Below are 54,595 nucleotides of genomic sequence, written 5' to 3'. Positions count from 1 at the left end.
AAACCGGGGATTCCCGTGTTTTTTCATGCGATCCGGCACTCTGGCACAATGCCGCGAACACCTGTACGCGAAACCTGCGCGGGGCGTCGGCAGTGCCGCGCGTGGTTCTCGTTCGTTTCGCGCCGGTTTCAATTAAGCCGCAGTTAAGGGAAAACCGAAACAATCTGCGTGGCCCGTGCTTTTGGCGTTTCGCTCGCAGCGGGCCCGATCACGCGCCGCCTCGTGCGCGAGTTACAACCGGCCGTGACGCCGGCTCATCATCAGGAAGCTCATGACCAACATCACGCCCGACAACGCTCAGCAAGAGGCCGACAACGTATCGGCCTGGAGCCTGATCAAGCCCTACTGGATCTCGGAAGAACGCAGAATCGCGTGGGGACTGCTGGTCGCGATCATCGCGATCAACATGACGGTCGTGTGGATCAATGTCCGGCTCAACCGCTGGAACGCCGACTTTTACAACGCGCTGCAAACCAAGAACGTCCACGATTTCCCGCACCTGCTGCTGATCTTCACCGGACTCGCGTTCGCGTACATCCTGCTCGCGGTGTATGGACGGTATCTGCGCCAGATGCTCGGCTTCCGCTGGCGCCAGTGGCTCACCAACAAGTATCTGGAACAATGGCTCGGTGACCGCGCGTTTTACCGGATCGAGCGCGACCGCCTCGCCGACAACCCCGACCAGCGGATCAGCGACGACCTCCAGTCGTTCGCCACCACCACGTTGAGCCTCTCGCTCGACCTGCTCTCGACGCTCGTCACGCTCGTCACGTTCATTACGATCCTGTGGACGATCGCCGGCGCGCTCACGCTGACCGCATTCGGCACGCCGCTCGTGATTCCGGGCTACATGGTCTGGGCCGCGGCGCTGTATGCGGTGCTCGGGTCGCTCATCATCCAGAAGGTCGGCCATCCGCTCGTGTCGATCAACTACCAGCAGCAGAAGGTCGAGGCTGATTTCCGTTTCGGCCTGATCCGCGTGCGCGAGAACGCCGAGCAGATCGCGTTCTATGACGGCATCGCGACCGAAACAGCCAACGCGAAGACCATCTTCGGGCGGATCCGCGACAACTGGTGGATGATCATGAAGTACACGAAGCGCATGACCTTCGTGCTGAGTTTCTACGGGCAGATCGCGATCATCTTCCCGATCATGGTCGCAGCGCCGCGCTACTTTGCCGGCGCGTTCTCGTTCGGCGTGCTGATGCAGATTTCTTCGGCGTTCGGCACGGTCAGCGATTCGTTCTCGTGGTTCATCAACAGTTACTCGACGCTGGTCGAATGGCGCGCGACGGTGAATCGTCTGCGCGAATTCAAGCGCGTGATGCGCTCGACACATTTCCGCGAGGCGATCTCGCCCGCGACCGTGCACGGCGGCATCAACCTGCACTACACGAGCGCCGACGCGCTCACGACCGACGGGCTCTCGCTCGCGCTGCCGAACGGCACGCCGCTCGCGCGCGTCGCGGACGTGTCGATTGAGCCGGGGTCGCGCTGGCTCGTGCACGGGCCGTCGGGGTCGGGCAAGAGCACGCTGATGCGTGCGCTCGCGGGCCTGTGGCCGTTTGGCGACGGCACGATCGACGCGCCCGTCGATGCGAAGATGATGTTCATCCCGCAGCAAAGCTACCTGCCGATCGGCACGCTGAAGGCAGCGTTGAGCTATCCGTCGCCGGGCGGCACGTTCAGCGACGAGGAATCGCGCGATGCGCTGCGCGCTTGCAAGCTGGAGGATTACGTCGGCCGGCTGGAAGAGTCGGGACACTGGGCGAAGATGATGTCGCCGGGCGAGCAGCAGCGGCTGGCCGCCGCGCGCGTGCTGCTGCACAAGCCGGACTTCGTGTTTCTCGACGAAGCCACCAGCGCCCTGGATGCGGACAACGAGCTTCACGTCTACAACACGCTCGTCGAACGGCTGCCGGACGCGGCGATGCTGAGCGTCGCGCATCGCGAGTCGGTCGCGATGTTCCATGACTACAAGATCGAAATCGAGAGGGCGATGGCCGAGGTTTGAGGCTCGAGCGAACTTCGTGACAATGCCGACGCACCGCGCAACCACGCGGTGCGTTTTTTTGTGACTTTTTGACTGCCCGGGGTTTGGGCAATGTGCTGCAACTGAGCCGGATCGTCGGCGAGGAGATAGTGCTCGAAAACTATCTCGCGCCCGAAGTGCCGGACGCAGTCGACTATTCGAAGCGAAAAGCGCACTCGAAAAGAAAATCCGCCACAGGCTCAGGGCCGTCTGACTGCGAACGGCACGTGCACAAAAAAAGCCGGACCGCCCCAAAGGCGATCCGGCTTTTTTCTTTCAGCAAGAAGCGATAAGAACTTACCGCGGCAACTCGCTATGCCCCATCAGAAACGCATCCACCGAACGCGCGCACTGGCGGCCTTCGCGAATCGCCCACACCACCAGCGACTGACCGCGACGCATGTCGCCAGCGGTGAACACCTTCTCTTCCGACGTGTAATACGACTTCTCGCCTTCCGTCGCGGCCCGCACGTTGCCGCGCGCGTCCTTCTCTACGCCGAACGCGTCTAGCACCGGCGACAGCGGCTGCGTGAAGCCCATTGCGAGCAGCACGAGATCGGCCTTCAGTTCGAACTCGCTGTTCGGAACTTCCTGCATCTTGCCGCCCTTCCACTCGACGCGCACCGCGATCAGCTTCTCGACCTTGCCGTTCTTGCCTTCGAAGCGCTTCGTCGCCACCGACCAGTCCCGCTCGCAGCCTTCCTCATGCGACGACGACGTGCGCAGCTTGATCGGCCAGTACGGCCACACGAGCGGCTTGTTCTCTTCCTCGGGCGGCTGTGCGAGCAGCTCGAACTGAGTGACGTCCTTCGCGCCATGCCGGTTCGACGTGCCGACGCAGTCCGAACCCGTATCGCCGCCGCCGATCACGACGACATGCTTGCCCTTCGCCGTCAATTGCTCGGCGACCTTGTCGCCCGCGTTGACCTTGTTCTGCTGCGGCAGGAATTCCATCGCGTAATGGATGCCGGCAAGCTCGCGCCCCGGCACCGGAAGGTCGCGCGGAGTTTCGGAGCCGCCCGTAAGCACGATCGCGTCGAACTGTTCGCGCAGTTCGTCCGGCGTGATCGTTTCCTTCGCCGTGTTGCCGATGTGCGCAGGCAGCGCTTCCTTGCCGACGAACGCGTTCGTGCGGAACGTCACGCCTTCGGCTTCCATCTGGCGCATGCGGCGGTCGATCAGCCACTTTTCAAGCTTGAAGTCGGGGATGCCATAGCGCAGCAGTCCGCCGATCCGATCGTTCTTCTCGAACACCGTCACGTCGTGCCCCGCGCGCCCGAGTTGCTGCGCAACGGCGAGCCCGGCAGGCCCCGAACCGACGACCGCCACCTTCTTGCCGGTCTTGTGCTTCGGCGGCTGCGGCTCGACCCAGCCCTGCGCCCAGGCCTTGTCGATGATCGCGTGCTCGATCGACTTGATGCCGACCGGATCGTCGTTGATGCCGAGCGTGCAGGCCGCCTCACACGGCGCCGGACAGATCCGGCCGGTGAACTCGGGAAAGTTGTTGGTCGAATGCAGCACTTCGATCGCGTTCTTCCAGTCCTGCTGGAAAACGAGGTCGTTGAAGTCCGGGATGATGTTGTTCACCGGGCAGCCGTTGTTGCAAAACGGAATGCCGCAGTCCATGCAGCGCGCGCCCTGGATCTTCGCGTCCTCGTCGGACAGCGCGTGGACGAATTCCTTGTAGTGCTTGACGCGGGTCAGCGGTGCTTCGTACGCCTCGTGGCGGCGTTCGAACTCGAGAAAACCGGTTGCCTTGCCCATATGGTTCTCTTCTTTCTCTGTATTTGGTGAGGAACTTGCTCTCCGGCGTCGTGCGCCGGAGAGCCCTTCTGTCTATTTACCGAAAGCCGCCTTAAGCCGCCATCGCCTGCTTGGCCTTCTTCGCGCCGAGTTCGCCGAGCGCGCGCTTGTATTCGGTCGGGAACACCTTCACGAACTGACGGCGCGACGCATCCCAGTTCTCGAGCAGCGTCTTCGCGCGCGGCGAACCGGTGAACTGGAAGTGACGCTCGATCAGGCCGCGGAGCACTGCTTCGTCGGTCTGGCCCGTGTGCCACAGCGCGCGGTCGACCGTGCGTTCCTGTTCCGCTTGTTGCAGCACCGGATCGAGCGAGACCATCGACTTGTTGCACTTGCCGGCGAACGAGCCGTCCGGGTCGTAGACGAAGGCCACGCCGCCCGACATGCCCGCGGCGAAGTTGCGCCCGGTCTCGCCGAGCACGACGACCGTGCCGCCCGTCATGTATTCGCAGCCGTGGTCGCCCGTGCCTTCGACGACCGCCGTCGCGCCCGAGTTGCGCACGCAGAAGCGCTCGCCCGCGACGCCGCGGAAATACGATTCGCCTTCGATCGCGCCGTACATCACCGTGTTGCCGCAGATGATGTTTTCCTCGGACTTGCCGCGGAAGTCGTTGGTCGGGCGAATGATGATGCGCCCGCCCGACAGGCCCTTGCCGACGTAGTCGTTGCCGTCGCCGACGAGATCGAGCGTCACGCCGCGCGCGAGGAACGCGCCGAAGCTCTGCCCGGCCGTGCCCTTCAGCTGGATGTGGATCGTGTCGTCCGGCAGTCCGTCGTGGCCGTACTTCTTCGCGATCAGGCCCGACAGCATCGCGCCGACCGTGCGGTTCACGTTGCGCACCGGCTGGATGAACGAGACGTGCTCACCCTTCTCGATCGCCGCCTTCGACTTCTCGATCAGCACGTGATCGAGTGCACGGTCGAGACCATGATCCTGCACGTCGACGTGACGCGTCGGGATTTCGCCCTGCTGCGGCACCTGATAGAAGACGCGCGAGAAGTCGAGCCCCTTCGCCTTCCAGTGCTCGACGCCCTTCTTCATGTCGAGCAGTTCTGCGTGGCCGATCAGATCGTCGAACTTGCGGATGCCCAGTTGCGCCATGATCTCGCGCACTTCTTCGGCAATGAAGAAGAAGAAGTTCACGACGTGTTCCGGCTGGCCGGTGAACTTGGCGCGCAGCACCGGGTCTTGCGTCGCGACACCGACCGGGCACGTGTTCAGGTGGCACTTGCGCATCATGATGCAGCCTTCGACGACGAGCGGCGCCGTCGCGAAGCCGAATTCATCGGCGCCGAGGAGCGCGCCGATCACGACGTCGCGGCCGGTCTTCATCTGGCCGTCGGCCTGCACGCGGATGCGGCCGCGCAGGCGGTTCAGCACGAGCGTCTGCTGCGTTTCGGCGAGACCGAGTTCCCACGGCGTACCCGCGTGCTTGAGCGACGACAGGGGCGATGCGCCCGTGCCGCCGTCGTGGCCCGCGATCACGACGTGATCGGCCTTCGCCTTCGCGACACCCGCCGCAACCGTACCGACGCCCACTTCCGACACGAGCTTCACCGACACGCTCGCCGACGAATTCGCGTTCTTCAGGTCGTGAATGAGCTGCGCCAGGTCTTCGATCGAATAGATGTCGTGGTGCGGCGGCGGCGAAATCAGGCCGACGCCCGGCACCGAATAACGCAGCTTGCCGATGTAGTCGGACACCTTGTGGCCCGGCAGCTGGCCGCCTTCGCCCGGCTTCGCACCCTGCGCCATCTTGATCTGGATCTGATCGGCCGACGACAGGTATTCCGCCGTCACGCCGAAGCGCCCCGACGCGACCTGCTTGATCTTCGAACGCAGCGAATCGCCGTCCTTCAGCGGGATGTCGCTGACGACTTCGTCGCCGATCACGGACTTCATCGTGTCGCCGTTCTTGATCGGAATGCCGCGCAGTTCGTTGCGATAGCGCTTCTCGTCCTCGCCGCCCTCGCCCGTGTTCGACTTGCCGCCGATGCGGTTCATCGCGACCGCGAGCGTCGCGTGCGCTTCCGTGCTGATCGAGCCGAGCGACATCGCGCCCGTCGCGAAACGCTTCACGATTTCCTTCGCCGACTCGACTTCGTCGAGGGCGATCGCCTTGTGCGGATCGACCTTGAACTCGAACAGGCCGCGGAACGTCATGTGACGCTTCGTCTGGTCGTTGATGAGGTGCGCGTATTCCTTGTACGTCTGATACGAGTTGCTGCGCGCCGAATGCTGCAGCTTCGCGATCGCGTCAGGCGTCCACATGTGCTCTTCGCCGCGCACGCGATAAGCGTATTCGCCGCCCGCGTCGAGCATCGTCGCGAGCACAGGGTTGTCGCCGAATGCGTCGCGGTGCAGGCGGATCGCTTCTTCCGCGACCTCAAAGATGCCGATCCCGCCGACCTTCGACGCCGTGCCCTTGAAATACTGCTCGACGAGGTCGCTCGCCAGTCCGACCGCTTCGAAAATCTGCGCGCCGGTGTAGGACATGTAGGTCGAAATGCCCATCTTCGACATGACCTTGTGCAGGCCCTTGCCGACCGCCTTCGTGTAGTTGTAGATCGCCTTGTCGGCCGACAGGTCGCCCTTCAGGCCGCTCGCCATCTGCGCGAGCGTTTCCAGCGCGAGGTACGGGTGCACGGCTTCCGCGCCGTAGCCCGCGAGCAGCGCGAAGTGGTGCGTCTCGCGCGCCGAACCGGTTTCCACGACGAGACCCGTGCTCGTGCGCAGGCCGTGCTGCACGAGGTGCATGTTGATCGCGGACGTGGCGAGCAGCGCGGGAATCGCGACGTTGTCGCGGTCCATCTTACGGTCCGACACGATCAGCATGTTGTAGCCGGACTTCACAGCGTCGACGGCTTCCGCGCACAGCGAAGCGAGGCGCGCTTCCACGCCTTCCTTGCCCCACGCGACCGGATAGCAGATGTTCAGCTCGTACGAGCTGAATTTGCCGCCGGTGTACTTGTCGATGGCGCGGATCTTCGCGATGTCCTTGAAGTCGAGCACCGGCTGCGACACTTCCAGGCGCATCGTCGGGTTGATGTTGGTCGTGTCGAGCAGGTTCGGCTTCGGGCCGATGAACGACACGAGCGACATCACCATGTTTTCGCGGATCGGGTCGATCGGCGGGTTCGTCACTTGCGCGAACAGCTGCTTGAAGTAGTGATAGAGCGTCTTGTTCTTGCTCGACATCACCGCGAGCGGCGAGTCGTTGCCCATCGAGCCGACGGCTTCCTCGCCCGATTGTGCCATCGGCGCCATCAGGAACTTGAGATCTTCCTGCGTATAGCCGAACGCCTGCTGGCGATCCAGCAAGGCGGCGGCTTCGCGGCGTTGCGTCTCGACTTCCTCGGCCTTCGGCTCGATCTCGTCGAGCTTGATGCGCACAGCGTCGATCCAGCTCTTGTACGGCTTCGCGTTCGCGAGGTTGTCCTTGAGTTCCTTATCCTCGATGATGCGGCCCTGCTCCATGTCGATCAGGAACATCTTGCCCGGCTGCAGGCGCCACTTCTTCACGATCTTCGATTCGGGAATCGGCAGCACGCCCGATTCCGACGCGAGGATCACGAGATCGTCGTCGGTGACGAGAAAACGCGCCGGACGCAGGCCGTTACGGTCGAGCGTCGCGCCGATCTGGCGGCCGTCAGTGAACGCGATCGCGGCGGGGCCGTCCCACGGCTCCATCATCGCGGCGTGGTATTCGTAGAACGCGCGGCGGTTGTCGTCCATCAGCGTGTGCTGCTCCCACGCTTCCGGAATCATCATCATCATCGCGTGGACGAGCGGATAGCCCGCCATCACGAGCAGTTCGAGACAGTTGTCGAACGACGCGGTGTCCGACTGGCCCGGATAGATCAGCGGCCAGAGCTTCGGCAGGTCGTCGCCGAGCACGTAGCTCGCGATTGCGCCGGTGCGCGCGTTCAGCCAGTTGACGTTGCCCTTCACCGTGTTGATTTCGCCGTTGTGGGCGATCATCCGGTACGGGTGAGCCAGTTCCCACGCCGGGAACGTGTTCGTGGAGAAGCGCTGGTGCACGAGCGCGAGCGCCGAGACGACGCGGTCGTCCTGCAGGTCGCGGTAATACACGCCGACCTGGCCCGCCAGCAGCAGGCCCTTGTAGACGACCGTGCGCGCCGACATCGACGGCACGAAGTATTCCTTGCCGTGCTTGAGCCTGAGCGCCTGGATGCGGTGGCTCGCGGTCTTGCGGATCACATACAGCTTGCGCTCGAGCGCGTCCGTCACGACGATGTCCTTGCCGCGGCCGATGAAGATCTGGCGGATCAGCGGCTCGCTTGCCTTGACGGTCGGCGAAATCGGCATGGTGGAATCGACGGGCACGTCGCGCCAGCCGAGCACGGTCTGGCCTTCGGCCTTCACGGTGCGCTCCAGCTCCTGTTCGCACGCGAGCCGCGACGCATGTTCCTTCGGCAGGAAAATCATGCCGACGCCGTATTCGCCCGCGGGCGGCAGCGTCACGCCCTGTTTCGCCATTTCCTCGCGATAGAAGCCGTCCGGAACCTGGATCAGGATGCCCGCACCGTCGCCCATCAGCGGATCGGCGCCGACGGCGCCCCGATGGTCGAGGTTTTCGAGGATCTTGAGACCCTGCTGAATGATCTCGTGACTTTTCTTGCCCTTGATGTGCGCGACGAAGCCGACGCCGCATGCGTCGTGTTCGTTGGCGGGGTCGTACATGCCCTGCGCGGCGGGAAGCGAACCGATGACCGGCTGCTGTTGATCGTTCATGGGGACACCGTCTTCTGTGAGGGGCCGTGGGGCCGTTGAACCATATTCTTGTCGCCCGCGTCTTCGCTCCGAACCGCATCCGAAGCCGCGAAGCCGGTCGTGCTACGTGCGCCGCAGCGCACCAAATCGCCGGAATTGGAAATATACGCGACGAATCAAGAGGATGGCAAATAAAACGTGATGATCTGGCACCTATTATCGATATGGTGCAAAGATGCCCCATTTAATTAGGGCTATATCACCGATTGCCCAAAAATAAACGGCTTCTCCGAATTTCGAGACGCCGTTTCATTAAACGCCTCAGCTTTGGCAGGCCGCGCCGTTATTGAGTCTGAGGAGTTTCACGGATTTTTCGAGGCCGGCCGCGCGGCAGTGGCGACACGCGGCGATTGGCGGCTCGCCCTGCCCATTCGCGGTACGAATCGCTGCCGAGCACCCAGCCTTTAAGTGTTGCCTGAAGTAGACGGTTGGCTTCGCGCTCGTCGAGCGGTTGTTCGCACAGTTCCTTGTACGCGTGCTGGCGTTCGAAAGGCGTGTTGCCGAGCGACCAGTAGAGCGGATGGTCGGTGATGAGGCTGTCGAGCGTGAGACCGATGTGATGCCGGTAGCTCGACCACTTGTAGTCCTGCGGCGCGGCGGCCAGTTGCGCGCGGACAGGCGCCATCTCCACGACGCGGCTCGCGAGCAGAAAGTAGCGTTCGCCTTCGATCACCGTCGCGCGGTAGCGGCCTTCCCACAGCGTGCCACGTCGCACGTAGCGTCGGTTGAAGTGCGCAACGTAGCGACGGCCGACTGCCTGCATCGCTTTGGGCAGGCTGGACTCGTCGCGCGGGGTGACGAGCAGATGCACCGCGCCGGGCATCAGCGCATACGCGTGGATGGCGAGTTGATGATCGCGCGAAGCCGTTCTGAGGCAGTCGAGGAAGAGCTCGTAGTCCTGGTCGTCGACGAAAGCGGGCTGCTGGTCGAGACCGCGCAGGATGACATGCTGCGGCTGTTCGGGAACATAGAGTCGTGCAAGCCGTGCCATGCTGAATTTCCGTTGTCGCGTTGATGTTCACCCTTGAGGGGCGCTCTGCAAGCCGCGCCGGCGTGTCGATCGAGAGCTTTGAACGTCGCACAGCCAGGCCCTGAAGCCGCTCTGCCGCTAGGGAAAATGCTCTACGGCTTCGCTATGGTTACTTTGAAATGATGTGTTCATAATGAGCGTGCTTTTTCTGGAGGAGCACAAATTGAAAATAAAACAAGTCATAACAGGAGCGGCGGCGCTTGCTTGCGTATCGACTGCGGCTCACGCGCAATCCGCTGGATCCATCTACGTTACGACAGGTTGGTTTCATCTCGCACCGCAGGACAGCAGCGGTCCGCTCAAAGAAACCAGTGTAGGCGGAACTCCCGTCAATATCAGCGTACCGGGAACGGGCGCCGGACTCTCTGACGCCGACACCGCCGGTTTCACCGTTGGCTACTTCATCACCGACCATATTGCCGCAGAACTCGAGATGGGGATTCCTCCCAAGTTCGACCTGCAAGGCACCGGCTCGCTCGAACATTACGGCACGCTCGGGACCGCCAAGCAGTGGAGCCCGACGCTGCTGTTCAAGTACTCCTTCCTCAGCCCGCAATCGAAGTTTCGCCCGTATGTCGGTATTGGCGTGACGCATACGTGGTTCACCGACGCCAAGATCACGAACAGTTCGTTCGAGAGTAGCGTGCTGCATGGTCCGACCAACGTCGACACGGATAGTTCGTGGGCGCCCGTTTTTAATGTGGGCTTCAATTACGCGTTCACCGAGCACTGGTTCGCGGGACTTTCCGTCTCGTTCATTCCGATGAAGGCCACCGCCAAGCTCAGCACGCAGGCGCAGACGCCCGTGGGCACGCTCAATGTGAAGTCGGAAGCGCGGATCACGCTCAATCCGATCGTGACGTACCTGAAAGTCGGCTACAAGTTCTGAAGCAGATTGCTTGCCGTGCCGACGGCCAGCGATATTCGACGCCGCCATTGCATCCATGCAATGGCGGCGTTTTCATTCGCGCGTCCGCAGAGTAAATGTGACTGGACGCGTTTGCACGCGATTGCATTTCTTACGTACGACGCGCAAGCTCATGCGATCGCGCAGGTGATTGCAGGCACTGTCGACGATCTGTTGAACGTCGGCGACGGACCGGCATCGAACTTGCTGCTGCAGGGGTTTCCCCACCGCACATAGCGGCCCATCCACGATTCATCCATCGACGGAGCGATTCTATGAACGCACTTTCCAATACGCGCGGCGCCATCGGAGATTCCTGGAGTTCGACCAGCCGTCGGGCACGCCGCATGGCGCGCCACGGCCGCGAGGCAGCAGAGGATATCGGCAGCGAACTGCGCACGCTGCTTTCGGAACTCGAGGAAACGCTCTCGAACGGCGCATCGGCCGATGCCGCAGTGCTGCGATCGCAAATCAAGAACCGTCTCGATACGGCACGTACGCGCCTGAACGACACGCATCTGGCGATGCGCGAACGCGCGAACGCGGCGTTCACCGAAGCCGACGCCTACATCCACGAAAAGCCCTGGCAGACGATCGCGCTCGTCGGCGGCCTCGCGCTGGTAGCGGGTGTCCTGCTGGCCCGCGCGCGCTGATACGACCGTCCGAACCGGACCCGCGCGCGGATTTCTTCGCTAGTCGAGGAAATCCGCGCCGATGATGTCGATGCGGTCCGTGCAGATCGCATCGACACCCCATTGCGCGAGTTGCCGCGCACGCTCAGGGTCGTTGACGGTGTAGGCAAGAATCCGCAATCCCGAATCCTTGATTTCCCCGACAAGCGCCTCATCCAGCCGGCGGTGGTCCGCGTGCAGCGACACGCACGAGAGCGCCGCTGTCTGCGATCGCCAGTCGTGCGGAACGTCTTCGTAAAGCATGCCGCGCGGCAGTTCCGGCGCGGCGTCCAGCGCAGCCTCCAGCGCCGCGAACGAAAACGACGACAGCAACGGTGCAGGTGACTGATCGACCCACAGGCGCGCCGCCTCTTGCGCAACGAGGCGACCTGTCTGCACGTCGCGCCCCTCGCACGGCTTGATCTCGACATTGGCCGCCAGTCCGTGCTGCGCGCAGCGCGCCGCGACCTGTTCGAGCGTCGGCATGCGCGCGTTCGCGAACTTCGCGTCGAACCAGCTTCCCGCGTCGAGTTGCGCGAGTTGCGCGTAGCTCATCGACTTCGCGGCGCCCCGCCCATTCGACGTGCGATCGACGTCGTCGTCGTGCAGCAGGAACACGACGTCGTCGGCGGATAGCTTCGCGTCGAATTCGATCATTTTCAGGCCGAGACGGGCGCCGGTATCGATCGCTTCCAGCGTGTTCTCCGGCGCAAGCTTGCCGCCGCCGCGATGCGCAACGACGCTCGGATAAGGCCAGGTTCTCATGATCGCGCCTCCTTCAATCCTTCATTCGGCATGCATCAATTCGCGCGCAGGCCGGTCGCCGGATCGAAGAAATGCAGCCGATGCGCCGGCAATGCGACCTGCAGCGCCTCGCCACGCTCCGGACGGTGCGCGTGCGGCAAGCGCGCCGCCACGTCGTGCTTGCCCCACTTGCCGTGCGCGAGATTGTCGGCGCCGAGCAGTTCGCACGAATCGACGTCGAGCGTCACATGCGCGATCCCCGGCTGCCCCGGCGTCATATGCTCGGGCCGAATGCCGACGATCCATTCGCGTCCGTTCATCTCGCGCGTGACGCCCTGTGCACCCGCCAGCGACCACTTTGGACCGTTGCCCGCCACTTCGAACGCCGAACCATCCTCCGACACGCGCCCTTCGAGCAGATTCATCGCCGGCGAGCCGATGAAGCTCGCCACGAAGACCGTCGCCGGCCGCTCGTAGACTTCGGTCGGCGGACCGATCTGCTCGGCGCGTCCGCGATTCATCACGATCACGCGCTGCGCGAGCGTCATCGCTTCGATCTGGTCGTGCGTGACGTAGAGGCTCGTGGTCGCGAGGCGCGCATGCAGACGCTGGATTTCCAGGCGCATCTGCACGCGCAGCTTGGCGTCGAGGTTCGAGAGCGGTTCGTCGAACAGGAAGACGGCCGGCTCGCGCACGATCGCGCGGCCCATCGCGACGCGCTGCCGCTGTCCGCCCGACAGCTCGCGCGGCTTGCGTGCGAGGAGCGGCTCAAGTTCGAGTATGCGCGCCGCATTCGCGACGCGCTTGTCGATTGTCGCGCGCTCCACGCCGCCGATCTTCAGCGCGTACGCCATGTTCTGCGAGACGCTCATGTGCGGATAGAGCGCGTAGTTCTGGAACACCATCGCGATGTCGCGATCCTTCGGCTCCAGCTTGTTCACGACCGTGCCGCCGATCGAGATCGTGCCTTCCGACACGCTTTCGAGACCCGCAACCATGCGCAGCAGGGTCGATTTCCCGCATCCCGACGGCCCGACCATCACGACGAATTCGCCATCCTCAACCGCTACGTCGATGCCGTGCAACACGAACTGCTTGCCGTCGTAGGTTTTCTTGACGGCGTTGAGAGTCAGAGCGGCCATCGATTAGCCCTGTAGCCTGCCCGCGACCGTCGCGAAATGCGCGACCGCGATGCCGGGTTCGTAGAAGCGATGCAGCAGTTCGCGCCACTTCTGGTAATCATCGGACTGCCGGAAGCCCGGGTCGTGCGCTTCGACCGAATCCCAGCGCACGAGCAGCACGTAACGCGAACCGTTGTTCGCATCGGCGCCGCGCACGAGTTCGTGCGAGCGATAGCCCGGCTGCGCCGCGATGATCTTCTGCGCTTCGTCAAAAGCCCTTTCGAACGCGGCTTCTTCACCCGCTTTCACGGGCAACTGTGCGATTTCGAGAATCATGTCTGATAGGTCTCCGATTATTTTTCCGAATCGACGAGCCCGCGCACGAACCACCGCTGCATCGTCAGCACGACGACGAGCGGCGGCAGCATCGCGAGCAGCGTCGCGCTCATCACGAGATGCCATTCGGTGGCGGTATCGCCGGAAGCGATCATGCTCTTGATGCCGACCACCGCCGTCTGCAGCGACTGCTGGCTCGTGATCAGGATCGGCCACAAATACTGGTTCCAGCCGTAAATGAACGTGATGACGAACAGCGCCGCGATGTTCGTTTTCGAGAGCGGCAGCACGACGTCCCAGAAGAATCGCAGCGGCCCCGCGCCATCGATGCGCGCCGCTTCCATCAGCTCATCCGGCAGCGTCATGAAGAACTGGCGGAACAGGAACGTCGCCGTCGCCGATGCGATCAGCGGCAGCGTCAGCCCCGCATACGTGTTCGAAAGATGCATCGACGATACGACTTGCACCGTCGGGAATATGCGCACTTCGACGGGCAGCATCAGCGTGACGAAGATCAGCCAGAACGCGAGGTTCTTGAACGGGAAGCGAAAAAACACGATCGCGTAGGCCGAGATCATCGACACGGCGATCTTGCCGATCGATATCACGAGCGCCATCACGAGGCTGTTCAGCAGCATGCGCCCGAACGGCGCCGCCGCGTTGCCGCTGCCGTGCGTCCAGATGTTCGCGATGTTCTCGAAGAGATGCGTGCTCGGGATCAGCGAAAGCGGCACGCTGAACACTTCTTTGTCGTTCATCGTGGCCGCGCAGAACGCGACGTACACCGGAAACACGACGAGCACCACGCCGACGATCAGCACCGCGTGGCAGAAGATATCGAAACCGCGACGATTTTCGATCATGAGTATTGCACCCTGCGCTCGATGAAGCGGAACTGGATGACCGTCAACGCGACGACGATCGCCATCAGCACCACCGACTGCGCACCGGAACTGCCGATGTCGAGTCCCTGGAAGCCCTCGGCGAAAATCTTGTAGATGAGCGTCTTGGTCGATTGCGCCGGACCGCCGCCCGTCGCTGCGTCGATCACGGGGAAGGTGTCGAAGAACGAATACACGAGGTTCACGACGAGCAGGAAGAAGCTCGTCGGCGAAAGCAGCGGCAGCGCGATGCCGAAAAAGCGCCGCACTGGACCGGCGCCGTCGATGGCGGCGGCTTCGATCAGCGAGCGCGGAATTGCCTGCAAGCCCGCGTAGAAGAACAGGAAGTTGTAGCTCACCTGCTTCCACACCGACGCGAGCACGACGAGGAACATCGCCTGCGAGCCGTTCAGCGCGTGATTCCACACGATGCCGTACTTCGAGAGCGCGTAGGTCACGAGCCCGATGCTCGGATTGAAGAGAAACGACCACAACACGGCGGCAATTGCGGGCGCGACGGCGTACGGCCAGATGAGCAGCGTCTGATACGCCTTCGCGCCGCGCGTGACGCGGTCGGCACACGCGGCGAGCAGCAGCGAAATGACGAGCCCGGACACGGTGACGAGCGAGCAGAAGATGAGCGTCGTATTGAACGACGACAGGTAGAGCGGATCGTTAAAGAGCTGCTTGAAGTTGGCGAGTCCGACGAATTCGCTCGACGTGCCGAATGCGTCCTGGCTCTGCGTCGCCTGCCAGAGCGCTTCGCCCGCGGGCCACAGAAAGAACAGCGCCGTGATCGCGAGTTGCGGCGCGACCAGCAGATACGGCAACACGCCCGTGTTGAAACGAGACCGCTTTTCCATCGACGATTCCTGAAGCGCGAAAAATGAGCGGCCGGGCGTTGCATGCGCCCGGCCGCGATGGCTTTAGCTGCCGGCTTTCTCGAAACGGCGCAGCAAGTCGTCGCCGCGCGAAACCGACGAATCGAGCGCATCCTTCGGCGATTTCTTCTGCGCCCAGACCTGTTCAAGCTCCTCGTCGACCACCGTGCGGATCTGCGGCATGTTGCCGAGGCGCAGGCCCTTGGTGTACGGCAGCGGAGGCTTGTTCAGCATCTGCCTGATCGCGACGTCGGCGCCGGGGTTCTTGTCGTAGAAGCCCTGGCTTTTCGTGAGATCGTAGGCCGCGGTCGTCACCGGCAGATAGCCCGTGTCCTGATGCCACTTGGCCGCGACCGGCGGTGAGCTCAGGTACGCGAGGAATTTCGCAACGCCCTTGTAGACCGCCGGGTCCTTGCCCGACAGCACCCACAGGCTCGCGCCGCCGATGATCGCGTTTTGCGGCGCGCCCTTCACGCTGGCGTCGTAAGGCATCATGCCGACGCCGAAATCGAACTTCGCGTATTTCTTGATGGTCGCGCGTGAACCCGATGAGTTCGTGATGATCCCGCAGTCGCCGCTATAGAACTTCGACACGGGCTCGTCCTTGCGGCCGACATAGGTGAACGTGCCCTCCTTCGCCATGTCCTGCAGGAACTGGATATGCGCGACCTCCAGCGGCTTGTTGAATTCGAGCTTGGCGTCGGCGCCGTCGAACCCGTTGTTTTTCGTCGCGAACGGCGCGGCATGCCACGCGCTGTAGTTCTCCAACTGGATCCAGCTTTGCCATCCCGACGAATAGCCGCACGACAGGCCCGACGCCTTCAGCTTCTTCGCGTCGGCTTCGACGTCGGCCCAGGTCTTCGGCGGCTGTTCGGGATCGAGCCCGGCCTTCTTGAACGCTTCCTTGTTGTAGTAGAGAACGGGCGTCGAGCTGTTGAAGGGCATCGAGATCAGGTGGCCGGTCTTCGCGTCGCTGTAGTAGCCGGAGATGGTCGGCACGAACGCCTTCTCGTCGAGCGGCACGCCCGCCTGCTTGAACACGTCCGAGACGGGGATCACGGCCTTCTTGGCCTGCATCATCGTGGCCGTGCCGACCTCATAGACCTGCAGGATCGCCGGCGCGTTGCCGCTGCGATAGGCGGCGATACCCGCGGCGAGCGTCTGGTCGTAGGTGCCCTTGAACACCGGCACGATCTTGTAGTCGCTCTGCGACGCATTGAAATCGTTCGCGATGTCGTTCACGCGTTCACCGAGCGCGGCTTCCATCGCGTGCCAGAACTGGATTTCCGTCGCGGCCTGCGCGTCCGTGCTGGCGCCGAATGCAAGCACTGCGGCGGCGGAAATCGAGCGAAACAAGGGCTTGAAACTCATCGATACGTCTCCGTTTTGGTGAAGCTGACGCCCATGCGGCACAAGCAGCATGGAAAAAGCGCCGATTCTAGTTATCGTCGATGACAAACAGGCGTTGATATTCCTTCAATGCATAGCGATCGGTCATGCCGGCGATGTAGTGCGCGATCAGGCGCGCCTGTGAGCTGTCGTAGGTCGGCGCGGCAGGATCGTTCGCCGATTCCTCCGCCACCGGACCGCGCGCCTGATAGGCGGGCGGCAGGAGCCGCGGATCGTCGGTGAATGCCTCGAAGAGGCCGGTCACGACGCGTTGCGCCTTGTTCGCCATGCGCATCACGCGGTAATGGCGGTACAGGTTCTTGAACAGGAAGCGCTTGAGCGAGGCCGCCTGCGACGCGATCTCCTCGCTGTGCGCGACGAGCGGCGGCGCATTGCGCACGTCGTCGATCGACTCGGGGCGCACGCGCGCGAGATGCATGCTCGTCGTGTCGATCAGATCGACGATCAGCGTGTTGATGATGCGGCGGATCGTCTCGTGGATCAGCCGACGCCCGTCGATGCGCGGAAACTCGTTCTTCGCCGCCTCGTGATGCGTGTGCCACAGGCTCACTTCGGACAGCTGGTCGAGCGTGATGAAGCCGGAGCGCAGGCCGTCGTCGACGTCGTGATTGTTGTACGCGATCTCGTCGGCGACATTCGCGATCTGCGCTTCGATCGACGGCTGCTTGCCGGTGAGAAAGCGCTCGCCGAGTTCGCCCAGCTTGCGCGCGTTCTCGCGCGAGCAATGCTTGAGGATGCCTTCGCGGGTCTCGAAGCAAAGATTGAGGCCGTTGAACGCGCCGTAGTGCTCTTCGAGCTGGTCGACGACGGCGAGACTCTGCAGATTGTGTTCGAAGCCGCCGTGATCGCGCATGCATTCGTGCAGCGCATCCTGGCCCGCGTGGCCGAAAGGCGTGTGGCCGAGATCGTGCGCAAGCGAAATCGCTTCGACGAGGTCTTCGTTCACGCGCAGATTGCGCGCTACCGACCGCGCGATCTGCGCGACTTCGAGACTGTGCGTGAGGCGCGTGCGGAACAGGTCGCCTTCGTGATTCACGAAGACCTGCGTCTTGTATTCGAGCCGACGAAACGCCGTGGAATGCACGATGCGATCGCGATCGCGCTGGAACTCGGTGCGAGCGGAAGGCGGGGCTTCGGGAAAGCGCCGGCCGCGCGAAGTCTCGGAATGGGCCGCGTACGACGCGAGATGCGCTTCCAGCGCGAACGCTGCAGGCGTGCCCAGGACCAGCTTTCGTTCTGTTTCGCTCACCGGCTGCTCCGCATCATCATCGTGTTCCGGCCGCCGCGTATTGGCTCAGACGCTTGCCGCGAGTGTCGCGCGCACCGCTTCGTCGGGTGCGTTCGTGATCTGCGTGTCGCCGAAGCGCGTCAGCAGGATGAATTTGATCTCGCCCGCCTCGGCCTTCTTGTCGACCTTCATCAGGTCGATGTAACGATCCGCGCCGAGCACGGGCGCCCTCACCGGCAGCTTCGCCGCCGAGATTACGTCGACGAGACGCCTGCGCGACGCTTCGTCGAGCTTGCCGAGCCGCACCGAGAGATCGCCCGCCATCACCATCCCGCAGCCGACCGCCTCGCCATGCAGCCATTCGCCGTAGCCGAGGCCCGCTTCGATCGCGTGACCGAAGGTGTGGCCGAAGTTGAGGATCGCGCGCAAGCCGCCTTCGCGTTCGTCGGCGGCAACCACGGACGCCTTGATCTCGCACGAGCGCTTGACCGCGTGCGCGAGCGCTTCCGGGTCGCGGCGGTTGAGCGCGTCGATATTTGCTTCGATCCACTGGAAAAATTCCGCGTCCGCGATCGCGCCTGTCTTGATCACTTCGGCGAGCCCGGCCGCGAGTTCGCGTTGCGGCAAACTGCGCAGCACGCCGATGTCGGCGATCACGGCTTGCGGCTGATAGAACGCGCCGATCATGTTCTTGCCGAGCGGATGGTTGATCCCGGTCTTGCCGCCGACCGACGAATCGACTTGCGAAAGCAGCGTGGTCGGGACCTGGATGAACGGCACGCCGCGCATGTAGCATGCAGCGGCAAAACCCGTCATGTCGCCGACGACGCCGCCGCCGAGCGCGATCAGCGTCGTCTTGCGGTCGGCGCGTTCGGTCAGCAGCGAATCGAAGATCTGGTTGAGCGTTTCCCAGTTCTTGTGCGCTTCGCCATCCGGCAGGACGACGGTCGTCACCTTCTTGCCGAGCGGCGCGAGCGCGGCGCGCAGCGTCTCGCCGTAGAGCGGATCGACAGTGGAATTGGTGACGATCGCGACCGACGATCCGGCGATATGCGGCGCAAACAGTTCGGTCCGCCCGATGAGATCGGCACCGATGTGGATGGGATAGGCGCGCTCGCCCAGTTCGACGTTGACGGTAATCATGGCGGACATTATGACTCAGCCGGTTTGACGACGCCGGCCATCTCTAGTTGCATCAGGACCATATTGACGAGCGCGTTCACGGTCGGCCGCCCGGTTTCGACGACGAAATGCGCGCAGTCGTGATAGAGCGGATCGCGCGTCGTGAAGAGCGCTTCGAGCTTGCCGCGCGGATCGTCGGTCTGGAGCAGCGGCCGGTTCTTGTCGCGACGCGTACGCTGCCAGAGATCGTGAGGATTTGCGCGCAGATAAACGACGATGCCGCGAGATTTCAGATGTTCGCGATTTTCAGGGCGCAATACCGCGCCGCCGCCCGTCGCGAGGACGATACCGTCGCGCTGCGACAATTCATCGATGATGCTCGCCTCGCGCTGCCGGAATCCTTCCTCGCCCTCAAGTTCCCAGATGACCGGAATCCGCGCGCCGGTGCGCGCCTCGATCTCGTGGTCGGAATCGATGAACGATCGCTGCAGACGGCGCGCAACCGCACGGCCCACGGTGGTTTTTCCCGCCCCCATGAGTCCGACAAAAAAGATGTTCGCGTTCGCGTGCCCGGCCTGCAACTCGGTTCCTTTAAGGTGAATCTGAATTTTGTTCGTGCGGCAGCTTAAGGGCAAACCGCCCGCTTTGTCGAGTCTGGACGCCCCTCCGGCGGGCTTCGTCAGCCCGGCGGCGTCACGACATGCGGCGTGATGAAGATCACCAGCTCGCTCTTCGAGGTTCGCCGCGTGTCGTGCCTGAAAAACCAGCCGACAACCGGAATTTTCGACAGCAGCGGCACGCCCGTCACGTCTTCCCGTTCGTCTGCAGAATAAATGCCGCCGATCGCCACCGTCCCTCCGTCTTTCACTTCGACGCGCGTCTGCACGTGTTTCGTGTTGATCGCCGGACCGGCGGCGGTCTCTTCGCCGACGCTGTCCTTTGACACGTCCAGGTCCAGGATCACGCGCCCGTGCGGCGTGATCTGCGGCTCGACCTCCAGTTTGAGCGCAGCGCGCCGAAACTGCACCCCCGACACGCCATTTCCGACCTTCGCCCGGTAAGGAAGCTCCGTGCCCTGCTCGACGAGCGCTTTCACGCGATCCGCCGTGATCACGCGCGGACTCGACACAATCTGCCCGCGCCCTTCCGCCTCCAGCGCGCTCAGTTCGACGTTCAGGAGCCGCGTCGCCTGCGCAGCGAAGAGCGTGAGGCCGGCCGTCGCGGCGTCGAAACCGGAAATCGGCCGCGCCGACAGGTCGTAGATCGCGCCGTCCTTGCCGCCCACGACGCCGCGCGGCGAGTCGCCCGGCCCCGTCATGGAAAGCTTGACGCCGAGATTGCGCGAAAAACCGGCGTCTCCCTCGACGATCCTCGCCTCGATCATCACCTGCGGCGTCGGCCTGTCGATGCGTGCGATCAGTTCGGCGATCTGCGCGATCCGCGCGTCCAGGTCCGTGACGAACAGCAGGTTGGTGCGCGAGTCCGCCATCACCGAGCCGCGTTTGGACAGCACACGCTGGCTGCCCGCGCCCGTCAGGAGCTTCCTGACGTCGTCGGCGCGCGTATAGCGCAACGCGAACGTGCGGCTCGCGAGCGGTTCGAGATCCGCGGCGCGCGCGTGCGCCTCGAAGCGCAGCTTTTCGCGCGCCGCCAGTTCCGTGAGCGGCGCGACCCAGATCACATCGCCGTGGCGTTCCATCGCGAGGCCGTTGACTTCTAGAAGCGTGTCGAACGCCCGCCGCCACGGCACGTTCGTCAGATTCATCGTGACGACCCCGCGAATCTTCTCGCTCGCAACGATGTTCAGCTCCGAGAACTTCGTGAAAGTCTGAAGCACCGCGGGCAAGTCGGCGTTTTTCAGGTTCAGCGTGATCGGCTTGCCGTCGCCGGTTGCGGCGGTCTGGGACGCGTCGGCGCGGCTCAGACGCTGGAGCGGCGGCGCTGCGTCGGCGGCGGGTGCATTCGTGACCGCGGGCTTCTCGGCCGGTTTTTCGGCAGGCGCGAGCCACGCGGAATCCTGCGCGGCTGCGTCGGACGGCTCGGTTGACGCGGCAACCGGCACGGTCGTATCGACAGCGAACTGGTCAGTCGGCAGCGTATCGGGCAGCGGGGGCAGCGGCGGGACCGCGCTTTCGGCAGCCAGCGCCCGGCACAACAGAACGGCGGCGATGGCGAGCGTCCGCCGCCGCGTCTTCATCGATGCTTGCGCTTTCACGGACGATCCTCCACGAATGCCACCGAACGCGAGCCGCCGTCGTCGCGCGAAAGATCGATCGAACGGGCATGGACGCGTCCGAGCCATTCATCACCGATCAGCTGGCCGGTCGCGAAGCCGTCGACGCCCTTCGCCGTCTCCACCAGCGCCATCGCGCGCTCGCGCCCGAGCAGCGTCCCGACGAGCAGCATGTCGCCCGCCGGGCCGGACGCAGCCGAGCCCTCCTTGCCGAACGGATCGATGAGAGAGACGTCACGAGAATCGGTGTTCGCGGGGCGCGCGACAGCAGGCAGCGTTTCGAAGACGCGCAACGTCGCGTCGACCGTGAGCGAACCCGGCCCGCGCTTCAACTGCACTGCATCGGCGACGACCAGCCACGGAAGCGAGCCGAGCGCGTCGAGAAACCGATGCACTTCGCCGAACGTGCCTTCCGCACGCAGTTTCAGCGCCCGCTCGCCGTCCGCCGCGCCGCTCTTCGAAGCCGCGACGGGCACGACCGAGCCGAGCCGCAGCCCGCCTTGCGCGGCGAGCGTCGAGATCGCGTGCAGCGCGTCGGCCGTGCTCCAGCGCACGGACGCGTTCTCCGGCAAGCCCGCGCGCCTGCGGAATTCCGGCAGCGCGTCGATCATACGGTCGGTTCGCTGTGCGCGCTTTTGCGCTTCTTCGAGCGCCGAGCGGCTGGCGTCCAGCCCGCTCGCGCCCGACGCACGGTACGCGTGCACGCCAAGCGCGCCCACGATCACGCCGATCGCTACCGCGCTGAGAATTATCCGCCGACGGCTCCACAAGTCGATCGGTTCCAGGATAAGTCGCTTGAGACGGTTCTTACGTCGAATCGGACGGTTGAGATTCATTGGGAGCGTGCTCATTTCGAACTCCCTTTGGCCGAAGCCACGAGCGCCTTCTTCGGAGGCGCAAGCGGCGTCTCGACCGTCCATCGCACGAGCGCGGTGAATTCATAGCCGCTCGCGATACCGGGCGTCTGGGTCGCTTTCGCGCGCACCGGCGCCGGAGCCGGCCGCTTCATTTCGACCACTTCGACCGCCTGCACGCCGCGCACGGCCTCCAGGCGCTTGAGCCAGCGCGCCGCCGCCTGCGAATCGGACGCGAACGCGGCCAGTTCGACCTCGTTCGTCCGCTGCGACACGCGCTGCAAAGCGACGCCACCCTGCTGCGCATCAGCGAGCGCGTCGAGCAATGCAAGAAAGCGCGCGGCCGGCGCGGCGAGCGGCCCGGCGGTATCGCGCGCGCGGCGCCGTTGCGCTTCGGCTTCGGTCAGGCTGCCGTGCCCCGCCACTTTCGCGCCCGACGCGCGCAAGGACGCTTCGAGCGCCAGGCGCCGCTCATCAAGCCGAGCGCGTTCGAACGCATCCCAGCCCGCCGCCGCGCCGACCGCCGCACAGCCCGCGAGCGCAGCGGCAGCCAGCGCCGTGAGCCGCCGGTTGCGCGCTTCCCGCCGTTTTTTCGATCGATAGGGAAGGACGTTGAAACCATCGACCAGTACGAGGCTCGTCATTGCATCACCTCGCGAAGCGCAAGTCCGAACGCGACCGCAAAGCGCGGCGAGTGCCGCAGCGTTTCGTCGATGGAACTCGCGCCATTGCAGAACGGCGCGCACTCGAACGGCAGCACGGGACAGCGCAGGGTCGCGGAAAGTTGCGCCGGCGCGCAGTCCGCGTGAGCCAGCAGCTCGACGTCTCCGCCGACGAACACCCAGTCCGGCGGTCCTTTCTCGCCGACCAGATCGCGCAGTGCGTCCGGAACGGACGAATATTCGGGCGACGGATAGCGCAACTCGTTCTCCACGCCGTCCTCGCCGACGAGCCACGCGTAGAGTCCCGTGCTCTCCACCCAGCACGCGATGTAATGGTCACGCGAATCGATTTCGATCGTGCCCGCATGGCGCATCGCTCGTAGCGCGGCGGCGGGTTCGCCGTCGATAGCGGACAGCGCGATACCCGCCGCGGCCGCCGTCTCGACACGCGACTCCACGTGTTGCCGCGCGGTCGCCGCAATCGACACCTGCGCGCATCTGTCGTCCTGCGGCTCGACCGACCAGTCGACCGCGAGCGCGGCGCGCTCGATGCCCGCCGCGCGCTCGGCTTCGGCGAGCACTGCCGGTTCGAGGAGGCCGAGCGGATCGCGGCCGCCCGCCGCGCTCTCGTGCGCCTCGATCAGCCGCGAAATCGGCACGCGCGTCAACAGCGTCGCGGATGCCGGCAGTCCCATCGCGCAACGCAGCCCGCGCCACGTGCCGCGGGCGGGCAGCCGCGCGAACGCCTCGCGCAAGGCGGCGGCCACCGAGTGGCGATCGACGAAATCGCCGCCGATCACCGCCCCCGCTTCTAGCGGCACCGACTCCAGATGCTCGACGCACACCGGCCCGTTCGCCCGCAGCCGCCTGCTCACGACGGCCACGCGCACCGCCCGCTCGCTCACATCGATTCCCGCTGCGTACCGGCGCGTGACCGTCAGCACCGATCCGCGCAACGCCTGTTCCCTGCCCATTCCCGCCTCCTGTATTCCATCGCGCCGAACCGTTCGGCCGCTTGCAGTAGGAGAATTGTGGTGAGGGCAGCGCCCCGAGAACATTCGTCCGAACGGCTAACGCGAGCGACACGCGTCGCTCGCTGCGTACCTTCGCTGACAAAGCCGGTAAAGTGGGGCAGCTATAATCGCGGGACCGTTTTTTGGTGGTGCTATGCAATCCTCTACCCCGTCGACCCCGCCGTCCCAGCCGCCCAAGCGGAAGAAACGCCCGTTATTGCTGCGGCTTTTTCTGGGATTTTTCATATGTATTTTCGCGCTGATCATCAGTGCGGGGCTCGTCCTCGGATATGCGCTCGTCGTGGCCCAGCCGAACCTGCCGTCACTCGACGCACTCACCGACTACCGGCCCAAAGTACCGCTGCGAATCTATACGGCCGATCACGTGCTGATCGGCGAATTCGGTGAGGAACGGCGTAGCGTCGTGCGCATCCAGGACGTGCCGGATCATCTGAAAAAAGCGATTCTCGCCATCGAGGACGCGCGCTTCTACGATCACGGCGGCGTCGATCTGACGGGCATCCTGCGTGCGGGCACCGTCGCGCTGACGAACGGCCACGCGTCGCAGGGCGCGAGCACGATCACGATGCAGGTGGCACGCAACTTCTTCCTGTCGAGCGAGAAGACCTACACGCGCAAGATCTACGAGATGCTGCTGGCTTACAAGATCGAGCGGGCGCTGACAAAGGATCAGATTCTCGAGGTGTACATGAATCAGATCTATCTCGGCCAGCGCGCGTACGGCTTCGCGAGCGCCGCACGGGTCTATTTCGGCAAGGACCTGAAGGATGTGTCGCTCGCCGAGTCGGCCATGCTCGCGGGCTTGCCGAAGGCGCCGTCCGCGTATAACCCGGTGGTCAATCCGAAGCGCGCGAAGGTGCGTCAGGAGTACATCCTGCAGCGGATGCTGGAGCTGCGCTACATCACGCAGGACCAGTACGACCAGGCGGTGAAGCAGCCGCTCGTCGTGAAGGGCGCGGGGCGCGAGTTCAGCGTGCACGCGGAGTACGTCGCGGAAATGGTGCGGCAGATGATGTACGCGCAGTATCGCGAGGAAGCGTATACGCGTGGACTGAACGTCGTGACGACCATCGATTCCGCCGACCAGGACGCCGCGTATCACGCGGTGCGCAAGGGCCTCATGGATTACGAGCGCCGTCACGGGTATCGCGGGCCGGAAGGTTTCATCGAGCTGCCCGCGAACGCCGACGACCGCGAACAGGCCATCGACGACGCCCTCGCCGAGCATCCGGACAACGGGGAAATCGTCGCGGCGGTGGTGACGTCGGCGAGCACGAAGCAAGTGAAGGCGAGCTTTATCGACGGCAACGTGGCGACGATAGAAGGCAACAGCCTGCGCTTTGTCTCGAACGCGCTCTCGACCCGCGCGCAGCCGAACCAGCGCATCCGTCCGGGCGCAATCGTGCGGCTCATGAAGAGCGACGACGGCAACTGGATCATCACGCAATTGCCGCAGGTGGAAGGCGCGCTCGTCTCGGTGGTGCCTCAGGACGGCGCGATCCGCGCGCTCGTCGGCGGGTTCGACTTCAACAAGAACAAGTTCAATCACGTCACGCAGGCATGGCGCCAGCCGGGGTCGAGCTTCAAGCCGTTCGTGTATTCGGCGTCGCTGGAAAAAGGCCTCTCGCCGGCGACCATCATCAACGACGCGCCGCTCTTCTTCAGCGCCGCCGAAACCGGTGGCCAGCCGTGGGAGCCGAAGAACTACGGCGGCGGCTTCGACGGCCCGATGAGCATGCGCCAGGCGCTGCAGAAGTCGCGCAACCTGGTGTCGATCCGCATCCTGAACCAGATCGGCACGAAATATACGCAGCAGTACATCACGAAGTTCGGCTTCGACGCCGACCGCCATCCGGCCTATCTGCCGATGGCGCTCGGCGCCGGTCTCGTCACGCCGCTGCAGATGGCGACCGCGTATTCGGTGTTCGCAAACGGCGGGTATCGCGTGAATCCGTACCTGATCGCCGATATCACCGATCCGCGCGGCTCGGTGGTTTCGCATCCGCAGCCGCTTGTCGCGCAGGAAAGCGCGCCGCTCGCGATCACGCCGCGCAACGCGTATGTGATGAACAGCCTCTTGCAAAGCGTCGCGCAGCGCGGCACGGGCGCGAAGACAAATGAGCTGAAGCGCGGCGACCTCGCCGGCAAGACGGGCACGACGAACGATTCGCGCGACGCCTGGTTCGCGGGCTATCAGCATTCGCTCGTGGCGATCGCGTGGATCGGCTACGACAATCCGCGCACGCTCGGCGACAAGGAAACGGGCGGCGGGCTCGCGCTGCCGGTGTGGATCGACTACATGACGCGCGCGTTGCGCGGCGTTCCGGAATGGCGCGCACAGCAGCCACCTGATGTGACTTCGCTCGGCGGCGAACTCTACTACGACGACATGACGCCGGGACACGGCTTCGTCGCGACGATCGGCGTGAGTCAGGCGCCGCTGTCGGAAGGCGTTTCGGGCGTGGCTGCGCCGACGCCCGACGTCGGCGAGCAGGAAAAGCAGGACATCATGAACCTGTTCAAGGGCCAGTAAGGCAAACGCGCGAGCAGCGCGCTTGCCGGCCCGCGCCGGTCAGGCCGAAAAGCTGACCGGCTCGCCTGCCTGTTCCGTCGCGTATTTCGTCAGCGTCGCGAAGAATTCGGAGTTGTCGCGCGTGTCGCGCCACTGGCCGTCGAGGTATTTGTAGTGAAATCCGCCCGCCTTCGCCGCCAGCCAGATCTCGTGTTTCGGCGGCTGCAAATTGACGATCACCTTCGTGCGATTCTCGAATTCCAGCGTCAGAACATTGCCGCTGCGCTCGAACTCGATATCCGCTTCCGCCTTGTCCACTGAGCGTTCGATGGCCGTCAGCGCGGCCTCGGCGAGGGTCAGGTATTCCTGGTCGGTCATGCTAAACTCCAGCGATTATTTATTCAGGGACAGTCATGCGAGTCGTTTTCAGGATGAGCGCGATTGTAACGGCTTTGGCCGTTTCCGCCGTCGTGGCGGGCGCGCTCGGTGGTTGTGGTCAGCGCGGTGCGCTCTATCTTCCGACCACCCCGCCATTGCCCCAGCGTCCGGGCGATCTCCAGGAAGCGTCGCCGTCCGATGTCACGCCGACCGGCGAAAACGCGTCGCGTACCGGCAAGACGCCCGGCACGTCCGACGACGACTCCGTGCCCGATACCTCCGGCCAGCCGCTCACGCTTTCACCGGACACTGATCTGAAATCCGGTGCCGCGGCACCCAAAGCCGCATCATCGGCCTATTGAATCCGGCCTATTGAATCCGGCCTATTGAATCCGGCCTGTTGATTCCGACGCTTCACCGTTCCCAGGTTTCGCATGACTCAATCCGCATTCTCCTACGTCGACGACGTGCTGCACACCGAAGGTGTGTCCGCCGCCTCGCTCGCCGACCAGTTCGGCACGCCCCTCTACGTCTATTCGCGCAGCGCGTTGACCGCCGCCTATCGCGCCTACGCGGACGCGTGCGATGGCAAACTCGCCAAAATCCACGTCGCCGTAAAGGCGAACAGCAATCTCGCGGTGCTCAACGTGTTCGCGCGGCTGGGCGCGGGGTTCGACATCGTCTCGTCGGGCGAACTGGCCCGCGTGCTGGCCGCGGGCGGCAAGGCCGAAGACACGGTGTTCTCGGGCGTCGGCAAGACGGCAGCCGAAATGCGCGAGGCGCTCGACGCGGGCGTCAAGTGCTTCAACGTCGAATCGATCCCGGAACTGCACGCGCTGAACGACGTGGCGAAGGCTGCGGGCAAGAAGGCGCCCGTGTCGCTGCGCGTGAATCCGGACGTCGATGCGAAAACGCATCCTTATATTTCCACCGGGCTGAAATCGAACAAGTTCGGCGTAGCATTCGCCGACGCGCGCGCGACCTATCGCGAAGCCGCCGCGATGTCGAATCTAGACGTGATCGGGATCGACTGCCACATCGGCTCGCAGATCACCGAAATCAGCCCATATCTCGATGCGGTCGACAAGCTGCTCGAACTCGTCGAGCAGGTCGAGGCAGACGGCGCGCAGATTCGTCACGTCGACGTCGGCGGCGGCCTCGGTATTACGTACGACGACGAGACGCCACCCGATATCGGCGATTTCGTGCGCGCGGTGCTCGCGCATATCGAGAAGCGCGGCCACGGCCAGCGCGAAGTGTATTTCGAGCCGGGACGCTCGCTCGTCGGCAATGCGGGCGTGCTGCTGACGCGCGTCGAGTATCTGAAGCCGGGTGAGGAAAAAAACTTCGCCATCGTCGATGCCGCGATGAACGACCTCGCGCGCCCGGCGATGTACGAGGCGTTCCACCGCATCGTTCCGGTCGTGAAACGCGCGGCGCCGGCGCACGTGTACGACGTCGTCGGGCCGGTGTGCGAAAGCGGCGACTGGCTCGGACGCGACCGCGAACTTGCGGTCGAACCGGGCGACCTGCTCGCGGTCTGCTCGGCCGGCGCGTATGGCTTCGTGATGAGCTCGAACTACAACACGCGTCCGCGCGCCGCCGAAGTGATGGTCGACCACGAACGTGCGCGCCTCGTGCGCGAGCGCGAGGAAGTGAAGCAACTTTTCGCCGGGGAATCGATTCTGCCGGAGTGAGCGTCGGCGCTTCCCAGCGCTACCAAATAAAAGCGATGCCTCGGCATCGCTTTTTTTATCCTCGCGCGCTCTTGCTTCGAAGCCATACAATCAGCCGCCAGCCCAGCAGCGCCACGACGATCGCACCGTAAATCTTCGGCAGAGTCAGATCGTGCTTGCCCGCCTTCATCCACCAGAAATGCAGGATCACGAGCGTTGCGATCGCGTAGATGGCTCGGTGCAGTGTCTGCCAGCGGCGGCCGAGCTTTTTCACCATCGCTTTCGGCGAGGTGACCGCGAGCGGAATCAGCAGCACGAACGCAGCGAACCCGACCGTGATGAACGGCCGCTTGCCGATGTCCTTCACGATTGCGGCGACGTCGAACCATTTGTCGAACCACAGGTACGTCGTGAAATGCAACGCGGCGTAGAAGAACGCATAGAGACCGAGCATCCGGCGAAACCGCAGGAGCGCATTCGCGCCGGTCAACCGCCGCGCCGGCGTGATCGCGAGCGTGATGCACAGGTAGACGAGCGTCCAGAGGCCGGTCGAGCGCGTGATGAATTCGATCGGATTGGCGCCGAGTCCATCCGTGACGCCGAGGAACACGAGGCGCGCGAGCGGATAGAGCGCCGCCATGAACACGATCACCTTCGCCGGCACGATCCAGCCGCTGCTCGACCTCGCTGCTTTAGACGCAGGCCGCTTGATATCGGATGCGGTTGGCATGCGGTCCACTCAGAAGTTCTTCTTCAGATCCATGCCCTGATACAGCGACGCAACCTGATCGCCGTAACCGTTGAACATCAGCGTCTTGCGCTTCGGCTGGAAGAACCCGTCCTCACCGATGCGCCGCTCCGTCGCCTGACTCCAGCGCGGGTGATCGACTGTCGGATTCACGTTCGAATAGAAGCCGTATTCGCTCGGCGCGTAGGTGTTCCAGCTCGTCGGCGGCTGCTTTTCGACGAAGCGGATCTTCACCAGCGATTTCGCGCTCTTGAAACCATATTTCCAGGGCACGATCACACGAACCGGCGCGCCGTTCTGATTCGGCAGAACCTGTCCGTACAGGCCGACGGTGAGCAGCGTCAGCGGATTCATCGCCTCGTCCATGCGCAGGCCTTCGGAATACGGCCAGTCGAGGATTGGCGTGGAAAGCCCCGGCATCTGCGACGGATCGGCGAGCGTGATGAACTGCACGTACTTCGCGTTGCTCGTCGGTTCGACGCGCTTGATGAGTTCCGAAAGCGACACGCCGATCCACGGAATCACCATCGACCAGCCTTCCACGCAGCGCAGCCGGTACACGCGTTCCTCGAGCGGCGCGAGTTTCAGGATTTCATCGATGTCGTACACCTTCGGATTCTTGATCGCGCCTTCGACCGAAATCTTCCACGGCTTCGGCCGCAGCGAGTGCGCGTTCTGCACCGGGTCGCCCTTGTCGGTGCCGAACTCGTAGTAATTGTTGTACGACGTGATGTCCTTGAACGGCGTGACCTTGTCGGTGACGACGAATTTCGAATTCATCGTCGCCGCGAGCTTCTGGCCCTTCGCATCGGGCGAGGTCATCGCGGCAAAGGCTTCGCCGGTCGCGCCGACCAAACCCGTCGCCGCCATCGCGCCCATCGCCCGCAGCACGCGGCGGCGGTTCTCGAACACCTCGCGCGGCGTGATCTCGCTTCGCGCAATGTCGTCGCCGTAAAGCTGACGATCTCGTTTGATCCACATTTTGCTGCCCCTGGCCGGTTCCGCCGTCGCGCCGGGTCGGCGCGCGCGCATTCCCGATAGATATAAAGGTTGAACAGGCGTTCGGATGCGCCTATTCCGCGGACGGCGAAAAAAAAACCGCCAGCAAGATCTGCGTGACGGTTTTTTAGTCGGGTGGCGGCTCGCCGGATTACAGCTTGCCGTAGCTGTGCAGCCCCGAAAGGAACATGTTGACGCCGAGGAACGCGAACGTCGTGACGATTAGCCCCGTGAGCGCCCACCACGCAGCGGCGGCGCCGCGCAGGCCCTTCATCAGGCGCATGTGCAGCCACGCCGCGTAGTTCAGCCAGACGATCAGCGCCCAGGTTTCCTTCGGGTCCCAGCTCCAGTAGCCGCCCCAAGCCTCGGCGGCCCACAGCGCGCCGAGAATGGTCGCGATCGTGAAGAACGCGAAGCCCACCGCGATCGACTTGTACATGACGTCGTCGAGAACTTCGAGCGACGGCAGGCGGTCGGCCAGCACGCCGCGCTGCTTCGCGAGATACGCGACCGACACCATCGCCGACAGCGCGAAGCTGCCATAACCGATGAAGTTCGCCGGCACGTGGATCTTCATCCACCAGCTTTGCAGCGCCGGGACGAGCGGCTGGATCTGCTGCGCGTCGCGGGCAATCGAGTACCACATCAGGAAGCCGACCGCCGCGCCGATCACGAGCAGCACGAACGCGCCCATCGCGCGGGTGGCGTAATGCTGCTCGTAGTACAGGTAGAAGAGCGATGTGATCAGGCAGAACAGCACGAAGACTTCATACAGATTCGAGATCGGAATGTGACCGACGTCCGTGCCAATCAGATACGACTCGTACCAGCGCACCATCAGGCCGACGAAACCCATCAGCACCGCGACCCACGTCATGCGCGATCCGATCGCGCCACCCGTGGCAGAGCGCGACAGGAGGCCGATCCAGTAGAACACCGTCGCGAGGATGAACAGCGCGCTCATCCACAGGATGGCGGACTGGCTCGACAGGAAATACTTCAGGAAGAAGTTGGTGTCGGCGCGGGCGAGATCGGCGTGATAAAGCTGGATCGCCGAGAGCGACAGCAGTGCGATCATCGCGATCAGGAGCCGCACCGGCTTCCAGCGCCAGCCGAGCACGACGAAGGTCGGCACGGCTGCGATCAGCACCGCCTTGTCGTAGTAATCCATGAACGGGTAGTAGCGGTTCAGCGCGAAAACCGCGCCCGCCACCATCGCCAGTGCGAAAAGCCAGTCGAGCGCGCCGAGTTTCTTCAGGAACGGACGGTCGTCGAAAAGGGCCGCATCGACAGGACTCTGTGCGGGAGTTTGCGCCGGGTTTTGCACGCTACGCTGCGCTGCCGGAGTCGAACGTGAGGAAGCTTGAGTGAGAGCCATGATCTTACCGAGTTGATTCGTGCGAGCCGACGGATTCGGAGGGCGCGGCGGCGGGTTGCGACGCCGGGCCGCCGACGGCCTCGACCGTCTCGCCGGCCACGGCGACCGGCCTGCCGCCGAGCGTGGCAGCGACGGTGTCGCGCGTCTGGGCGAATTCCTTTTCGAAGTCGAGCGTTCTGCGCGCGGTGGACATTGCCATCAGGACCGTCGCGCCGCCCTCGTCTTTATCTTTGAGCCAGAACCAGAGCCGGCGTTCGCGGACGTAGAACATCGCGAAAATGCCGAGCACGAGCAGGAGGCTGCCAAGATACACCAGTTTTTTACCCGGCGCGCGCGTGAGCTGGAACACCGACGCCTGGATCTGCTTGAACGAATCCAGTTGCAGGAAAACCGGCGATCCGTACAGAAAGCTGTCGGAAAGCGCGTTGATCGACGATTGCACGAAAGCGGTCGTCTTTTCGTCGACCTTGGCTTCCGGCAGGCCGTTTTGTGCGCGCGCGATCTGCCACACGTCCCACGTCGCGCCTTCCAGCATGCGCAGCAGCAGACCCGCCGCCTTTTCTTGCTCGCCCTTCGGCACCGAGCGGTCAATGAAGCTCGCGATCGCCTGGAAGCCTCCATTCACCTGACCGTTCTGCGGCGCCGCGCCGGATTCGTCGGCGCCCGCGAAGAGATTCAGCACGCGAACGGCGCTCTCTTCCAGATGCTTCTGCAACTCGCCGCTCGACTGCGGCACCGAGCGCTGCGCAAAACGATGCGCCGCTTCGATGCGCGTTGCCGGCGTCGCGAGCGCCGCGCGCAGCAGCATCCACTGTTTGACGGAGTTCTGCTCGTCGGCGGGAATGCGCAGGTAGCGGAATGGATCGTTCGGACTCACGCGCATGCCGGCAAGGAACATCTGCTGGCCGCCCACGTCGACCGGCAGCATGTAGTTGTTGTATTCACGCGCCTGCCCGTCCGTGCCGCGCACCTTGTACTGCACCGACGGCCCGACATTACGCAGGTCGTTCGGTTTCGACGTTTTCGCGCCCGAACCGAGGCGCTCATCGAAAGCCTGCTTGAGCGAATGCGTCTGGCCGACGCCGCGTGCATCGATCTCGCCGCTCCCGTTCGTGACGTTCTCGACGTTGATCGCGCGGAAATCGGTGAATTCGACCGTGTCGCCCTTTGCACCGATCATCTGCGAACTGATCGGCGCCGTGCCGCCGATCGCGCCGTTGAACGGCATCGTCTTGGGGCTTTCGCCGGACATCGGCCAGGCGGTCATTTCGAGCTTCGAGCCGCCGTCCTGGAAACTCGACTGGTAAATGGAGATGCCGTCGTAGGTGAACGGCTTGTTCACTTCGATGCGCGCCGGAATGCGCTTGCCGGTCGCGTGATCCGTCACCACGATATCGCTCGCGAAGAGCTTCGGCATGCCGGTCGAGTAGTAATCGACGATGAACTTGTCGAGCTGGATCGAGAACGGCAGGTCCTGAATCAGCGATCCGTCCTGCTGGTTCAGGATCGCCGTGCCGACGTATTGCCCCTCGGGCACCCACGCGTAGCCGCGAAACGTCGGATTAGTCGAGGAAAGGCGGTGTTCCGGCGGGATGTCGTTGATGACGGCGTTCGTGCTGACCGGCGTCTTGTTGAAGAGCCACATTTGCAGCTTGATCGGCAGGTTGCTGTCGAGCAGCCCGCCGAGGCAGATCACGACAATCGCCAGATGCGCCGAGATATACCCGAGTTTCGTGAGCGCCCCGCGCTTGGCCGCGATCAGCGTTGCGCCGCTTTCGGTCTCGCGCGTGACGAGCTTGTAGCCGAGTTTCGCCGACAGCCGTTGCAAGGTCGCGGACGTCTCGGCGCGGTTCGTCGTCACCGCGAATTCGCCCTTGTGATGGAACGCGCGCAGGCTGCCTTCGCGCACGCGGTCCTTCCAGCTCTTCATGTCGGCGATCATCTTCGGGCCGTTGCGGATCACGCACAGCGACACCGAGATCACCAGGAAGATCATGATCACCATGAACCACCACGCGCTGTACACGGTGTAGAGGCTCAGGCCGCGGAAGATGGTGGCCCAGAACGGACCGAACTGGTTGACGTAGTTCGGGTACGGATCTTCCTGCGTGAGGACCGTGCCGATGATGCTCGCGATGGCAAGCACGACGAGCAGGGCAATCGCGAAACGCATCGAACTGACGAGTTCGACGAAATGCCTGACAGCCCGACGACTCGACTTCGACTGCATTCCCGAGGTGGTGACGCTCATTCAAACTCCGACTGGACAGCAAAAAAGGGTGGAGACGCCAGCGGTCATTGACCGACGTCCCACCCTTTTCTTGTTTGCGCCGGTCTCGTCGGACCGGCTTCATAATATGGGCGATTGCTGCGCGATCGGTTGTCGCGCGGCGGATCGCTGGACGCTCTTCGACGCGTGATGCCTAACTCAACTTAATGCAAACCTGCGATGTAGTCCGAGACCGCCTTGATCTCGGCATCGGTAAGGCGCAGCGAGATCGTGTGCATCGGCTCGCTGTTGTTGCGCGTGCCCTGTGCGAACGCGGTCAGCTGCGCCGCGGTGTAGTCGCCCCACTGCCACGACAGCCGCGGATACTGCACCGGAATACCCATGCCGGCGGCGCCGTGACAGGCCGCGCACGCGGGCACGCCCTTGTCCGCGATGCCGCCGCGGTAGATCTTCTGGCCGAGCGCGACGGTGTTCTTGTCGCGCGCGAAGCCCGGCTTGGTTTTCTGCGACGCGAAGTAAGCCGCGACGTTGACCGCATCCTGATCCGACAGCGCGCTCGCGATGCCCGCCATGATCGGGTTGTTGCGCGCCGGCGCCTTTGCGCCCGGCTGCGTCTTGTAATCCTTCAACTGCTTGACGATGTATTCGGCATGCTGGCCCGCGAGCTTCGGAAACGCCGCGCCGGCGCTGTTGCCGTCCGCCGCGTGACACGCGGCACATACCTGGGTTGCGATTGCCTGTCCCCGGTTCAAATCCGGTTTTGCAGGCTGGGCGGGCTCTGCCGCTTGTACTGACACTGCCAATCCACCGAACGTTGCTGCAACTTGAAGCACCATCAGAGACTTGTACAGTCGGTTCATTCGCGTACCCTGTTTTTCGTCTTGTGAGAATGTGAGGTTCTGCAAAAAACGACGGCGACCTTTTTTCGCCACAAGACACCCGAACGAAGGGCTCGAAAAATGCCCGAAAATCCGTCCCGCTCCTTATCTGGCTTGGGTCTTGCGCGCCCTTGCTGGTCTTCGGAAAACCGCCGTATTGTACAATAACCCGCTAATCGCAAAGACGCCAGTCGGGGCGAGCCCAGTATTTACGGGGTTCTCAAGGCTTGGGTTCTCACAGCTTTCTCAATCGGCCCGCCAATGTCATTCCTGCTCCATCAAGCCCGCTTCTTCACGACGGTCAATCATCTGCGCGATCTGCCGCCCACGCCGCAGCCCGAAATCGCCTTCGCCGGACGCTCGAACGCGGGCAAGTCAACCGCGATCAACATCCTGTGCAATCAGAAACGGCTGGCTTTCGCGAGCAAGACGCCGGGACGCACACAGCATATCAATTACTTCTCGGTGGGGCCGGCCGATGCGCCCGTCGCGCATATCGTCGACTTGCCCGGTTACGGCTATGCCGAAGTGCCCGGCGCCGCGAAAGCGCACTGGCAGCAACTGCTCTCCACCTACCTGCAAAGCCGCGCCCAGCTTTGCGGGATGATCTTGATGATGGATTCGCGCCGGCCGCTGACCGAACTCGATCAGATCATGATCGACTGGTTCGCGCCGACCGGTAAGCCGATCCACGCGCTCCTCACCAAATGCGACAAATTGACGCGACAGGAGATGACCAACGCCCTGCGCGCGACGAAGAAATCGTTCGCGGACTACAAGGCGGCGGGGTATCGAGGGGAGCTGACCGTGCAACTCTTTTCGGCGCTCAAGCGCACCGGGATCGAAGAGGCGCACGAGCTGATCGAAAGCTGGCTGATCCCTGAAGCGGCGGGCGAGAGCGAAGCCGAGGACGCGGCGCAGTGAACGCGCGCTTTTCATGTGAAAAGCGGCCGCACATAAAAAAACCCGCCGCATGACGGCGGGTCAAACAGCCTAATCGAATAACGACAGGCACCCGCTCAGGGAGGAGAAGCGGGGAGTTCAGCGCAAAGCGCCTAGCTCGATCGGTATGATATACCATTGTCTTGAAAAGTTTCTGGACGGACCCGCGCGGCACAGCCAGCAAGGCTTCTAGCCAGATCGCGCCGCGTCTCCCGCCATCAATCGAATCCCCCACGCCGACAAAATCATGAGTTTCTATCCGCATCACCGTCCGCGCCGCATGCGCCACGACGACTTCTCGCGCCGCCTGATGCGCGAAAACATCCTCACCACGAACGACCTGATCTACCCGGTTTTCATCGTCGAGGGCACGAATGTGCGGCAGGCCGTGCCGTCGATGCCCGGCGTCGAGCGCACGTCCGTCGATCTGCTGATGAAAGTGGCCGAGCAATGCGTCGAACTGGGCGTGCCGGTGCTGTCGCTTTTCCCGGCGATCGAGCCGTCGCTGAAGACGCCCGACGGTCGCGAGGCGACCCACGCCGAAGGGCTGATTCCGCGCGCCGTGCGCGAGCTAAAGAAGAATTTTCCCCAACTGGGCGTGCTCACCGATGTCGCGCTCGACCCGTACACAAGCCACGGCCAGGACGGCGTGCTTGACGAAGATGGCTACGTGAAGAACGACGAAACGAGCGAGATCCTCGTCGATCAGGCGCGTACGCAAGCTGAAGCGGGTGTCGATATCGTCGCACCGTCGGACATGATGGACGGGCGCATCGGCGCGATTCGCGAGATGCTGGAAAGCGAAGACCACATCCACACGCGCATCATGGCCTACGCCGCGAAGTTCGCATCCGCGTTCTACGGACCGTTCCGCGATGCGGTCGGCTCGGCTGCGAATCTCGGCAAGGGCAACAAGATGACCTATCAGATGGACCCGGCGAACTCCGACGAAGCCTTGCGCGAAGTGCGCATGGACATCGAGGAAGGCGCGGACATGGTGATGGTCAAGCCCGGCATGCCGTATCTCGACATCGTGTATCGCGTGAAGGAGGAATTCCGCTTTCCGACCTATGCGTATCAGGTGAGCGGCGAATACGCGATGATCAAGGCCGCTACCCAGAACGGCTGGCTCGATCACGACAAGGCGATGATGGAATCGCTACTCGCGTTCAAGCGCGCGGGCGCGGATGGCGTGCTGACGTATTTTGCGCTCGACGCCGCGCGGATCCTGCGGGCATCGAAGTAACGGTTTGGGATTGAAAAAAAGGCGATGCCGTTGGCATCGCCTTTTTTTTAGGTGGTCGGTGCTGTGCCGAGTTTTTCCATGCTCTTCAGGAATTTCTCCGGCGACTCGTATCCAATAACGCGCGCCTTTTCATTGCCTTGGGCGTCGAAAAAGATGATTCCCGGCGGGCCGAACAGCTTGAAGCGCTTGAGAAGAGCCTGGTCGTCGGTGTTGTTCGCGGTGACGTCGGCGCGCAAAAGGTTTAACTGCGCGAGGCGGGCTCGCACGCGCGGGTCGCTGAACGTCAGATGCTCCATCTCCTTGCAGGACACGCACCAGTCGGCGTAGAAGTCCAGCATCGCCGGCCGGGCGGCAGCCTTCACCGCGAGGTCGAGTTCCGTCGACGAGCGCACCGATGCGAATGTCGGGCCTTGCGCCTGCTGCGTGGCGCCGCCGCCGTTACCGCGCGCGGCAAATACGGCGAGCGGACGCAACGGATCGGTCGAACCGGCAGCGAGGCCCACGAGCAGCGTCGCGGCCCAGATCGCGAGTGCCGCGCCGAGGCCACGGCCAAGCCGTCGCCAGATCGTCAGGGACGCCGCGCCCGCCGCGAAAAGGCCGAGCGCCGCCGCCGAGATCAGCAGCCACAGTGCCGCGAGCAGCATCTGCGCGACGCCGCCCAGCACGGGCCAAACGATCCATAAGGCCGCCCCCAGCAGCACGACGCCGAAAAAGACCTTAACGCCGTCCATCCACGAACCGGCGCGCGGCAGCAAGGTGCCGGCACCCAGTCCGATGACGAGCAGCGGCACGCCGAGCCCGACGCCCATGGAGAACAACGCGGCGGCCCCCAACACTGCGCTGCCGGTATGCGCGACGAAGGCGAGCACGGCGAAGAGCGGCGCCGTCATGCATGCACCCACGACCAGCGCCGACAATGCGCCCATCGCCGTCACGGCGGCGAACTTCCCGCCGGAACGCTTCTGCGACGCCGCATTGACGCCGCTCTGCCAGCGCTCGGGCAGCGCGATGTCATAGCCTGCGATAAGCGTCAGCGCGAATGCCGTCAGGAGCACGCCGAACGTGCCGAGCACCCACGGATTCTGCAACCACGCGCCGAGACTCTGCCCGACGAGCGCAGCCGCGACACCCAGCGCCGTATAGACGAGCGCCATCCCGAAAACATAGGCCGCCGACAGCGCAAACCCGCGCGCCCGTGTGACACGCGCGCCCTCGCCGATGATGATCGCCGACAGGATCGGAATCATCGGATATGAGCACGGCAGAAGGCTCAGGACGATGCCCGCGACGAAATACAGTCCGACGACCGCGAAAAAGCCGCCGCCTTCCAGCAGCGATTGCGCGTAATCCGCGTTTGTAGCGCGGTCGTACCAGGGTGCGTCCGAAGGCGTGCCGGTGCGCGGCGGCGGAGCGGTGGCGTCGGCCGCCTGAAGCGCCGCGCCGCTTACGCGGTACACGCGCTCCATCGGCGGGTAGCAGATGCCCTGATCGGCGCAGCCCTGCGACGTAACGGCGATATCGAACGGCCCGCTCGCCTGCTTCACCGCGATACGAATGACAAGGTCGCCGCGGTAAGTTTCGACGTCTTTGTTGAACGTCTGATCGAAGTGGACTTTGCCGGCCGGCAACTGCGGGTCGCCGAGCGTCGCCGTGCCGTCTTTCGTGGCGAATGCAAACCGCTCGCGATACATGTAGTAGCCGTCCGCGATCTTGTAACGCACCTCGATCTCGCCGGGACGTTCGGTCGCGCTGAACTTGAACGCGACAGCCGGATCGAGGAAATCGTCCGCCGCGCGCGCGATACCCGACGCACCGAGCAGCAGGACGCAACATGAGAGCAGACAGGCAACTGCAGCGAAGACGCGACGCGCGACGGCGCCAGAAGACTTAAACATGAAGAGGACGTGAAGTTTCCGCAATGACCCACTGCCCGTAGCCCTGCGATGCTTCGGCCTGCCACGAGAGAATTTCGGGTGTTTCGTAGGGATGGTTCGAAGCAATGAAGCGCCGCAGTTCGTCGCTTCGGGCGATCGAGGTCTTGAAGAGCATCTGGATTTCTTCGGCCGCTTCCACCTGCCCTTGCCAGTGATAACGAGAGCGGACGGCGCCGTATTCCGTCACACATGCTGCGAGCCGGGCGTCGAGCGCTTTTTGCGCGAGAACGCTGGCCGCGGCGGCATCGGGCAACGTCGTCAGGATCAGGACAACCGGCGGGTTCACTTCAGGCTTCATCGCGTTCGAGTGCGGTTGAAAAAGGGTTATGCGCCTATCGTAGCACCGACGCCGCATGCCCATCTCGGGCGCCGACCGCGTTGGACGCCCGGCCTGCAAAACGAAAAAGGCCAAGCAGAGCTTGGCCTTTTCATACTTGCGGAAGCGCGCTTATTCAGCTTCTTGCACTTCGTCGGCATCCGCGACTTCCGGACGGTCCATCAACTGGACGAGTGCCATCGGTGCGTTATCGCCGACGCGGAAACCGAACTTCAGGATGCTCAGGTAGCCACCCGGACGGCTCGCGTAGCGCGGGCCGAGCACGTCGAACAGCTTCGCGACGGAATCGCGATCGCGCAGGCGGTTGAACGCCAGACGACGATTTGCCAGTGACGGCTTCTTGCCGAGCGTGATCAGCGGCTCGACGACTTTACGGAGTTCCTTCGCCTTCGGCAGCGTCGTCTTGATGACTTCGTGCTCGATCAGCGAATTCGACATGTTACGGAGCATTGCCAGACGGTGGCTGCTCGTGCGGTTCAGTTTCCGCAAACCATGCTTATGGCGCATTTTCAGTTCCTATCACTTAAGTTTTGATCCAGCTCTTCTATTGCGTCCAGATGACGCACGGGCCGGTCGAGAAAAAAGGCAAGACGCGGATTTTAAAGGAAAATCCGCGTCTTGACCAGTTGCACGTACAGCGCTGCCTTACTTGTCGAGACCAGCCGGCGGCCAGTTTTCGAGCTTCATGCCGAGTGTCAGGCCGCGCGAAGCCAGGACTTCCTTGATTTCGTTCAGCGACTTGCGACCCAGATTCGGCGTCTTAAGCAGTTCGTTTTCCGTGCGCTGGATCAGATCGCCGATGTAGTAGATGTTCTCGGCCTTCAGGCAGTTCGCCGAGCGAACCGTGAGTTCCAGATCATCCACCGGGCGCAGCAGGATCGGATCGATCTGCGGCGCGCGCGACGGCGCTTCCGCCGCTGCTTCGGTGCCTTCCAGTGCAGCGAAGACCGACAACTGATCGACCAGGATACGCGCCGACTGACGGATCGCTTCCTCGGGCGAAATGACGCCGTTGGTTTCGATGTTCATCACGAGCTTGTCGAGGTCCGTACGCTGTTCGACACGCGCGCTTTCGACGGCGTAGCTCACGCGGCGAACCGGCGAGAACGACGCGTCCAGCACGATACGACCGATGATCTTGGCCGACTCCTCGCCATAGCGACGCACATTGCCCGGCACATAGCCGCGGCCCTTTTCGATCTTGATCTGAACGTCGAGCTTGCCGCCCTTCGACAGATGCGCAATCACGTGCTCGGGATTGATGACCTCGCAGTCGTGCGCGAGTTCGATATCGCCGGCCGTGACGACGCCTTCGCCTTCCTTGCGCAGCGTGACGGTCACTTCGTCACGGTTGTGCAGCTTGAAGACAACGCCCTTCAGGTTCAACAGCAGGTTGACCACATCCTCTTGCACACCGTCGAGCGTCGAATATTCATGCACGACGCCTGCGATCGTCACTTCGGTCGGCGCGTAGCCCACCATCGACGACAGCAGCACACGCCGAAGCGCGTTACCCAAGGTGTGGCCGTAACCGCGTTCGAACGGCTCCATGACCACCTTCGCGTGGCTTTCGCCAAGCGATTCAACTGCAATAATCTTGGGCTTCAACAAACTGGTTTGCATAGGTTTTCCTTTTCAATACCCTCGGCTCGTTACACCGATAAGGCTGACCGGTAACAACCTGAAAATAAACAGCCGAGGCTACCCCTTGCCTTCGGCAATCAGGGTCCCCCGGCCGCTAATCCGATTACCGCGAATACAATTCGACGATCAGGCTTTCGTTGATGTCGCCAGCGATGTCGCTGCGTTCCGGCATTGCCTTGAACGTGCCTTCGAACTTCTTGGCATCAACCGAAACCCAGCTCGGCATGCCGCCTTGTTCAGCCAGCGAAAGCGCTTCGACGATGCGAGCCTGCTTGCGCGACTGCTCACGCACGGCAACCACGTCGCCCGCCTTCACTTGCAACGACGGGATATTCGCGACCTGGCCATTCACCGTGATCGACTTGTGGCTCACGAGCTGACGTGCTTCTGCGCGCGTCGAGCCGAAACCCATGCGATACACGACGTTGTCGAGACGCGATTCGAGCAATTGCAGCAGGTTTTCACCCGTCGGGCCCTTGCGGCGATCGGCTTCGGCGAAGTAACGACGGAACTGGCGCTCGAGCACGCCGTAGATGCGCTTAACTTTTTGCTTTTCGCGCAACTGCGTGCCGTAGTCGGACGTACGAGCACCCGACGTGCGGCCGTGCTGACCAGGCTTGCTATCGAGCTTGCACTTGTCAGCGAGCGAACGACGTGCGCTCTTCAGGAAGAGGTCAGTGCCTTCACGGCGGGACAGCTTGGCTTTAGGACCGGTATAGCGTGCCACTTTGCATCCTTAAAAATTGATCACGCGGACTTCCATCCGCGCTAGTCCGAACCCTCTGGGCCGAACGGTGGGCTTAGTCAAATTCATAACGCAAGCATCCCGCCGGCGCGCTAGCACCAGCAGGAGGTTTGCGGCAGCGACGCCTTAGATACGACGGCGCTTCGGCGGACGGCAGCCGTTGTGCGGGACCGGCGTCACGTCGGAGATCGCGGTGATCTTGATACCAAGACCATGCAACGCGCGCACCGCCGATTCGCGACCAGGGCCAGGGCCCTTGATCCGCACTTCGAGGTTCTTCACGCCGTATTCCATCGCCACGCGGCCAGCCGATTCGGCTGCGACCTGAGCTGCAAACGGCGTCGACTTACGCGAGCCCTTGAAACCCTGGCCACCCGACGTCGCCCAGGCAAGCGCGTTGCCTTGACGATCGGTGATCGTGATGATGGTGTTGTTGAACGACGCGTGAACGTGAACCACGCCCTCGGCGACGTTCTTCTTGACCTTCTTGCGAACGCGTTGCGCCGCGGAGTTGTTCGAAGCCTTAGCCATTACGTTTTCCTGTAACTGTCAGTTCCGCTTACTTCTTCAGCGATTGCGCTGCACGACGCGGACCCTTGCGCGTACGGGCATTGGTGCGCGTACGCTGGCCGCGCATGGGCAGCCCCTTGCGATGGCGCACGCCGCGGTAGCAGCCCAGATCCATCAGGCGCTTGATGTTCATCGTCACTTCACGACGCAGGTCGCCTTCGACGATGAACTTGCCCACTTCGTCACGCAGCTTTTCGAGGTCTGCGTCGGTGAGGTCCTTGACCTTCTTCGAAAATTCCACACCAGAAGCGACACAGATGCCGCGAGCGCGCGTGCGTCCGACACCGAAGATAGCCGTCAGGCCGATTTCGGTATGCTGGTGATTCGGGATGTTAACCCCTGCGATACGAGCCATTGTTTTTCCTCAAACAAAAAGCGCAAGCAAAAGCGCGGCGTTCAGCCTTGACGCTGTTTGTGGCGCGGATCAGAGCTGCAAATCACGCGCACAACGCCCTTGCGCTTGATGATCTTGCAATTGCGGCAAATGCGCTTAACCGATGCCATCACTTTCATGATATTACCCTTTTTTCAAATCACTTCGCCCGGAACACGATCCGCGCACGAGACAGATCGTAAGGCGTCAATTCAACCGTAACTTTGTCGCCCGGTAGGATGCGGATGTAGTGCATCCGCATCTTCCCGGAAATATGCCCCAGCACCACATGGCCATTTTCCAACTTCACCCGGAAAGTAGCGTTGGGGAGGTTTTCTACAACCTCACCCTGCATCTGGATTACATCGTCTTTGGCCATAGTCCTTAATTAGCGCATCGGGACGTTGCCGCCCTTGAAGTTGGCCTTCTTAAGCAGCGACTCATACTGTTGCGACATAACGTACGACTGCACCTGCGCCATGAAGTCCATCGTGACGACGACAATGATCAGCAGCGACGTTCCACCAAAATAAAACGGCACGTTCCAGCGCAATACCAAGAACTCAGGCAGCAAGCACACAAACACGATGTAGATCGCACCGGCCAGCGTCAGGCGCGTCAGGATGCGGTCGATATACCGTGCGGTCTGGTCGCCCGGGCGGATCCCAGGAACGAATGCGCCGCTTTTCTTCAAGTTGTCGGCCGTCTCCCTGCTGTTGAACACCAGCGCGGTGTAGAAGAAGCAGAAGAACACGATCGCCAACGCGTACAGCAACACGTACACGGGCTGACCCGGCTTCAAAGCCTCGGCCACGTTGTGCAGCGTGTTTGCGAACCAGCCGGTCCGCGTACCCGAACTGAACCAGTTCAAGATGGTTGCCGGGAAGAGGATGATCGACGATGCAAAAATCGGCGGAATCACACCCGACATGTTCAGCTTCAGCGGCAAATGCGAAGACTGACCGCCGTAAATCTTGTTACCGACCTGGCGCTTTGCGTAATTGACGAGGATCTTGCGCTGACCGCGTTCGATGAACACAACCAGATACGTGACCGCCGCAATCAACACCACGATGATGATCGCCGAGATGATGCTCATCGAACCGGTGCGAACCAGCTCGAACAGCCCACCGATCGCATTCGGGAAACCCGCCGCGATACCGCCGAAGATGATGATCGAAATGCCGTTGCCGAGACCGCGCTCCGTGATCTGCTCACCCAGCCACATCAGGAACATCGTGCCCGTCACCAGCGTGACGACCGTCGTGAGACGGAAAACCATGCCAGGATCCAGCACCAGCGCCGGCTGATTCTCCAGCGCAACGGCGATGCCAAACGCCTGGAACGTCGCGAGAACCACCGTGAAGATCCGCGTGTACTGCGTGATCTTGCGTTGTCCCGCTTGTCCTTCCTTCTTCAGCGCCTCCATTTGCGGCGACACGATCGACATCAACTGCATGATGATCGACGCCGAAATGTAGGGCATGATGCCCAGCGCAAAAATCGTGAACCGCGACAACGCGCCACCCGAGAACATGTTGAACATGCCAAGGATGCCGCCCGACTGGCTCTGGAACAGCTTCGCCAGTTGGTCCGGGTCGATACCCGGCACCGGAATATGCGCGCCGATACGGTAGACGACCAGCGCCAGCAGCAGGAACACTGCACGCCGACGCAGATCACCGAACTTCGCCGCGCTTCGACCGGGTTTTGCGAGACTCGGGCTGTTAGCCAAGAACCTTCTCCGATGCTATTGCTAGTAACGGCAAAAGCGCGTTACTCGGCGAACGAGCCGCCAGCGGCTTCGATTGCAGCACGGGCGCCTTTTGTAGCACCGAGGCCCTTCACCGTGATCTTGCGCTTCAGCTCGCCGGTCTTGATGATCTTCGCGCTCTTGATGAGCTCGCCGACCAGACCCGCTTGCTTCAGTGCCAGCAAATCGATTTCGTCGACCGGCAGTGCTTCCAGATCCGACAGGCGCACTTCCCCGACGAATTCCTTCGTCAGCGAGGTGAAGCCACGCTTCGGCAGACGGCGTTGCAGCGGCATTTGACCGCCTTCGAAGCCGACCTTGTGGAAGCCGCCCGAACGCGACTTCTGACCCTTGTGACCGCGACCAGCGGTCTTGCCCAGGCCAGAGCCGATACCGCGACCGACGCGACGCTTTGCGTGCTTCGCGCCTTCTGCCGGCTTCAGGTTATTCAATTCCATATTCAACTCCTTGAATCCCTAGTCAGCCGCTCAGTTGATGACCTTAACAAGGTACGAGACCTTGTTGATCATTCCGCGAACTGCCGGCGTATCCTGCAGTTCGCTGACCGAGTTGAGTCGGCGCAGGCCCAAGCCACGCACCGTTGCACGGTGCGATTCGCGGGTCCCAATCAGGCTCTTGACGAGCTGAACCTTGACAGTTTTATCAGACATGGTGACCTCGAGGCTTAGCCCAAAATATCTTCGACGGACTTGCCGCGCTTCGCCGCGATGTCACCCGGGGTCGACTGCTTGCGCAGACCGTCGAGCGTCGCACGAACGAGGTTGTACGGGTTCGTCGAGCCGTGGCTCTTCGCCACCACGTTTTGCACGCCCATTACGTCGAACACTGCGCGCATCGGGCCGCCAGCGATCACGCCCGTACCGTCCTTCGCCGGAGCGAGGAGGACTGCGGATGCGCCGTGCTTACCGTGCACTTCGTGTTGCAGCGTACCGTTCTTGAGCGGCACCTTGAACATGTTGCGGCGGGCTTGTTCCATTGCCTTCTGAACAGCAACCGGAACTTCCTTTGCTTTGCCCTTGCCCATGCCGATGCGGCCGTCACCGTCGCCGACCACGGTCAGTGCGGCAAAACCGAGAATCCGGCCGCCCTTCACCACCTTGGTCACGCGGTTGACCGAGATCATCTTTTCGCGCAGGCCGTCGTCGCGTTCGTCAGCCTGAACTTTCGCTTGCATCTTTGCCATGACGAATTCTTCCCTTAGAACTTGAGCCCGGCTTCGCGCGCGGCATCAGCCAGCGCTTTCACGCGGCCGTGGTAGCGGAAACCCGAGCGGTCAAAGGCGACGGATTCGACGCCGGCAGCCTTCGCCTTTTCAGCAATACGCTTGCCGATCAGGGTCGCAGCGTCGACGTTGCCGCCCTTGCCCGACTTGTCGGCCAGTTCGGCACGCACTTCAGCTTCCAGCGTCGACGCGCTTGCGAGCACCTTGGTGCCGCACGGCGAGAACACTTGCGCATAGATATGCGTGTTCGTGCGATGCACGGCGAGACGCGCGACCTGCAGTTCAGCGATCTTGACACGCGTCTGACGAGCGCGGCGCAGGCGAGATTGAGTCTTATCCATGATTGCGCACCCTTACTTCTTCTTCGTTTCTTTGAGGATAACGACCTCGTTGGCATAGCGCACGCCCTTGCCCTTATAGGGCTCCGGCGGACGGTAACCGCGCACTTCCGCAGCTACTTGGCCAACTTTCTGCTTGTCGATCCCCTTGATCACGATTTCGGTTTGCGACGGAGTTTCAGCCTTGACGCCTTCCGGCATCTGGTGCACCACGGGGTGCGAGAAACCCAGCGACAGATTCAGCTTGTCGCCTTGCGCTTGTGCGCGGTAACCGACGCCAACCAGCGTCAGCTTGCGCTCGAAACCCTTCGTCACGCCGTTCACCATGTTCGCAACGAGTGCGCGCATCGTGCCCGACATCGCGTTCGCTTCGCGGCTTTCATCAGCCGGCGCGAAGTTGAGCGTGCCGTTTTCGTTTGCTACCTTCACCAGCGGATTGCCCGCCTGGGAAATCGTGCCCAGCGGACCCTTCACGGTGATGACATCGCCGCTCAGGGCCACTTCGGCGCCTTGCGGCAGCGCGATCGGGCTCTTACCTACTCGAGACATGTTTCTTCTCCTTTTCGGTTAAGCGACGTAGCAGATGACTTCGCCGCCGACGCCAGTCTGGCGCGCCTTGCGATCGGTCATCACACCCTTCGGCGTCGAGACGATTGCAACGCCCAGGCCATTCATCACCTGAGGAATGTCGTTGCGACCGCGGTACACACGCAGACCAGGCTTCGACACGCGCTCGAGGCGTTCGATAACCGGGCGGCCAGCGTAGTACTTCAACGCGATGTTCAATTCCGACTTCGCACCTTCAGCCTTCACCGCGAAATCGTCGATATAACCTTCGTCCTTCAAAACCTGCGCAATCGCAACCTTGACTTTCGACGAGGGCATAGTCACCGAAACCTTCTCGACCATCTGCGCGTTGCGGATGCGAGTCAGCATATCGGCGATAGGATCACTCATGCTCATTTACGTTTCTCCTATTACCAGCTCGCCTTGGTCAGGCCAGGGATTTCGCCGCGGAAAGCGATTTCGCGAATCTTGCTGCGCGCCAGTCCGAATTTACGGAACGTGCCACGCGGACGACCCGTGATCGCGCAGCGGTTGCGCTTGCGAGTGGGGTTCGAATTACGCGGCAGTTGTTGCAAAGCCAGGCGAGCGAGATAACGCTCTTCATCCGACTTGCTCGCGTCGTCGATCACAGCTTTCAGTTCAGCGCGCTTGGGAGCGTACTTGGCTGCGAGGCGTGCACGCTTCTTTTCACGTTCGATCAGTGCCAGTTTAGCCACGGTAACCTCAGTTTCTGAACGGGAACTTGAAGCTGGCGAGCAGTGCCTTTGCTTCGTCGTCAGTCTTCGCAGTTGTCGTGATGCTGATGTTCAGCCCACGCAGCGCGTCGATCTTGTCGTAGTCGATTTCGGGGAAAATGATCTGCTCTTTCACACCGATGTTGTAGTTGCCGCGACCGTCGAACGCACGACCCGACACGCCACGGAAGTCACGCACACGCGGGAGCGCAACCGTCACGAAACGATCGAGGAATTCGTACATGGCCTGACCGCGCAGCGTAACCATCGCGCCGATCGGATAACCCTGACGAATCTTGAAGCCAGCGATTGCCTTGCGTGCCTTCGTGATCACCGGCTTCTGGCCAGCGATCTTCGTCAGGTCGCCAACGGCGTTTTCGATGATCTTCTTGTCGGCGACGGCTTCCCCAAGACCCATGTTCAGGGTGATCTTGGTGATGCGCGGCACTTCCATGATGGACTTGTAACCGAACTTCTCGACGAGGCCGGGTACAACCTTCTCTTTATAAAATTCTTGCAGACGAGCCATTTTTTAACTCCGCGTCAGGCGTTGAGCGTGGCGCCCGTCGACTTCAAGAAGCGAACCTTCTTGTCGCCTTCGACCTTGATGCCCACTCGCGACGCCTTGCCATTCGCGTCGACCAATGCGACGTTCGAAATATGCAGCGGCATCGTTTTGGCTTCCACACCGCCCGTCGTACCCTTCATCGGGTTCGGCTTCACGTGCTTCTTGACGAGATTGATACCCTCGACCGTCACACGATCTTCCCCAACGGCCAGCACGACACCGCGCTTGCCTTTGTCCTTGCCGGTGATGACGATGACTTCGTCACCCTTGCGAATCTTGTTCATCGCGACTCCTTACAGCACTTCCGGCGCGAGCGAAACGATCTTCATGAATCGTTCGCTACGCAGTTCACGCGTGACCGGCCCAAAAATACGCGTGCCGATGGGTTCGAGCTTCGCGTTCAAAAGAACGGCGGCATTGCCGTCGAACTTGATCAGCGAGCCGTCCTGGCGGCGCACGCCCTTGGCCGTACGAACGACCACAGCGTTGTAAATTTCGCCCTTCTTCACGCGTCCGCGCGGCGTTGCTTCCTTGACGGTCACCTTGATGATGTCGCCAATGCTAGCGTAACGACGCTTCGAGCCGCCGAGCACCTTGATGCACATGACTTCACGCGCACCCGTGTTGTCGGCCACTTCAAGCCGAGTTTCGGTCTGGATCATGGTTTATCTTTCCCAACTTAATCCGATTGCACCACCATGGCGCATCCGGTCAGTCTTGGTCCCGTCAGCCAATCGGCTGCTTGGGTTAGAACAGGCAGCGAGGGCAGACGAAACCCGCCATCGCAATCCGGTGAATCTGTCGATACGGGCATGGCGCCCGAACCGGCTTCCCCCACCAACTTCGCCCGCGACGGGGCTCCCACAAAGAGGGAAGACCGAGATTATAACTCATAATCCCGGCCTTGCAAGCGAAAGTTACTGCGATACTGCTTTTACCGCATCTGGCGCTTAGATCACGCGAGCCGCTTCGAGCAACTTCGACACAACCCAGGCTTTCGTCTTCGAAATCGGACGCGTTTCCTGGATCTCGACGAGATCGCCTTCGTTGTACGTGTTCGCGTCGTCATGCGCGTGATACTTCTTCGAACGCACGACGTACTTGCCGTAGATCGGATGCTTCACACGGTGCTCGACCAGCACGGTGACCGTCTTGTCCATCTTGTTGCTGACGACCTTGCCGACCAGCGTCCGCTTGAGCGAGGTTTTTACGCTATCGTTCATTTCTGGTTCGCCTTCTCAGTCAGGACGGTCCGCACACGTGCGATGTCGCGACGAACCTTCTTCAGCTGGCTCGTGTTCGTGAGCTGCTGCGTCGCGAGTTGCATGCGCAGGCCGAATTGCGCCTTCAGCAGGTCCGTCAGCTCTTTGTTGAGCGCGGCCTGGTCTTTCTGGTGAAGTTCAGAAGCCTTCATCATTCACTCCTTAGGCGCCGAGCTGGCGCGAAACGAAGTACGTCTTCAGCGGCAGTTTGGCTGCAGCCAGACGGAACGCTTCGCGTGCCAGTTCTTCGGTAACACCGTCCATTTCGTACAGCATCTTGCCCGGTTGAATCTCTGCGACGTAGTACTCAGGGTTACCCTTACCGTTACCCATCCGTACTTCAGCCGGCTTTTGCGAGATCGGCTTGTCCGGGAAAATGCGGATCCAGATACGGCCGCCGCGCTTGATGTGGCGCGTCATTGCACGACGCGCCGCTTCGATTTGACGCGCGGTCAAACGGCCGCGACCGATAGCCTTCAGACCGTATTCACCGAACGACACGGCATTGCCGCGCGTCGCCTTGCCGGTGTTACGACCCTTTTGCTCTTTGCGATACTTTCTGCGTTTCGGTTGCAGCATCGTTATTCTCCAGTCTTCCCGTCACCGGCACCGCCGGCACGACGAGGAGCGCCACGGCGTGCACCTGCCGGGCCACCACCTTCACCATCGCGACGCGGACGGCGATCGCCACCCGGACGTGCGTTGCGGCGCGGACGCTTGTCTTCGGTCACTTCTTCGACCACCGGTGCATCGTTGCGGCCCAGCGTGTCGCCCTTGTAGACCCACACCTTCACGCCGATGATGCCGTACGTGGTTTTCGCTTCCGACGTTGCGTAATCGATATCGGCACGCAGCGTATGGAGGGGCACGCGACCTTCGCGATACCACTCGGTACGAGCGATTTCGATGCCGTTCAGACGGCCCGCGCTCATGATCTTGATGCCTTGGGCACCCAGACGCATGGCGTTTTGCATTGCACGCTTCATCGCGCGGCGGAACATGATCCGGCGCTCGAGCTGTTGCGTGATCGAATCGGCGATCAGTTGCGCGTCGGTTTCCGGCTTGCGGATTTCTTCGATGTTGACGTGAACCGGAACGCCCATGCGCTTCTGCAGTTCCGACTTCAACAGTTCGATGTCTTCGCCCTTCTTGCCGATCACAACACCCGGACGCGAGCTGTAAATCGTGATGCGCGCGTTCTTCGCCGGACGCTCGATGACCACCCGACCAACCGAAGCGTTCTTCAGCTTCTTCTTCAAGTATTCACGAACACCGATGTCTTCCTGCAGCATCGACGCGAAATTGTTGTTGTTCGCGTACCAACGCGACGCCCAATTCCGGCTGACGGCCAAGCGGAAGCCTGTCGGATGAATTTTCTGTCCCATCGTATGGCTCCTTAATTCCCGACCGTCACAGTGATGTGACAGGATTGCTTCTCGATGCGGTTACCACGGCCTTTTGCGCGCGCGGTAAAACGCTTCAGCGATGCAGCCTTGTCGACGTAGATGCTCGTGATCTTGAGCTCGTCGATATCGGCGCCTTCGTTGTGCTCCGCATTAGCGATCGCAGACAGCACGACCTTCTTGACGATACCCGCCGCCTTCTTCGGCGAGAACGTCAGAACGTTCAGCGCCTTGTCGACCGGCAAACCACGGATCTGGTCAGCCACAAGGCGCGTCTTCTGCGCCGAGATGCGGGCACCGCGATGAATAGCTTTTACTTCCATCTTGATAGCCCCTTATTTCTTGGCCTTCTTGTCGGCTGCATGACCCTTGAACGTACGGGTCAATGCAAACTCGCCAAGCTTGTGGCCGACCATGTTTTCCGACACATACACCGGAACGTGTTGACGGCCGTTATGTACGGCAATCGTCAGACCGATGAAATCCGGCAGAATCGTCGAACGACGCGACCAGGTTTTGATCGGCTTCTTGTCACGCGAAGCTGCAGCCGCCTCAACTTTCTTCAGCAAATGGGCGTCGCAGAACGGACCTTTTTTAACAGAACGTGCCATTGCCTACTCCTTAGCGCTTGTGACGGCGCTGGACGATCATCGTCGTCGTGCGCTTGTTGCTGCGGGTACGATAACCCTTCGTCGGCGTGCCCCACGGGCTCACCGGATCGCGACCTGCTGCCGTCTTACCTTCACCACCACCGTGCGGGTGATCGACCGGGTTCATTGCAACGCCGCGCACCGTCGGGCGGATACCGCGCCAGCGGTTCGCGCCAGCCTTGCCGATTTGACGGAGGCTATGCTCTTCGTTGCCCACTTCACCGATCGTCGCGCGGCACTCGATGTGCACGCGGCGGATTTCGCCCGAGCGCAGACGAACCTGCGCGTAGGTGCCTTCGCGAGCCAGCAGCATCGCCGACGTCCCAGCCGAACGCGCGATCTGCGCGCCCTTGCCGGGCAGCATTTCGATGCAGTGAATCGTCGTACCAACCGGGATGTTGCGGATCGGCAGCGTGTTGCCTGCGCGGATCGGTGCTTCCGAACCCGACATCAGTTGCTGGCCAACGATCACACCCTTCGGAGCGATGATGTACTTGCGCTCGCCGTCTGCGTACAGAACCAGCGCGATGTTCGCGCTACGGTTCGGGTCGTACTCGAGACGTTCGACCTTTGCCGGAATGCCGTCCTTGTTGCGACGGAAATCGACGAGGCGGTAATGCTGCTTGTGACCACCACCCTTGTGACGGGTCGTGATGCGGCCGTTGTTGTTACGGCCGGCGGTCGTGGACTGCGAGTCGAGCAGCGCTGCGTGCGGCTTGCCCTTGTACAGATCCTTGTTGACCACCTTGACCATCGCGCGGCGGCCCGGCGAAGTCGGCTTAACTTTTACGATTGCCATGATTACTTGGCCTCCGCTTCAAAGTTGATTTCCTGGCCGGGCTTCAAGCAGACGTACGCCTTCTTCACATCCTTGCGCTTGCCCATGAAGCGGCCAAAGCGCTTGGCTTTACCCTTCGTGACCAGCACGTTGACGGAATTGACTTCCACCTTGAACAGCAGCTCGACAGCAGCCTTCACTTCCTGCTTCGTGGCATCGGGCGCGACTTCGAACACGACTTGCTCGTTCTTGTCGGCCACCAGCGTCGCCTTTTCGGAGACCACCGGCGCGAGCAGGACCTGCATCAAACGATGATCGTTCTTGCGAATCTCGCTCATGACAGCAACTCCTCGATCTGGGCGACCGCAGCCTTCGTAATCAGGACTTTCTTGAAGTAGATCAACGAGAGCGGGTCGGCGTAACGCGGCTCGACAACTGCCACATGGGCGAGGTTGCGCGACGCGAGGTACAGGTTTTCGTCGACCGTATCGGTAATCACCAACACGGAGTCGAGACCCATCGCCTTGAATTTGTCGGCCAACAACTTGGTCTTCGGCGCTTCGAGCGTCAGCTCGTCGACCACCGAAATACGGCCTTCACGGGCCAACTGCGAGAAGATCGAGCAGAGACCTGCGCGATGCATCTTCTTGTTGACCTTGTGCGAAAAGTTTTCTTCCGGCGAATTCGGGAAGATACGGCCACCGCCGCGCCACAACGGGCTCGACGACATACCGGCACGAGCGCGGCCCGTACCCTTTTGACGCCACGGCTTCTTGGTCGTGTGCTTGACTTGCTCACGGTCCTTCTGCGCGCGGTTGCCGCTGCGTGCGTTGGCTTGATAAGCCACGACGATCTGATGGATCAGGGCTTCGTTGTAATCGCGACCGAACACGACGTCCGATGCGTTCACGCCTGCGCCTTCCTGACCATTGGCATTCAGGAGCTTAAGTTCCATTATTTCGCTCCTTTCACAGCGCGCGTCTTGACAGCCGGCGTCACGAAAACCTTGCCGCCCTTGGCGCCAGGAACGGCACCGCGAACCAGCAGCAGATTGCGGTCGGCGTCGATACGAGCGATCACGAGGTTCTGAACCGTAACGGTATCGTCGCCCATGTGACCCGTCATGCGCTTACCCGGGAAAACACGACCCGGATCCTGCGCCATACCGATCGAACCCGGAACGTTGTGCGAACGCGAGTTACCATGCGATGCGCGGCCCGATGCGAAGTTGTAGCGCTTGATGGTACCGGCGTAGCCCTTACCGATCGACACGCCTTGCACGTCGACTTTCTGGCCAACTTCGAAGAGATCCGTACCGATCACTGCGCCGTTCGACAACTCGGCAGCCTTCGCGGCATCGATTTGAAATTCTTTGAGGACTTCACCGGCTTGAACGCCGGCTTTGGCAAGGTGACCTGCCAACGGCTTCGTCACGCGCGATGCGCGGCGAGTACCGAATGCAACCTGAACGGCGGTATAACCATCCGTTTCAACGGTCTTGATCTGCGTCACGCGGTTGTCCGACACGTCCAGTACGGTGACGGGAATCGAATCCCCCTCAGGCGTAAAGATACGGGTCATGCCAACCTTGCGACCTACGAGTCCAAGGCTCATCGTTTTCTCCATTCCCAACTGCGATTGGTCGGGGCTGATTTACAAAATGCCGGCTCTCCTCGCGAAGATTTGAGCCAGCTTTTTTGCGCAAATGCGCGAAAAGCCTTGAAGTATAACAAGGCTTTTCGTTTTCCGCAAGCAATCAAAGACTTAGCGTCGCCAGGCGCGCCCGGCGACGGGTGCAACCTTACTGCAGCTTGATTTCCACGTCGACGCCAGCCGGCAGGTCGAGCTTCATGAGCGCGTCGACGGTCTTGTCCGTCGGATCGACGATGTCCATCAGGCGTTGGTGCGTACGAATTTCGAGCTGATCGCGCGACGTCTTGTTGACGTGCGGCGAACGCAGGATGTCAAAGCGTTGGATGCGGGTCGGCAGCGGCACCGGACCACGAACGATTGCGTCAGTCCGCTTCGCGGTATCGACGATTTCGGCTGCCGATTGATCGATCAAACGATAGTCGAAAGCCTTCAGGCGAATGCGGATTTTCTGGTTCTGCATGACGATTCCTTGAAAAAGAGCGAGGCGGTATTGCGCCGCCGATTTGGTAAAAGAGCGTGAGGCCGGGCATCCGCTTAGGGAGGACGCCCGGCCCCGGGCACGTTACTTCTTACATCAACTCCAGGCAAGAGTTCGATTTTACTCGAGAATCTTCGCCACGACACCCGCGCCGACTGTACGGCCGCCTTCGCGGATGGCGAAGCGCAGGCCTTCTTCCATCGCGATCGGGTTGATCAACTTCACCGTGATCGACACGTTGTCGCCCGGCATGACCATTTCCTTGTCCTTCGGCAACTCGATCGAACCCGTTACGTCCGTCGTGCGGAAGTAGAACTGCGGGCGATAGTTGTTGAAGAACGGCGTATGACGACCGCCTTCGTCCTTCGACAGAACATACACCTCTGCCGTGAAGTGCGTGTGCGGGTTGATCGAACCCGGCTTGGCCAGAACCTGACCACGCTCGACGTCTTCACGCTTCGTGCCGCGCAGCAGAATACCGACGTTGTCGCCCGCTTGACCTTGGTCAAGCAGCTTGCGGAACATTTCCACGCCCGTGCAGGTCGTCTTCACCGTCGGCTTGATACCGACGATTTCGATTTCCTCGCCAACCTTCACCACACCGCGCTCGATACGGCCCGTCACCACCGTGCCGCGACCCGAGATCGAGAACACGTCTTCCACCGGCATCAGGAACGCGCCGTCAACTGCGCGCTCCGGCGTCGGAATGTACGTGTCCAGTGCGTCGGCCAGGTTCATGATCGCCACTTCGCCCAGCTCGCCCTTGTCGCCTTCCAGCGCGAGCTTGGCCGAACCCTTGATGATCGGCGTGTCGTCGCCCGGGAAGTCGTACTT

63 protein-coding genes are annotated in these 54,595 nt (G+C 62.2%); 9 read left to right on the top strand and 54 right to left on the bottom strand.

Annotation, left to right across the window (positions count from 1 at the left end; translation table 11 throughout):
- The first annotated feature begins 271 nt into the window (after positions 1–271).
- On the top strand, positions 272–2,014 hold the full coding sequence (locus tag AWB81_RS19515) for an ABC transporter ATP-binding protein/permease (RefSeq protein ID WP_062638191.1): 1,743 nt from the start codon (positions 272–274) through the stop codon (positions 2,012–2,014).
- Positions 2,015–2,329: 315 nt separating this feature from the next.
- On the opposite strand, the gene AWB81_RS19505 is transcribed toward AWB81_RS19515, so the two are convergent.
- From AWB81_RS19505 to AWB81_RS19495, 3 genes are all read right to left on the bottom strand, one after another.
- Positions 2,330–3,796, bottom strand: coding sequence for a glutamate synthase subunit beta (locus AWB81_RS19505; protein WP_062638189.1), 1,467 nt, complete (start codon positions 3,794–3,796; stop codon positions 2,330–2,332).
- Between the two features lie 91 nt (positions 3,797–3,887).
- Positions 3,888–8,591 carry a glutamate synthase-related protein gene (locus tag AWB81_RS19500; RefSeq protein ID WP_062638188.1) on the bottom strand — a complete coding sequence of 1,568 codons (4,704 nt, stop codon included), beginning with the start codon at positions 8,589–8,591 and terminating at the stop codon, positions 3,888–3,890.
- 322 nt (positions 8,592–8,913) lie between these two features.
- Positions 8,914–9,621, bottom strand: coding sequence for a transposase (locus AWB81_RS19495; protein ID WP_062638187.1), 708 nt, complete (start codon positions 9,619–9,621; stop codon positions 8,914–8,916).
- Between the two features lie 202 nt (positions 9,622–9,823).
- On the opposite strand from AWB81_RS19495, the gene AWB81_RS19490 reads away from it, so the two are divergent.
- Genes AWB81_RS19490 through AWB81_RS19480 form a run of 3 tightly spaced genes read left to right on the top strand, consistent with a single transcriptional unit; the run spans position 9,824 to position 11,220 of the window.
- Positions 9,824–10,549: an OmpW/AlkL family protein gene (locus AWB81_RS19490; protein ID WP_062638229.1), complete on the top strand. Its 726-nt coding sequence runs from the start codon at positions 9,824–9,826 to the stop codon at positions 10,547–10,549.
- A 15-nt stretch (positions 10,550–10,564) separates the two neighbouring features.
- Positions 10,565–10,804 (top strand): hypothetical protein, encoded by a 240-nt coding sequence (locus AWB81_RS19485; protein ID WP_143753602.1) that lies wholly within the window; start codon positions 10,565–10,567, stop codon positions 10,802–10,804.
- A gap of 38 nt (positions 10,805–10,842) precedes the next feature.
- The gene (locus tag AWB81_RS19480; protein WP_062638185.1) at positions 10,843–11,220 is read left to right on the top strand and encodes an ElaB/YgaM/YqjD family protein; all 378 of its coding nucleotides are present in this window, start codon (positions 10,843–10,845) and stop codon (positions 11,218–11,220) included.
- A 39-nt stretch (positions 11,221–11,259) separates the two neighbouring features.
- Here AWB81_RS19480 and ugpQ read toward each other — a convergent pair whose 3' ends face one another.
- The 13 genes from ugpQ to pilM form a co-directional block, all read right to left on the bottom strand.
- On the bottom strand, positions 11,260–12,003 hold the full coding sequence (ugpQ, locus tag AWB81_RS19475) for a glycerophosphodiester phosphodiesterase (protein WP_062638184.1): 744 nt from the start codon (positions 12,001–12,003) through the stop codon (positions 11,260–11,262).
- A gap of 35 nt (positions 12,004–12,038) precedes the next feature.
- Complete coding sequence (locus tag AWB81_RS19470) at positions 12,039–13,124, bottom strand: sn-glycerol-3-phosphate import ATP-binding protein UgpC (protein WP_062638183.1); 1,086 nt, start codon at positions 13,122–13,124, stop codon at positions 12,039–12,041.
- A gap of 3 nt (positions 13,125–13,127) precedes the next feature.
- Positions 13,128–13,439, bottom strand: coding sequence for an antibiotic biosynthesis monooxygenase family protein (locus AWB81_RS19465; protein WP_062638182.1), 312 nt, complete (start codon positions 13,437–13,439; stop codon positions 13,128–13,130).
- Between the two features lie 17 nt (positions 13,440–13,456).
- A complete protein-coding gene (gene ugpE / locus AWB81_RS19460) occupies positions 13,457–14,302 on the bottom strand; it encodes a sn-glycerol-3-phosphate ABC transporter permease UgpE (protein WP_062638181.1) in 846 nt (281 codons plus the stop codon).
- The gene (ugpA, locus tag AWB81_RS19455) at positions 14,299–15,183 is read right to left on the bottom strand and encodes a sn-glycerol-3-phosphate ABC transporter permease UgpA (RefSeq protein WP_062638180.1); all 885 of its coding nucleotides are present in this window, start codon (positions 15,181–15,183) and stop codon (positions 14,299–14,301) included. The genes ugpE and ugpA overlap by 4 nt, the downstream gene beginning before the upstream one ends.
- A 63-nt stretch (positions 15,184–15,246) precedes the next feature.
- Positions 15,247–16,572 carry a sn-glycerol-3-phosphate ABC transporter substrate-binding protein UgpB gene (gene ugpB / locus AWB81_RS19450; protein ID WP_062638179.1) on the bottom strand — a complete coding sequence of 442 codons (1,326 nt, stop codon included), beginning with the start codon at positions 16,570–16,572 and terminating at the stop codon, positions 15,247–15,249.
- A 67-nt stretch (positions 16,573–16,639) separates the two neighbouring features.
- A complete protein-coding gene (locus AWB81_RS19445; protein WP_062638178.1) occupies positions 16,640–17,860 on the bottom strand; it encodes a deoxyguanosinetriphosphate triphosphohydrolase in 1,221 nt (406 codons plus the stop codon).
- Positions 17,861–17,905: 45 nt separating this feature from the next.
- Positions 17,906–18,982: a 3-dehydroquinate synthase gene (gene aroB, locus AWB81_RS19440; RefSeq protein ID WP_062638228.1), complete on the bottom strand. Its 1,077-nt coding sequence runs from the start codon at positions 18,980–18,982 to the stop codon at positions 17,906–17,908.
- 8 nt (positions 18,983–18,990) lie between these two features.
- Entirely contained in the window at positions 18,991–19,542 is a 552-nt protein-coding gene (aroK, locus tag AWB81_RS19435; protein ID WP_062638177.1) for a shikimate kinase AroK, read from the bottom strand.
- Positions 19,543–19,640: 98 nt separating this feature from the next.
- Entirely contained in the window at positions 19,641–21,158 is a 1,518-nt protein-coding gene (locus AWB81_RS19430) for a type IV pilus secretin PilQ (RefSeq protein WP_062638227.1), read from the bottom strand.
- Between the two features lie 14 nt (positions 21,159–21,172).
- Positions 21,173–22,045 (bottom strand): hypothetical protein, encoded by an 873-nt coding sequence (locus tag AWB81_RS19425; RefSeq protein ID WP_062638176.1) that lies wholly within the window; start codon positions 22,043–22,045, stop codon positions 21,173–21,175.
- Complete coding sequence (locus AWB81_RS19420) at positions 22,042–22,692, bottom strand: PilN domain-containing protein (protein WP_087135070.1); 651 nt, start codon at positions 22,690–22,692, stop codon at positions 22,042–22,044. Before AWB81_RS19420 ends, AWB81_RS19425 begins: the two co-directional genes overlap by 4 nt.
- Positions 22,689–23,684 carry a pilus assembly protein PilM gene (gene pilM, locus AWB81_RS19415; protein ID WP_062638175.1) on the bottom strand — a complete coding sequence of 332 codons (996 nt, stop codon included), beginning with the start codon at positions 23,682–23,684 and terminating at the stop codon, positions 22,689–22,691. The genes AWB81_RS19420 and pilM overlap by 4 nt, the downstream gene beginning before the upstream one ends.
- Before the next feature lie 193 nt (positions 23,685–23,877).
- On the opposite strand from pilM, the gene AWB81_RS19410 reads away from it, so the two are divergent.
- Positions 23,878–26,277, top strand: a complete 2,400-nt coding sequence (locus AWB81_RS19410; RefSeq protein WP_062638174.1) for a penicillin-binding protein 1A — start codon at positions 23,878–23,880, stop codon at positions 26,275–26,277.
- Positions 26,278–26,316: 39 nt separating this feature from the next.
- On the opposite strand, the gene cyaY is transcribed toward AWB81_RS19410, so the two are convergent.
- Positions 26,317–26,634: an iron donor protein CyaY gene (gene cyaY, locus AWB81_RS19405; RefSeq protein ID WP_062638173.1), complete on the bottom strand. Its 318-nt coding sequence runs from the start codon at positions 26,632–26,634 to the stop codon at positions 26,317–26,319.
- Between the two features lie 35 nt (positions 26,635–26,669).
- Between cyaY and lptM the strand changes: the two genes are divergently transcribed.
- Both lptM and lysA read left to right on the top strand, forming a co-directional pair.
- A complete protein-coding gene (lptM, locus tag AWB81_RS19400; RefSeq protein WP_062638172.1) occupies positions 26,670–26,996 on the top strand; it encodes an LPS translocon maturation chaperone LptM in 327 nt (108 codons plus the stop codon).
- Positions 26,997–27,068: 72 nt separating this feature from the next.
- Entirely contained in the window at positions 27,069–28,331 is a 1,263-nt protein-coding gene (lysA, locus tag AWB81_RS19395) for a diaminopimelate decarboxylase (protein ID WP_062638171.1), read from the top strand.
- Positions 28,332–28,386: 55 nt separating this feature from the next.
- Here lysA and msrQ read toward each other — a convergent pair whose 3' ends face one another.
- From msrQ to AWB81_RS19370, 5 genes are all read right to left on the bottom strand, one after another.
- A complete protein-coding gene (msrQ, locus tag AWB81_RS19390) occupies positions 28,387–29,040 on the bottom strand; it encodes a protein-methionine-sulfoxide reductase heme-binding subunit MsrQ (protein WP_062638225.1) in 654 nt (217 codons plus the stop codon).
- Between the two features lie 9 nt (positions 29,041–29,049).
- Positions 29,050–30,039 carry a protein-methionine-sulfoxide reductase catalytic subunit MsrP gene (gene msrP / locus AWB81_RS19385; RefSeq protein WP_062638224.1) on the bottom strand — a complete coding sequence of 330 codons (990 nt, stop codon included), beginning with the start codon at positions 30,037–30,039 and terminating at the stop codon, positions 29,050–29,052.
- Between the two features lie 169 nt (positions 30,040–30,208).
- Complete coding sequence (ccsB, locus tag AWB81_RS19380; RefSeq protein WP_062638170.1) at positions 30,209–31,435, bottom strand: c-type cytochrome biogenesis protein CcsB; 1,227 nt, start codon at positions 31,433–31,435, stop codon at positions 30,209–30,211.
- Positions 31,436–31,439: 4 nt separating this feature from the next.
- The gene (locus AWB81_RS19375; protein WP_062638169.1) at positions 31,440–33,686 is read right to left on the bottom strand and encodes a cytochrome c biogenesis protein ResB; all 2,247 of its coding nucleotides are present in this window, start codon (positions 33,684–33,686) and stop codon (positions 31,440–31,442) included.
- A gap of 182 nt (positions 33,687–33,868) precedes the next feature.
- Positions 33,869–34,525: a c-type cytochrome gene (locus AWB81_RS19370; protein WP_062638168.1), complete on the bottom strand. Its 657-nt coding sequence runs from the start codon at positions 34,523–34,525 to the stop codon at positions 33,869–33,871.
- 279 nt (positions 34,526–34,804) lie between these two features.
- Between AWB81_RS19370 and yihA the strand changes: the two genes are divergently transcribed.
- Both yihA and hemB read left to right on the top strand, forming a co-directional pair.
- The gene (gene yihA / locus AWB81_RS19365; RefSeq protein ID WP_062638167.1) at positions 34,805–35,467 is read left to right on the top strand and encodes a ribosome biogenesis GTP-binding protein YihA/YsxC; all 663 of its coding nucleotides are present in this window, start codon (positions 34,805–34,807) and stop codon (positions 35,465–35,467) included.
- Between the two features lie 265 nt (positions 35,468–35,732).
- Complete coding sequence (gene hemB, locus AWB81_RS19360) at positions 35,733–36,731, top strand: porphobilinogen synthase (RefSeq protein WP_062638166.1); 999 nt, start codon at positions 35,733–35,735, stop codon at positions 36,729–36,731.
- Between the two features lie 47 nt (positions 36,732–36,778).
- On the opposite strand, the gene dsbD is transcribed toward hemB, so the two are convergent.
- The 32 genes from dsbD to AWB81_RS19200 all read right to left on the bottom strand — a co-directional run.
- Positions 36,779–38,626 (bottom strand): protein-disulfide reductase DsbD, encoded by a 1,848-nt coding sequence (gene dsbD, locus AWB81_RS19355; protein ID WP_087135069.1) that lies wholly within the window; start codon positions 38,624–38,626, stop codon positions 36,779–36,781.
- Positions 38,619–38,963 (bottom strand): divalent-cation tolerance protein CutA, encoded by a 345-nt coding sequence (gene cutA, locus AWB81_RS19350; RefSeq protein WP_200822522.1) that lies wholly within the window; start codon positions 38,961–38,963, stop codon positions 38,619–38,621. The genes dsbD and cutA overlap by 8 nt, the downstream gene beginning before the upstream one ends.
- Before the next feature lie 150 nt (positions 38,964–39,113).
- Complete coding sequence (gene rplQ, locus AWB81_RS19345; protein ID WP_062638165.1) at positions 39,114–39,509, bottom strand: 50S ribosomal protein L17; 396 nt, start codon at positions 39,507–39,509, stop codon at positions 39,114–39,116.
- Between the two features lie 138 nt (positions 39,510–39,647).
- Positions 39,648–40,625: a DNA-directed RNA polymerase subunit alpha gene (locus AWB81_RS19340; RefSeq protein ID WP_062638164.1), complete on the bottom strand. Its 978-nt coding sequence runs from the start codon at positions 40,623–40,625 to the stop codon at positions 39,648–39,650.
- 124 nt (positions 40,626–40,749) lie between these two features.
- Complete coding sequence (gene rpsD, locus AWB81_RS19335; RefSeq protein WP_062638163.1) at positions 40,750–41,373, bottom strand: 30S ribosomal protein S4; 624 nt, start codon at positions 41,371–41,373, stop codon at positions 40,750–40,752.
- 144 nt (positions 41,374–41,517) lie between these two features.
- On the bottom strand, positions 41,518–41,922 hold the full coding sequence (gene rpsK, locus AWB81_RS19330) for a 30S ribosomal protein S11 (RefSeq protein ID WP_006052224.1): 405 nt from the start codon (positions 41,920–41,922) through the stop codon (positions 41,518–41,520).
- A 28-nt stretch (positions 41,923–41,950) separates the two neighbouring features.
- Positions 41,951–42,316 carry a 30S ribosomal protein S13 gene (gene rpsM, locus AWB81_RS19325; protein WP_062638162.1) on the bottom strand — a complete coding sequence of 122 codons (366 nt, stop codon included), beginning with the start codon at positions 42,314–42,316 and terminating at the stop codon, positions 41,951–41,953.
- 41 nt (positions 42,317–42,357) lie between these two features.
- Positions 42,358–42,474, bottom strand: a complete 117-nt coding sequence (gene rpmJ, locus AWB81_RS19320; RefSeq protein ID WP_004199844.1) for a 50S ribosomal protein L36 — start codon at positions 42,472–42,474, stop codon at positions 42,358–42,360.
- A gap of 20 nt (positions 42,475–42,494) precedes the next feature.
- The gene (gene infA, locus AWB81_RS19315) at positions 42,495–42,713 is read right to left on the bottom strand and encodes a translation initiation factor IF-1 (RefSeq protein WP_012734373.1); all 219 of its coding nucleotides are present in this window, start codon (positions 42,711–42,713) and stop codon (positions 42,495–42,497) included.
- 9 nt (positions 42,714–42,722) lie between these two features.
- Complete coding sequence (secY, locus tag AWB81_RS19310; protein WP_062638161.1) at positions 42,723–44,069, bottom strand: preprotein translocase subunit SecY; 1,347 nt, start codon at positions 44,067–44,069, stop codon at positions 42,723–42,725.
- A 41-nt stretch (positions 44,070–44,110) separates the two neighbouring features.
- The gene (gene rplO, locus AWB81_RS19305; RefSeq protein ID WP_062638160.1) at positions 44,111–44,545 is read right to left on the bottom strand and encodes a 50S ribosomal protein L15; all 435 of its coding nucleotides are present in this window, start codon (positions 44,543–44,545) and stop codon (positions 44,111–44,113) included.
- Between the two features lie 30 nt (positions 44,546–44,575).
- Complete coding sequence (gene rpmD / locus AWB81_RS19300; RefSeq protein ID WP_035933051.1) at positions 44,576–44,758, bottom strand: 50S ribosomal protein L30; 183 nt, start codon at positions 44,756–44,758, stop codon at positions 44,576–44,578.
- Positions 44,759–44,772: 14 nt separating this feature from the next.
- Positions 44,773–45,291, bottom strand: a complete 519-nt coding sequence (gene rpsE / locus AWB81_RS19295) for a 30S ribosomal protein S5 (RefSeq protein ID WP_007180127.1) — start codon at positions 45,289–45,291, stop codon at positions 44,773–44,775.
- A 14-nt stretch (positions 45,292–45,305) separates the two neighbouring features.
- Entirely contained in the window at positions 45,306–45,671 is a 366-nt protein-coding gene (gene rplR, locus AWB81_RS19290; protein WP_062638159.1) for a 50S ribosomal protein L18, read from the bottom strand.
- 12 nt (positions 45,672–45,683) lie between these two features.
- Positions 45,684–46,217 carry a 50S ribosomal protein L6 gene (gene rplF / locus AWB81_RS19285; RefSeq protein ID WP_062638158.1) on the bottom strand — a complete coding sequence of 178 codons (534 nt, stop codon included), beginning with the start codon at positions 46,215–46,217 and terminating at the stop codon, positions 45,684–45,686.
- 18 nt (positions 46,218–46,235) lie between these two features.
- Positions 46,236–46,631, bottom strand: a complete 396-nt coding sequence (rpsH, locus tag AWB81_RS19280; protein WP_062638157.1) for a 30S ribosomal protein S8 — start codon at positions 46,629–46,631, stop codon at positions 46,236–46,238.
- Positions 46,632–46,645: 14 nt separating this feature from the next.
- Positions 46,646–46,951: a 30S ribosomal protein S14 gene (gene rpsN / locus AWB81_RS19275; protein WP_014192473.1), complete on the bottom strand. Its 306-nt coding sequence runs from the start codon at positions 46,949–46,951 to the stop codon at positions 46,646–46,648.
- A gap of 7 nt (positions 46,952–46,958) precedes the next feature.
- Positions 46,959–47,498, bottom strand: a complete 540-nt coding sequence (gene rplE, locus AWB81_RS19270; RefSeq protein ID WP_035933066.1) for a 50S ribosomal protein L5 — start codon at positions 47,496–47,498, stop codon at positions 46,959–46,961.
- A 14-nt stretch (positions 47,499–47,512) separates the two neighbouring features.
- Entirely contained in the window at positions 47,513–47,821 is a 309-nt protein-coding gene (rplX, locus tag AWB81_RS19265) for a 50S ribosomal protein L24 (RefSeq protein WP_062638156.1), read from the bottom strand.
- A gap of 9 nt (positions 47,822–47,830) precedes the next feature.
- Positions 47,831–48,199 carry a 50S ribosomal protein L14 gene (gene rplN / locus AWB81_RS19260; RefSeq protein ID WP_006052212.1) on the bottom strand — a complete coding sequence of 123 codons (369 nt, stop codon included), beginning with the start codon at positions 48,197–48,199 and terminating at the stop codon, positions 47,831–47,833.
- A 288-nt stretch (positions 48,200–48,487) separates the two neighbouring features.
- Positions 48,488–48,760: a 30S ribosomal protein S17 gene (gene rpsQ / locus AWB81_RS19255; protein WP_035933074.1), complete on the bottom strand. Its 273-nt coding sequence runs from the start codon at positions 48,758–48,760 to the stop codon at positions 48,488–48,490.
- A complete protein-coding gene (rpmC, locus tag AWB81_RS19250) occupies positions 48,757–48,951 on the bottom strand; it encodes a 50S ribosomal protein L29 (RefSeq protein ID WP_035933103.1) in 195 nt (64 codons plus the stop codon). The genes rpsQ and rpmC overlap by 4 nt, the downstream gene beginning before the upstream one ends.
- A 10-nt stretch (positions 48,952–48,961) precedes the next feature.
- Positions 48,962–49,378: a 50S ribosomal protein L16 gene (gene rplP / locus AWB81_RS19245; protein WP_031361576.1), complete on the bottom strand. Its 417-nt coding sequence runs from the start codon at positions 49,376–49,378 to the stop codon at positions 48,962–48,964.
- Positions 49,379–49,380: 2 nt separating this feature from the next.
- Positions 49,381–50,184 (bottom strand): 30S ribosomal protein S3, encoded by an 804-nt coding sequence (gene rpsC, locus AWB81_RS19240; RefSeq protein ID WP_062638155.1) that lies wholly within the window; start codon positions 50,182–50,184, stop codon positions 49,381–49,383.
- 11 nt (positions 50,185–50,195) lie between these two features.
- Entirely contained in the window at positions 50,196–50,525 is a 330-nt protein-coding gene (gene rplV / locus AWB81_RS19235) for a 50S ribosomal protein L22 (protein ID WP_007730533.1), read from the bottom strand.
- A 12-nt stretch (positions 50,526–50,537) separates the two neighbouring features.
- Positions 50,538–50,813 carry a 30S ribosomal protein S19 gene (gene rpsS, locus AWB81_RS19230; RefSeq protein WP_035554748.1) on the bottom strand — a complete coding sequence of 92 codons (276 nt, stop codon included), beginning with the start codon at positions 50,811–50,813 and terminating at the stop codon, positions 50,538–50,540.
- A 10-nt stretch (positions 50,814–50,823) separates the two neighbouring features.
- Positions 50,824–51,651, bottom strand: coding sequence for a 50S ribosomal protein L2 (gene rplB, locus AWB81_RS19225; RefSeq protein WP_062638154.1), 828 nt, complete (start codon positions 51,649–51,651; stop codon positions 50,824–50,826).
- 2 nt (positions 51,652–51,653) lie between these two features.
- On the bottom strand, positions 51,654–51,968 hold the full coding sequence (gene rplW, locus AWB81_RS19220) for a 50S ribosomal protein L23 (RefSeq protein ID WP_060858186.1): 315 nt from the start codon (positions 51,966–51,968) through the stop codon (positions 51,654–51,656).
- Positions 51,965–52,585 carry a 50S ribosomal protein L4 gene (gene rplD / locus AWB81_RS19215; RefSeq protein ID WP_062638153.1) on the bottom strand — a complete coding sequence of 207 codons (621 nt, stop codon included), beginning with the start codon at positions 52,583–52,585 and terminating at the stop codon, positions 51,965–51,967. Before rplD ends, rplW begins: the two co-directional genes overlap by 4 nt.
- A complete protein-coding gene (rplC, locus tag AWB81_RS19210; protein WP_062638152.1) occupies positions 52,585–53,244 on the bottom strand; it encodes a 50S ribosomal protein L3 in 660 nt (219 codons plus the stop codon). The genes rplD and rplC overlap by 1 nt, the downstream gene beginning before the upstream one ends.
- 187 nt (positions 53,245–53,431) lie before the next feature.
- Positions 53,432–53,743, bottom strand: a complete 312-nt coding sequence (rpsJ, locus tag AWB81_RS19205) for a 30S ribosomal protein S10 (RefSeq protein WP_062638151.1) — start codon at positions 53,741–53,743, stop codon at positions 53,432–53,434.
- A gap of 138 nt (positions 53,744–53,881) precedes the next feature.
- Positions 53,882–54,595: EF-Tu C-terminal domain-related protein (locus tag AWB81_RS19200; RefSeq protein WP_268811755.1), on the bottom strand; the 714-nt coding region annotated here is incomplete at its 5' end.

This window comes from Caballeronia arationis, from assembly GCF_001544975.2.
Classification (GTDB): domain Bacteria; phylum Pseudomonadota; class Gammaproteobacteria; order Burkholderiales; family Burkholderiaceae; genus Caballeronia; species Caballeronia arationis.
Note: the sequence above shows the minus strand (reverse complement) of the source record. Positions and strands in the feature narration are given on the sequence as shown.

What these genes read in the sequence shown, in the direction of transcription:
- rplN (WP_006052212.1), bottom strand. Translation starts at nt 48,199, where the DNA reads ATGATCCAGACCGAAACTCGGCTTGAAGTGGCCGACAACACGGGTGCG.
- rplR (WP_062638159.1), bottom strand. Translation starts at nt 45,671, where the DNA reads ATGGATAAGACTCAATCTCGCCTGCGCCGCGCTCGTCAGACGCGTGTC.
- rplD (WP_062638153.1), bottom strand. Translation starts at nt 52,585, where the DNA reads ATGGAACTTAAGCTCCTGAATGCCAATGGTCAGGAAGGCGCAGGCGTG.
- rplE (WP_035933066.1), bottom strand. Translation starts at nt 47,498, where the DNA reads ATGGCTCGTCTGCAAGAATTTTATAAAGAGAAGGTTGTACCCGGCCTC.
- AWB81_RS19500 (WP_062638188.1), bottom strand. Translation starts at nt 8,591, where the DNA reads ATGAACGATCAACAGCAGCCGGTCATCGGTTCGCTTCCCGCCGCGCAG.
- cutA (WP_200822522.1), bottom strand. Translation starts at nt 38,963, where the DNA reads ATGAAGCCTGAAGTGAACCCGCCGGTTGTCCTGATCCTGACGACGTTG.
- ugpQ (WP_062638184.1), bottom strand. Translation starts at nt 12,003, where the DNA reads ATGAGAACCTGGCCTTATCCGAGCGTCGTTGCGCATCGCGGCGGCGGC.
- dsbD (WP_087135069.1), bottom strand. Translation starts at nt 38,626, where the DNA reads ATGTTTAAGTCTTCTGGCGCCGTCGCGCGTCGCGTCTTCGCTGCAGTT.
- AWB81_RS19420 (WP_087135070.1), bottom strand. Translation starts at nt 22,692, where the DNA reads ATGACGAGCCTCGTACTGGTCGATGGTTTCAACGTCCTTCCCTATCGA.
- rplO (WP_062638160.1), bottom strand. Translation starts at nt 44,545, where the DNA reads ATGGAATTGAATAACCTGAAGCCGGCAGAAGGCGCGAAGCACGCAAAG.
- rpsJ (WP_062638151.1), bottom strand. Translation starts at nt 53,743, where the DNA reads ATGCAGAACCAGAAAATCCGCATTCGCCTGAAGGCTTTCGACTATCGT.
- rpsS (WP_035554748.1), bottom strand. Translation starts at nt 50,813, where the DNA reads ATGGCACGTTCTGTTAAAAAAGGTCCGTTCTGCGACGCCCATTTGCTG.
- AWB81_RS19495 (WP_062638187.1), bottom strand. Translation starts at nt 9,621, where the DNA reads ATGGCACGGCTTGCACGACTCTATGTTCCCGAACAGCCGCAGCATGTC.
- ccsB (WP_062638170.1), bottom strand. Translation starts at nt 31,435, where the DNA reads ATGGCTCTCACTCAAGCTTCCTCACGTTCGACTCCGGCAGCGCAGCGT.
- rplW (WP_060858186.1), bottom strand. Translation starts at nt 51,968, where the DNA reads ATGAGCGAGATTCGCAAGAACGATCATCGTTTGATGCAGGTCCTGCTC.
- rplV (WP_007730533.1), bottom strand. Translation starts at nt 50,525, where the DNA reads ATGGAAGTAAAAGCTATTCATCGCGGTGCCCGCATCTCGGCGCAGAAG.
- rplX (WP_062638156.1), bottom strand. Translation starts at nt 47,821, where the DNA reads ATGAACAAGATTCGCAAGGGTGACGAAGTCATCGTCATCACCGGCAAG.
- rpsH (WP_062638157.1), bottom strand. Translation starts at nt 46,631, where the DNA reads ATGAGCATGAGTGATCCTATCGCCGATATGCTGACTCGCATCCGCAAC.
- AWB81_RS19370 (WP_062638168.1), bottom strand. Translation starts at nt 34,525, where the DNA reads ATGAACCGACTGTACAAGTCTCTGATGGTGCTTCAAGTTGCAGCAACG.
- lptM (WP_062638172.1), top strand. Translation starts at nt 26,670, where the DNA reads ATGCGAGTCGTTTTCAGGATGAGCGCGATTGTAACGGCTTTGGCCGTT.
- aroB (WP_062638228.1), bottom strand. Translation starts at nt 18,982, where the DNA reads ATGATTACCGTCAACGTCGAACTGGGCGAGCGCGCCTATCCCATCCAC.
- AWB81_RS19480 (WP_062638185.1), top strand. Translation starts at nt 10,843, where the DNA reads ATGAACGCACTTTCCAATACGCGCGGCGCCATCGGAGATTCCTGGAGT.
- rpsK (WP_006052224.1), bottom strand. Translation starts at nt 41,922, where the DNA reads ATGGCTAAGGCTTCGAACAACTCCGCGGCGCAACGCGTTCGCAAGAAG.
- rplF (WP_062638158.1), bottom strand. Translation starts at nt 46,217, where the DNA reads ATGTCTCGAGTAGGTAAGAGCCCGATCGCGCTGCCGCAAGGCGCCGAA.
- rplB (WP_062638154.1), bottom strand. Translation starts at nt 51,651, where the DNA reads ATGGCAATCGTAAAAGTTAAGCCGACTTCGCCGGGCCGCCGCGCGATG.
- AWB81_RS19505 (WP_062638189.1), bottom strand. Translation starts at nt 3,796, where the DNA reads ATGGGCAAGGCAACCGGTTTTCTCGAGTTCGAACGCCGCCACGAGGCG.
- pilM (WP_062638175.1), bottom strand. Translation starts at nt 23,684, where the DNA reads ATGGGCAGGGAACAGGCGTTGCGCGGATCGGTGCTGACGGTCACGCGC.
- AWB81_RS19375 (WP_062638169.1), bottom strand. Translation starts at nt 33,686, where the DNA reads ATGAGCGTCACCACCTCGGGAATGCAGTCGAAGTCGAGTCGTCGGGCT.
- lysA (WP_062638171.1), top strand. Translation starts at nt 27,069, where the DNA reads ATGACTCAATCCGCATTCTCCTACGTCGACGACGTGCTGCACACCGAA.
- msrQ (WP_062638225.1), bottom strand. Translation starts at nt 29,040, where the DNA reads ATGCCAACCGCATCCGATATCAAGCGGCCTGCGTCTAAAGCAGCGAGG.
- rplP (WP_031361576.1), bottom strand. Translation starts at nt 49,378, where the DNA reads ATGCTGCAACCGAAACGCAGAAAGTATCGCAAAGAGCAAAAGGGTCGT.
- cyaY (WP_062638173.1), bottom strand. Translation starts at nt 26,634, where the DNA reads ATGACCGACCAGGAATACCTGACCCTCGCCGAGGCCGCGCTGACGGCC.
- rpmC (WP_035933103.1), bottom strand. Translation starts at nt 48,951, where the DNA reads ATGAAGGCTTCTGAACTTCACCAGAAAGACCAGGCCGCGCTCAACAAA.
- rpmD (WP_035933051.1), bottom strand. Translation starts at nt 44,758, where the DNA reads ATGTCTGATAAAACTGTCAAGGTTCAGCTCGTCAAGAGCCTGATTGGG.
- infA (WP_012734373.1), bottom strand. Translation starts at nt 42,713, where the DNA reads ATGGCCAAAGACGATGTAATCCAGATGCAGGGTGAGGTTGTAGAAAAC.
- yihA (WP_062638167.1), top strand. Translation starts at nt 34,805, where the DNA reads ATGTCATTCCTGCTCCATCAAGCCCGCTTCTTCACGACGGTCAATCAT.
- ugpA (WP_062638180.1), bottom strand. Translation starts at nt 15,183, where the DNA reads ATGGAAAAGCGGTCTCGTTTCAACACGGGCGTGTTGCCGTATCTGCTG.
- AWB81_RS19410 (WP_062638174.1), top strand. Translation starts at nt 23,878, where the DNA reads ATGCAATCCTCTACCCCGTCGACCCCGCCGTCCCAGCCGCCCAAGCGG.
- rpsM (WP_062638162.1), bottom strand. Translation starts at nt 42,316, where the DNA reads ATGGCTCGTATCGCAGGGGTTAACATCCCGAATCACCAGCATACCGAA.
- AWB81_RS19425 (WP_062638176.1), bottom strand. Translation starts at nt 22,045, where the DNA reads ATGAGCACGCTCCCAATGAATCTCAACCGTCCGATTCGACGTAAGAAC.
- AWB81_RS19340 (WP_062638164.1), bottom strand. Translation starts at nt 40,625, where the DNA reads ATGCAAACCAGTTTGTTGAAGCCCAAGATTATTGCAGTTGAATCGCTT.
- AWB81_RS19465 (WP_062638182.1), bottom strand. Translation starts at nt 13,439, where the DNA reads ATGATTCTCGAAATCGCACAGTTGCCCGTGAAAGCGGGTGAAGAAGCC.
- AWB81_RS19515 (WP_062638191.1), top strand. Translation starts at nt 272, where the DNA reads ATGACCAACATCACGCCCGACAACGCTCAGCAAGAGGCCGACAACGTA.
- ugpB (WP_062638179.1), bottom strand. Translation starts at nt 16,572, where the DNA reads ATGAGTTTCAAGCCCTTGTTTCGCTCGATTTCCGCCGCCGCAGTGCTT.
- ugpE (WP_062638181.1), bottom strand. Translation starts at nt 14,302, where the DNA reads ATGATCGAAAATCGTCGCGGTTTCGATATCTTCTGCCACGCGGTGCTG.
- msrP (WP_062638224.1), bottom strand. Translation starts at nt 30,039, where the DNA reads ATGTGGATCAAACGAGATCGTCAGCTTTACGGCGACGACATTGCGCGA.
- rpsC (WP_062638155.1), bottom strand. Translation starts at nt 50,184, where the DNA reads ATGGGACAGAAAATTCATCCGACAGGCTTCCGCTTGGCCGTCAGCCGG.
- AWB81_RS19470 (WP_062638183.1), bottom strand. Translation starts at nt 13,124, where the DNA reads ATGGCCGCTCTGACTCTCAACGCCGTCAAGAAAACCTACGACGGCAAG.
- hemB (WP_062638166.1), top strand. Translation starts at nt 35,733, where the DNA reads ATGAGTTTCTATCCGCATCACCGTCCGCGCCGCATGCGCCACGACGAC.
- rpsE (WP_007180127.1), bottom strand. Translation starts at nt 45,291, where the DNA reads ATGGCAAAGATGCAAGCGAAAGTTCAGGCTGACGAACGCGACGACGGC.
- AWB81_RS19430 (WP_062638227.1), bottom strand. Translation starts at nt 21,158, where the DNA reads ATGAAGACGCGGCGGCGGACGCTCGCCATCGCCGCCGTTCTGTTGTGC.
- rpmJ (WP_004199844.1), bottom strand. Translation starts at nt 42,474, where the DNA reads ATGAAAGTGATGGCATCGGTTAAGCGCATTTGCCGCAATTGCAAGATC.
- rplQ (WP_062638165.1), bottom strand. Translation starts at nt 39,509, where the DNA reads ATGCGCCATAAGCATGGTTTGCGGAAACTGAACCGCACGAGCAGCCAC.
- rpsQ (WP_035933074.1), bottom strand. Translation starts at nt 48,760, where the DNA reads ATGAACGATAGCGTAAAAACCTCGCTCAAGCGGACGCTGGTCGGCAAG.
- rplC (WP_062638152.1), bottom strand. Translation starts at nt 53,244, where the DNA reads ATGAGCCTTGGACTCGTAGGTCGCAAGGTTGGCATGACCCGTATCTTT.